This window comes from Polaromonas sp. P4_F9 (assembly GCF_056401235.1).
Genome location: NZ_JBFUJT010000018.1, coordinates 57,672 through 114,068, shown reverse-complemented (window position 1 = coordinate 114,068; position 56,397 = coordinate 57,672). Strand labels below are relative to the sequence as shown.

The window sequence follows — 56,397 nt, the reverse complement described above, 5'->3', positions numbered from 1 at the left end:
GAAGTCATCTGCGTACCTTACCAAGTTCACCTTCACCTTTCCTGCCTGATTGACGCCCAGCTTTTCCCGGAGGAATTGCATGAGCCCCGTTTCCAGACCATTCAGGGTGATATTCGCTAATGCCGGCGAGATGACGCCGCCCTGCGGCGTACCGTCATCCGTGCGCTGGAGCTGACCCGCGTCAACGACTCCAGATTTCAACCACTTGCGCAGCATCACCTTGTCCATGTGGACGTGGTTCAGCAACCACTCATGGTTGATGTTGTCAAAGAACCCCGCGATGTCCGCATCCAATACCCATTGGGCCGAAGCCTTTTTGGATAAGGATACAAACAACTGAGACCGCGCATCATGGGCTGATCTGCCCTTCCGGAACCCATATGAGTTCGGGTCAGACGCACATTCCACAGTCGGTTCCAGTGCAAGCAGATAAAGTGCTTGCATCGCTCGGTCCTTCATAGTCGGCATGCCCAGAGGGCGTTGCTTTCCGTCGGCCTTCGGGATATAGGCCCGCCTTAGGGGGCGAGCCCGATACCCTTTAGGGTTCAGACAACCAATCGCATTCCACTTCTTTGTTGGCGTGTCCCAAAGTACGCAATCGACGCCACTCGTTCGCTTCCCTTGGTTCTCCGTTACTCTCCTGACGGCCAATGCCTTGGCTTGCCAGGATCGGACCAGGCTTCTCGTCAGTCTTGCGACCCTGCGATAGTCCTTTTCCTGTTCCACCTGCGCTATGCGCATCTGCGCCTTCCCGACGAACTCCATGACTAGTGGACTGTAACGTTTAAAACGGAAGTATCATTGTAGCCATGGAGGTTGCGATGAAACTGACCAAAAGCGAACGCATGGAACTTCAACAGCAAGCTGCAGCGAGGAACGCCCGAGCCGATTCGGCGCGCCACGCCCGATTGATCCTGCTGCTGGCCGATGGGCTCACTTGGGCGGAGATTCGCACCAAGCTGGATTGCAGCGACAGCTACATCGATCGCTGGAGCAAACGCTTTGAAAGTGATCGCCTGGCCGGCCTGTTCGCTCGTCATGCCGGGCGCGAGCGCTACAAGGTGACCGATCGCATGGAAGCGCGGGTGCTGGCGCGCACCACCAAACACAAGCCTGCTGACGGCTCCACGCACTGGTCTTCGCGCAAACTGGCGGCCGAACTGGGCGGCGATATCTCGCACATGACGGTGGCCCGAATCTGGGCCAAGCACGGCATCAAGCCGCATCTGCTCGAAGGCTATCTCACCTCCAACGATCCGGACTTCGAGAGCAAGGCGGCTGATGTCATCGGGCTGTACCTGAACCCACCTCAGAACGCCGTGGTGTTCAGTGTCGATGAGAAGACCGCGATTCAGGCGCTGGATCGCCTGGACCCGGTGCTGCCGCTGTCACCGGGGCGCGCCGAGCGACACGGCTTTGAGTACTTCCGGCACGGCACGCTCTCGCTGTACGCGGCCTTCAACACCAAGACCGGCGAGGTGCTGGGCAAGACGGCTACTCGCCATACCTCGGCCGAGTTCGTGGCGTTTCTCACCGACATCGTGGCCAATCAGCCCAAGGGCAAAGAGATCCACGTCATCGCCGACAACCTCTCGGCCCACAAGACCAAGCATGTTGACGAGTTCCTGGCTACTCACAGCAGCGTTCATATGCACTTCACCCCGACCTATTCGTCCTGGCTCAACCAGGTGGAGTTGTGGTTTGCCAAGATCGAGCGCGATGTCATCTCCCGTGGCGTGTTCACGTCCTTGCCTGATCTCAAGAGAAAGCTCATGCGCTACATCCGTCAGTACAACGAACAACCCAAACCCGTGAAATGGAAGTACTGTGATTTGTCACGCCGCATTACTCCCGATTCAATCGTTACAGTCCACTAGCTTCCAATCAATCGAATGCCATTCACTTGGTCCGTCTGGAGACGCAGCATCGTTGCCGATGTGTTCCATACCTTCTCCAGTTTGGTTTGACCCATTGAAGACGGCACTGACCCAGAGAGTCAGATGCCCTCTGGGTCGTTGATAAGTCGCGGCGGCTTTACGCTGTCGCACCTGAGGCAAGTCTGCCGGCTTTCGCCGCAGGCCATGAGCCCTATCCTGCCCATTACAGACAGGCATTTGCTTTTTGCCTCTTCCTCTACCCCCTCCACCATGGCCTTTGATTGCTCGCGGGTTGCCGGCCTCTTGCGGGGCTGGCGGTGAGTGGGGCTTACCTCGTTTCCCTCTGTGCCCAGTCTGGTGGCTACCAGACCGACGGGGTTAGGGACTCTCTATCCGCCGGAAGTCGTTTTGGGAACGATGCGAAGTCCATGACATGCGCATCCTGACTCCGTGCCTTTTGGCCGCAGCTCCTCCTTTGCGGGAGAGACAAGCGTAAGCTGCTCAATAGTCACGACGGTTCAAACGAGAGTTCACATTACATTTCCCATACCCTGTACCTTCGCGTCTCCGCACAGTCTTGTTCTGTGAGTCGGCCAAGCTCGCGCATGACCTGTGTGCCGGGGCACGGGACGTTTAACCACAGCTCCGCACCCCCCGATTACTCAGGACGCACGTGTGGTGAAGGTCACCCCGTTCCAGGGGTGGTTTTGGTGGAAAACAAGACACAGAGAGCGGTTACGCTCCCCTACCAGTACAACCTGCTGCAAATTAATTTGCAGCAAGAAGTAACAAGGCCTTTCCTTGCGGAAACATGTCTCTGATTGACAACGAATTGCGTCCCTTGGGAACGCAATTCACCATTCCCGCGCCCTGAGGGAGCGGGCTGGAGCAGCCAAATAGAGCCATTTGGCTGCTACAAAGTTAACCCCTTTTGAGGGGGGCAGGATGGAGCCTCCTGAGAGGGCAACCATCCACTGATAAAGACGATCACAAGGATCGAATGAAGCGACTTCGAGTCGCACCATGGGCTTATTGTAAGAAGTGTAGCTCCCTGCCCCCCGAGGGGGCCGCTGCGCCTGCGGTCTGGCAAAGCCAGTCCCGCGGCCCCTGCTGGACTGGAAAAACCGGGACAATCCACACCCACCCATCCGACGTTCATCAGCGCCGGCCCTCCAGTACACCGGCGCATGCGCATGCAACTCAATCGCCAGCAGCTTCTGCTCCTTGTCCTCCTGACGCTGGCCTGGGGCCTGAACTGGCCCGTGATGAAAGCGGGCGTGACTGGCTTTCCACCGCTGACCTTCCGCGCCATGTCGATCTGGCTCGGCATTCCGGTGTTGGGCCTGGCCATGGTGCTCCTGAGAGTCCCTTTTCATGTGCCGAAAGGCAACTACCGCGAACTGTTCTGGCTGGCATTTGCCAACATGTTTGTCTGGCATGCGCTGATCATCCTGGCGGTGAAAAACCTGAGCAGCGGACGCGCCGCAATCCTGGGCTACACCATGCCGATTTTTTCAGCGCTGCTCGGCGCCTGTTTTTTTGGCACACGCCTGAAGCCGCGCCACTGGCTGGGTGTGGCGGCGGCCGCCCTCGGCGTGGCCCTGCTGCTCTGGACCGAACTGACCCTCCTGTCGGGCCGGCCGCTGGGGGTGTTGTGCGCGCTGGTGGCCGCCGCGGTGTGGGCCTTCGGCACGCAGCGGCTGCGCAACACGACGATCGCTGCCGCGACCCTGACCCTTTCTTTCTGGATGACCGTGATGACGGCCGTGGTGATGACGGCCTTGGGCCTGGCGTTCGAGCAGGCCCAGTGGCGGGCGCCGTCGCCGCAGACCTGGGCCGCGATTGCCTACAACGCCGTGCTGATTTTCGGTTTTGCCCATGCCGCCTGGTTCACGCTGGCGCGGGCCCTGCCGCCGGTCGCGTCCAGCCTGAGCGTGATGATGATTCCCGTCCTGGGGGTTTTCTCGGGCGCGCTGGGCCTGGGCGAAGTGCTGCACTGGCAGGACTGGACCGCCGTGGCGCTGATGGTGGTGGCCATCGCGTCGGTGCTGATGCCCGACCGCTCGCCGGAACCGGCAAAGACAGGCTGAAAATCAGCTGGGCCGGGAGGTTGTAGCGCCACCGGCCAGGCGCATGGCCAGGCACAGGTCTTCCCAGGCCTTGGCCTTGTCGGCCGGGTTGCGCAGCAGGTAGGTGGCATCGTAGGTCACGATGGTGTTCGCACCCTGCACGCGGTGCACCTGGCCCCGGAGCCTGCCCAGGGGCTCGGTGGACTGCAACACCGCCTGCGCCGCCAGGCGGCCCATCACCAGCACCACATCGGGCAGCGCATGGGCCGCCAGATCCGCCAGCGCCGCCTGCAGGCCGGTAGCCGCCGTGCCGGAAGCCGCGAGCCGGACCAGCGGCGCCAGCAGCACGACGCCGGTCTGGTTCAGGCGGGCCGCACGCAGCATGTTGTCGAGCAGCTTGCCGGCATCGCCGAGGAAGGGGGAGAAGGGCTCGGCCTGCAGGGCCGCGGCCGGCGTTTCGGCAAGCACCAGCCAGCGCGCACCTTGCGCCTGGGCTCCCTCGGCATACAGCGCCTGCGGGGCCCCCAGGCGCCAGCCCGCCGGCCCGCTGCCGGGCTGCGCCTCGGCGCGGGGTGCCGGGGATGTTTGGGATGCCGGGGCTTGGGGAACTTGGGGCGCTTGCGCAGGCACGAAACCGTCTCGCACCACCGCCGGCCTGTTCGGCTTGTCGGCAGGGGGATGGCCCGCAGCCCCCGCCAGCTCGGCACGAGGAAGCACCGCAGCCATAGCAGGCTCGACGTCGACCTCCACAGGTGGTTGGACCGGCGCCTGGGGCAGCCAGACCCGCACGCCCATTTCGCGCAGCATGGCGCGCTGGCGCTTGTCGAGGCTCAGGCTCATCGGAGGGTCCTCGCGATGGAACTCACAGGGCCAGACTCATGACAATGGCGTCCTCGCGCCGCGACGCTGCGGCCGGGTAGTAGTTGCGGCGCGTGCCCACATGGCGAAAACCATAGCGCTCATAAACGGCCTGGGCGCGCACGTTGCTCACGCGCACTTCCAGCCACAGCCACTGGGCACCCTGCCCCCGCGACCAGAGGGCCAGCGCGTCCAGCATCACCCGCGCCCAGCCCTGACGCTGATGAGCAGGGGTCACGGTGATGTTGAGCAGATGCACCTCGTCCACACCCTTCATGGCCACAAAATAGCCCAGCAACTCGTTTTGCGGCGCGCCCCCGGCAGATAGCACGACGTGTTCGCCAGCCGTGAGCAACTGCGCCTGGTAGCCGGCATTGAGCGAATCGGTGAAATTGCCCTGGGTCCAAGGATGGTCGTAAGCGCTTTGTTCCACCCGCACGACCGCCTCCAGCCACGCGGGCGTCATGGCTTCGAACTGGGCTTCGAGGGGTTTGAAAACAGCGTTCATGAGGACTACAAGCGGGTTTCAGGCAGGATGGGCCAAGCTGGCGGCCGACAGGGCCGCGAGCGCCGCCCGGGCCTTGACCTCGGCCCGCTCGTCGGTGGTAAGCGCTACTTTATCGCGAACGTACAGCGGCAGGGCCAGCACGGCATCCACGCAATGCCCGGCGGCGGCCAGGGCCGGGGCCAGCCGCAGCATGGCCGTGGCGGTGGGCAGGGCCTCCAGCCGGGTGAGCGACGCGAGCCCCGCGGGCAGACGGTCGGCATACACGCCGAACACATTCCCGGCCCACAAGCCGGTGGCCGGCTCCGGCACCAGGTTTTCCGGCCGTATCAGCTCGCACTCACCCAGCCGCGCGCAGGCATCCCCGTGGAATTCATAGCGCTGCACATACATTTCATCCATGCGCGCATCGAGCAGCGCCGTCACCCGCACGACGGAGGACGCGCCGGAAGGGTTGCCGGCCGCCTGATGCTGCTGGAACCGGGCCTCTTCGGCCACGGCCATCAGCGTGTCGATGGGCAAGACCGGGAGGCCGGCCCCGCCGTTGGCGCCGAACGCCAGGCCTTGCGCCACCGCGCAGGCCGTGCGCAAGCCGGTGAACGAGCCGGGGCCGCGGCCAAAGGCAATCGCATCCAGCTGGCCCAGCGCCAGGCCCGCGTCGGCCAGCAGCGCCAGGATCGCGGGAATCAGCGTGGCCGAAGCCTGTGCGCCACCCGCGCCGCTGTGCTGCCAGACGCGCACGCCATCCGTCAGCGCAATCGACATGCGATCGGTGCTGGTGTCAAACGCCAGGAATTTCCGGATTTCAGGCATCATGCAAGGCCCAGTCCCAAATATTGGGGGCAGAAGTAGCTATCAAAATCATAGTTAATATCGTTGCGCCTGTTCGGCCCTGGCACCTGCCAGCCTGGTCGGCAGGCCGCCGGCCACGAACACGCATTCCCTGATTATCCGGCCTGGCGCTTTGGCGGGGGTTTTGCGGGGTTGGTGACGGCGCGGGCCAACGCAGATAATCGCCTGATGCTTTTCAACCCATCCCGCGCCCGCCTGACGGCGCACCTGGCTGCCGGCCTGCTGGCCGGGCTGGCCAGCCTGACAAGCATCCCGGCCGCCGCCCAGACAACGGCCCAGGCCCTGCCGCCCGAAGTGGCTGCCCTGCTGGCGCAGGCCAAGGTGCCACGCGACGCCCTGGCCGCCGTGGTGGTAGACGCCGCACCGGCCCTGAATGGCCAGTCCGCGCCCTTGCTGAGCTGGCGCGCCAGCGCTGCCATGAACCCGGCCTCGGTCATGAAGCTGGTGACCACTTACGCCGCCCTGGAGCTGCTGGGCCCGTCATTCACCTGGAATACACTGGTGTATGTCGACGGCACCGTCGCGGACGGTGTGCTGCAGGGCAACCTCATCATTCAGGGCAGGGGCGACCCCAAGCTGGTGCTGGAACGGCTGTGGCTGCTGCTGCGCCGGGTGCAGGGCCTGGGCATCAAGAGCATCACCGGCGACATCCTGCTGGACCGCAGCGCGTTTGCCCTCACCGCGCAAAACCCGGGCGACTTTGACGGCGAACCGCTACGCCCCTACAACGCCGCGCCCGACGCGCTGCTGATCAACTACAAATCGGTGGTGATGACCTTTGCGCCCCATCCCGGCAGCGGCATCGCCAGCGTGAGCTTTGAGCCGCCCCTGGCCAATGTGCAGATGCAGGCCAGCGTGCCGCTGTCGGCCGGCCAGGGCGCAGGCGCTTCGCTGCTGGAGTGCGGCGACTACCGGGGACGGCTGAAGGCCGACTTCAGCGACCCATTTCGCATCACCTTCAGCGGCAGCTACCCGGCAGGCTGCGGCGAAAAGGTCTGGCCCGTGGCCTACGTCGACCCGGCGAGCTACGCGGAGCGGGCCGTGGCGGGCCTGTGGCAGGACATGGGCGGGCGGCTGGGCGGCCGGGTCCGCGAGGGCCGCGCGCCCCTGGGCATGAAACCGGCCTTCGAGGTGGTGTCGCCGACGCTGGCCGAGGTGATTCGCGACATCAACAAATACAGCAACAACGTGATGGCGCAGCAGCTGTTCCTGACGCTCAGCCTGGTACAGGGCGTGCAGGGCGTACAAGGCCAGCCGCGCACGGGCGGCCAGGACTATGTGGCCAGCAACGAGGCCTCGCGCGAGGTGGTGCGCAGCTGGTGGCGCGAACGCCTGGGCGAGCAGGACCTGCCGGTGCTGGACAACGGCTCAGGCCTGTCGCGGCTGGAGCGTGCAACGCCGCAGGGGCTGGCGCGGCTGCTGCAGACCGCCTATGTCTCGGGCGCCATGCCGGAGCTGATGGCCTCGCTGCCGATCAGCGGCGTGGACGGCACGCTCAGGCGCAGCAAATCGCGCGTGTCGCAGGGTTGGGCTCACCTGAAATCCGGTTCCCTGCGCGACGCCAATGCGCTGGCCGGCTATGTGCACACGCCGAGCGGCCGGCGCCTGGTGGTGGTGGCCATCGTCAACCATCCGAATGCGCCGGCCGCACGGCCCGCCCTGGAAGCGCTGGTGAACTGGGCGGTGAAGGAAGGCAGCAAATGACCCCGTCGATCAACGTAACCGATCTGGTCGGCACCCTGGCCGCCTGCCTGACCACCCTGAGCTTTTTGCCGCAAGCCTGGCTGACCTTCAGAACGCGCGACGTCCGGGGCGTCTCACTGGGCATGTACAGTGTTTTTGCGGTCGGGGTGGCCCTGTGGCTGGCCTACGGCCTGCTGTTGCGCGCCTGGCCCATCGTGATTGCCAATGCGGTGACGCTGGCCCTGGCGCTGGCCATCCTCGCCATGAAACTAAGGTACCGCCGGAACCCTTGAAGTTATTCCAGCCTGGTGTGGACAAGCCTGTTGATGACCGGCTCACAAGCAGGTCACAATGCCATTTGGCGCGGGTCGCCGGTGCGCTGCCTGAATTTCGGGCACCCGGCGGATCTGTTTGCCGGACAGTCAACCGCACACCTCGGGAGGCCAGCATGGCGCTTGCGAAGCAAACCGGAACGCAGGGTGCAACGCCCTACTGCATCGTGCTGACCGCAACGGCCGATCTGGCGCAAGCCGAAACCCTGGCCCGCCAGATCGTCGAGGCGCGACTGGGCGCCTGTGTCCAGATGCAGCCGATCGAGAGTTTCTATGTGTGGAAAGGTGAGTTGTGCCGCTCGCCCGAATACAGCCTGTCCATCAAGACGCGCCAGGACAGGTTTGAGGCACTGGCGCAATTTATTCGCACGCACCATGCCTACGAGACGCCCGAGATCGTGCAGGTTCCCATCACCGCCGGCTCCGCCGACTACCTGCAATGGGTGGACGCGTCCACGCAGGATTAGGGCCGTGCTCCTTCAGCTAGCGGCAGCGCGTGCCAGCCGGTCGCGCACACCGTCCCACGCTGCCGTGGCGGGCAGGTGTTCAATCCAGATCAGTTTCACGCCCTTGGCGTCAAAGTCGCGCAGCACGGCAAACAACTGTTGCGCGGTTGCCGCTGCGTCGTCCGGCATGCGGCGGTACAGCACCTGATCGGACTTGATGCGCACGATGCTGCGCGCATAGACCGCGATGTGGGCAGCCTCCGCACCCAGCAAATCCAGTGCGGTCTGTATCGCGCCGGCGTCCATCAGGCGCACCTTGGCATGGGGCGCGTAGTGTGCCTCCAGCGTGCCGGAGGCGCGCGGCGCATCCCCCAGGCCGGCCGCTTCCCGCGCCAGCTCGTCCTTGTCCAGCACCGGCTCGCCGCACGCGGCCTCGAGCTGAGCGCGCGTGAGCACCCCGGGGCGCAGCAGCACCGGGCGGCCGCGCGTGCAATCGACAATGCTTGACTCGATGCCGACCTCGCACGGTCCGCCATCGAGCACCAGCAAGCTGTCGCCAAACTCCTGCTGCACATGCTGCGCTGTGGTGGGGCTGACGCGACCAAAACGGTTGGCGCTCGGCCCGGCCACGCCAGTGGCGCACGCCCGCAAAAAAGCCAGCGCCACCGGATGCGAGGGGCAGCGCAGCCCGATCGAGCCCTGGCCGCCGGCAGCGGCTGCGGCCACACCCTCCCGGCGCGGCAATATCACGGTGAGCGGCCCGGGCCAGAAGGCCTGTATCAGGCGGGCCGCAAACGGCGGCACGCTGCTCGCGTAATCGGCCACCTGCTGCGCATCGGCTACATGCACGATCAGCGGATGGTTTGCGGGACGGCCCTTGGCGGCAAAAATGCCGGCCACCGCCTGATCGCTTGAGGCATCGGCGCCCAGGCCATACACCGTTTCGGTCGGAAAACCCACCAGCCCGCCGGCCTGGATGCGGCGCGCGGCTTCAAGAATGGCTTTGGGGTCGGAGCCAGGCAGGATCATCAGTGGTCTTCAAGACCTGGCAGGCCGRGGATGGCGGCCGCCTTGCGCGCCGTGGCCTGCACGCCCGCGACATCGGCACCCGTGATGTTGAGGTGGCCCATCTTGCGGCCCACACGCGCGTGCAGCTTGCCATACAGGTGCAGATGGGCACCGGGCAGCGCCAGCACGGCCTGCCAGTCGGGTGTGTGCTCCTTGCCTTGGGCATCGAACCACAGGTCGCCCAGCAGGTTGAGCATGATGGCGGGCGAATGCTGGCGCGGCTGCGGCAGGGGCAGGCCGGCCATCGCATGCACCTGCAGGTCAAATTGCGAGACATCGCAGGCGTCCAGCGTGTAATGGCCGCTGTTGTGCGGGCGCGGCGCCATTTCATTGACCACCAACGCGCCGTGCTCGCTGCCGTCGTCAATCACGAAAAACTCGACGCACAAAATACCGACATAACCCACATGATCCGCTATGGATTTAGTCGCTGCAAGCGCCTGTACGGCAAGGGCCGAAGGCATGTTTGACGCATAAGCATGGGTCACGGCCAGAATGCCGTCGACATGCACATTGCGCTGCGGCGGGAAGCTGACGATGCTGTCGTCCCAGCCTCGCGCCACCAGCACCGAGCATTCGGCCTTGAGCGGCAGCAACTGTTCGAGCACGCAGGGCACCTGTTTGAGCGCCGTCCAGGCGGCCAGCAGCTCCTCGCGGGTCCTGATGCGCATCTGGCCCTTGCCGTCGTAGCCCAGGCGGGCGGTTTTCAAAATGCCGGGCAACAGGGCATCGGGCACCGCCTTGACCGCGGCCGCACTGTCGATCACCGCAAATGGGGCGCAGCTCACGCCCGAGATGCCGGCGCAGGCCACGAAGTGGTCTTTTTCGGCGATCCGGTCCTGGGCAATCGCCACGGCGGCGGCACCCGGCGCCACCGGTCGTGTCGCGGCCAGTGCGGTCAGGGCCTGGGCGGGCACGTTCTCAAATTCGGTGGTGATGGCATCGCACTGCGCGGCCAGCTGCGCCAGCCCGTCGGCATCGTCGTAGGCGGTTTGAATGAAGTGGTGGCTCACATAGCCAGCCGGGCTGTGCGGGTCCGGATCCAGTACGGTGGTGAAGTAGCCCAGCCGCTGGGCGGCATGCACAAACATGCGGCCCAGCTGGCCGCCGCCCATGACGCCGAGCGTGGCCGGGTGGCCGTCGGCCGACACCGTACCGGGAAGCACAGGCAACATCGGTGCCGGGCTCATGCGGGAGGCAGCGTCATGGCGCGCGCAGCGGCCGTCTGCTCTGCGCGGAAAGCCTGCAGCTTGTCGGCGAGGGTTTTGTCGTGCGTTGCCAGCATGGCCACCGCAAACAGCGCGGCGTTGGCCGCACCGGCATTGCCGATGGCAAACGTCGCCACCGGTACCCCCTTGGGCATCTGCACAATGCTGTGCAGCGAATCAACACCCTGCAGGTGGTTGCTGGCCACGGGCACGCCCAGGATGGGCACCGCGGTTTTGGCGGCCAGCATGCCGGGCAGGTGGGCCGCACCGCCGGCACCGGCAATGATGGCCTGCAGGCCGCGCCCGGCGGCCTGTTCGGCATAGGCAAACAGCTCATCGGGCATGCGGTGGGCCGACACCACGCGGGCCTCGTGCGCCACGCCGAACTGCTGCAGGATTTGCACGGCATGCTGCATGGTGGTCCAGTCGCTGCTGGAGCCCATCACCACACCCACGAGGGGGCGGACCGGATTGTGCGTTGTCATAGTGGACCTTCAAGCCAAGAGTCTGCGGGCGGCTGCGTGCCCGGAACCCATGATTTTAAGGGCTCGGGCCCATGCCCCGACGCGTGCTATCGTCTGGCCTGCTGCCGATGGCCTCCGACCGGGTGCGCGCAACAAAGCATTTGACAAGCCGCCCGCCGGCTGAAAACATCCTTTTAATCCCCCTTTTTTTGCCGAATCATGATTGACGTCACCCTTGCCAACTTTGAAGCGGAAGTCGTTGCCGCTTCCATGACCACCCCCGTGCTGATTGACTTCTGGGCGCCCTGGTGCGGCCCCTGCAAGTCGCTCGGGCCTATCCTGGAAAAGGTCGAGCAGGCCTACGCCGGGCGCTTCAAGCTGGTGAAGATCGATTCCGACCAGGAACAGCAACTCGGTGCCGCCTTCGGCATCCGCAGCATTCCCACCTGCATCCTGATGATGAACGGCCAGCCGGTGGACGGCTTTACCGGCGCCCTGCCCGAAGGCAAGGTCAAGGAGTTTCTGGACAAGCATTTGCCGCCGGCGGAGGAACAGCCTGAAGAGCAGGCGCTTCAACTTGAAGAAGAAAGCACGGACCCCGCCGCCATCCTTGAAAAACTGCAGCATGCCGTGGCGACCGACCCCGCCGACCACAATGCCCGCTTCGACTACGTCAAGCTGCTGCTGACCCTGGGACACGAAGACGACGCCAAGGTGGCTTTTGCACCGGTGATTAGCCAAACGTCGGTGGTGCGGCGCTTTGACTCGCTCAAGCGGTGGATGGATGCGATTGATTTTGTAGCGATTAATGCACTCGGAGAAAGTGCACCCGCCGGGTTTGACGCAAGAATCGCCACCAACAAGCGGGACTTTGAAGCCCGCTTTGACAAGGCCCGCTGGCTGATGGCGCAACAGCAATGGACCGGGGCGCTGGACGAGCTGCTGGAGATCCTGATGCGTGACAAAAGCTGGAACGAGGACCTGGCGCGCAAAACCTACATCGCCGTGCTCGACATCATGGAAGCGCCCAAACCCAAAGTGGCCGACGGGCAGATTCCGCCCGAGGACCCCACGGTGGCCACCTACCGGCGCCGCCTGAGCAGCATAGTGTTGAGTTAACCCCCGTGGAGGCCTTCGGCCTCCTCCCCCCTTGCAGGGGGCGGGCGCCCAGGGCCGGCAAAGCCGGACCCTGGACTCCGTTGGGTTGATGTCTTGTTAAGCAGGGGCCGCGGAACGGGCTTCGCCCGGCCGCAGGCGCCGCCCCCCCTTGGGGGGTTCCGGCTACACGAAGTGAGCCGAGACAGGGGGGCTCTTTAACCCGCCAAGCGGGTTAAAGCCTCCTGATACTTGGCCGCGGTTTTGGCAATCACATCGGGCGGCAGGTGCGGCGAGGGCGGGGTCTTGTCCCAGGGCTTGCCGTTGATGCGCACGGCTTCCAGCCAGTCGCGCACGAACTGCTTGTCATAGCTGGGCGGGTTCAGCCCGGCGGCGTAGGCGGCTTCGTAGCCTTCGATGGGCCAGTAGCGTGACGAGTCGGGCGTCAGCACCTCGTCCATCAGGGTCAGCGTGCCGTTTTCATCGAGGCCGAACTCGAACTTGGTGTCCGCGATGATGATGCCCTTGGTCAGCGCAAAGGCCGCCGCGGTCTTGTAGATGTCGATGCTGATCTTTTTGATCTGGGCGGCGAGCTCGGGACCCACCACCTTCTCCACCTGCTCGTAGCTGATGTTCTCGTCATGCTCGCCGACCTCGGCCTTGGCGGCCGGCGTGAAGATGGGTTCCGGCAATTGGCCGGCGTTTTTCAGGCCAGCCGGCAGCGGCACGCCGCAGACGGACTGGCTCTCCTGGTATTCCTTCCAGCCGCTGCCCGCCAGGTAACCGCGCACCACGGCTTCCACCGGAAGGGGTTTCAGGCGCTTGACCAGCATGGACCGGCCGGTGACCTGGGGCAGCTCCGCGGCCGTGACCACGCTCTCGGGCGCCTCGCCGGTGAGGTGGTTGGGGCAGATGTGGCCCAGCTTGGCAAACCAGAACAGCGCCATCTGGGTGAGCAGCGCGCCCTTGCCGGGAATCGGCTCGCCCAGAATGACGTCAAACGCGCTCAGGCGGTCGCTGGCCACCATCAGCAGACGGTCCTTGCCCACGGCATAGTTGTCGCGCACCTTGCCGCGGGCGAGCAGGGGCAGGGAAGTCAGGGCGGAGGTGTGGAGCGCAGCAGTCATCGCTTGAAGGTCTTGGTGGGTGGAAAAGTGAAAAAGCCCGCGCGGCTCAAGGCATGCACGGGCTTTGGATTATCGCCAATCCTGACAAGGCGGGAAAGGGCGGGAAAGGGCGGAAAAGGGCTGAGAGGGGCTAAGAAGGCAGCGACCGTTGCCTCAGTGCACAACCTGGGCCAGTTCGCCCTTGGCGTATTTGGCGGCCACGACCGACAGGCTCTCGCCCTTGATCTTGCTGGCCTGGCCCTCGCAGCCGAACTCGATGTAGCGCTGCTTGCAGATGGCCTTGGCGGCGGCGGTGGCCGGCTTGAGCCATTCGCGCGGGTCGAATTTGCTGGGGTTTTCAGCCATGAATTTGCGCGTGGCAGCCGTCATCGCCAGGCGGATGTCAGTGTCGATGTTGATCTTGCGCACGCCGAACTTGATGGCTTTCTGGATTTCTTCCACGGGCACGCCGTAGGTTTCCTTCATGTCGCCGCCGTAGTTGCGGATGATGGCCAGCAGGTCCTGCGGTACGCTGGATGAGCCATGCATCACCAGGTGGGTGTTGGGGATGCGGCGGTGGATTTCCTTGATGCGCTCGATGGCCAGGATGTCACCGGTGGGCCTGCGCGTGAACTTGTAGGCGCCGTGGCTGGTGCCGATGGCAATGGCCAGCGCATCCAGCTGGGTGCGCTTGACGAAATCGGCCGCCTGCTCGGGGTCGGTCAGCAGCTGGTCATGCGTCATGACGGCATCGGTGCCATGGCCGTCTTCCTTGTCGCCCTGCATGGTTTCCAGGCTGCCCAGGCAGCCGAGCTCGCCCTCGACCGAGACGCCGGTGGCATGCGCCATTTCAACCACCTTGCGGGTGACATCAATGTTGTAGTCATAGTCGGCAATGGTCTTGCCATCGGCCATCAGCGAGCCGTCCATCATGACCGAGCTGAAGCCCAGCTTGATGGCGCCCAGACACACGTCGGGGCTCTGGCCATGGTCCTGGTGCATCACCACGGGGATGTGCGGAAAGCTCTCGACGGCGGCCTGGATCAGGTGTTTCAGAAAACCCTCGCCGGCGTATTTGCGCGCACCGGCGCTGGCCTGCATGATCACCGGGGCGTTGACTTCGTCAGCAGCCTGCATGATGGCGGTGACCTGCTCAAGGTTGTTGACGTTGAAAGCCGGAATGCCATACGTGTTGACTGCCGCATGGTCCAGCAGCTCGCGCATCGAAACGAGTGCCATGATCGAATCCCCAGAAAGTTAAAACGCTGTAAAAAACGATGGGTCCTGCGGATGGCCAGACAGCGCAGGCGCTGCATTCAGGGGCTGTAACCGCGAAGTAACCAAAGGCTCGATTCTACCGTTTGCCGGAAGGCGGCTTGTGTAGGTCAGGGACGACAAAAGTCAGGCGGTAGCAGCGTCCGCCGGTCGCAGAAGCAGTGGAAGCAGTGGAAGCAGTGGAAGCTGCGGAAGTGGCGGCGGCCGGCGCCAGCGCGAAGCTGCCGCCATGGATATCCATGACGCGGCCCACGATTTTATGCCCCAGCCCCAGCCGTTCGGTGGAGCGTGGCCGGGCATTCTGCCCGTTGCTGCCGGGGCCAGCGCCGTCATCACACACCTCCAGCCAGGCCCCACCGGCCTCGGCGCCCCACTGGACGCATACAGCGGTGCCGCCCGGGGTGTGCTGCAAGGCATTGTCGATCAGGTTGCGCAGCGCCAGCTCCAGCAACAGCGGGTGCGCAAGCACCTGCAGCCCTTCCTCGCCCTGCACGCTCAACTGGTGCCCGCTTTTCCATGCAGCCTGCGCATAAGCGGCCACCACCTGCCGGGCCCATGCGCCCAGGTCCAGCAGGCTCATCTGCTGCTGCAGATCGGCCCGGCTGGCGCGCGCCAACGCGAGCAGCTGGGTGATGACGTGGCCGGCCCGCATCGCGTCGGCGCTGATTTGCAGCAGCGCTTCCTCGCGGGCCTGCTCGGGCAGGGAATTTCGCAGCGAAGCGGCCTGCAGGGCAATGGAGGACAGCGGGGTACGCAATTCATGGGCGATCTCACTGGCAAGTTGCCGCTCACGCTCCAGTGCCGCCTGCTGCTGGCCCACCAGCCGGTTGATGGACAGGACCACCGAGTTGAATTCACGGTAGGGATGACGGGCCTGCAGGCGCCCGGCCTTGTCGACCTCCAGCTCGGCCACGTCGCGGGACAGGGCCTGCAGCGGGCGCAGCCCGCGCCAGATGGCGGCGCCCAGCGCCAGCGCCACCACCGGCAGCAGCCACAGGCCGGGTTCGGCGACCTGGCCCGCCAGGTCAGCGGCCAGCTCGTCTCGTTCCTCTGCCTTCACCAGCACCATCACCTGCCGGCTGCCGGTGCTGTCCCATTGCGAAAAACTTCGCCAGGCCACAGCCGGCGTGCCCAGCTGCAGATCCGCAAAACCATCATGCCTGGCAAAGGGCGGCAGCGGCGCTTCCCCAGAGCGGCTCAGCAATCGCCCGCTGGCATCCCAGGCGACAACACTCAGCGAAGGCTGATAGTCGTGGCTTTTCAGTGCGGGACTGGCCGTCCGGTCCGTTTCGTGCGCAGTCTCGATGAACTGCGGCAGGTTCAGATTGATCATCAGAGCTGCCGTGCCGACGAGGTTCCCATCGGTCAGCTCAGCCGCTTCATGGATACCGGTGCGATAGCCGACCACGATGAAGCTGCCCCAGACCAGGAACAGCGCTGCCAGCACCCACAGCAGCAGGCGACGCGTCAGCGAGGCCTGCCGGCTCGCCGTCCGCTTCATGCCCGGTCATCCTGCGGTATGAAATAACCCACGCCGCGCAGGGTCTGGATCAGCCCCTCGCCCAGCTTGCGGCGCAAATGGTGGACATGTACCTCCACCGCATTGCTGCCCACGGCATCCTGCCAGTTGTACAGGCGCGCTTCCAACTGCTGGCGCGACAGGACCCGGCCGCGCGATTCCAGCAGCAACAGCAGCAAGGTGAATTCACGCGGCGCCAGCTCGACCCCCTGGCCGGCGCGCAGCACGGTGCGGGCAGCGGGGTCAATCACCAGTTCACCATGGACCAGCAAGGGATGGGCGCGGCCCGCGGCGCGGCGCAGCAGCGCGCGCATGCGGGCCTCCAGTTCATCCAGGTCAAAGGGCTTGACAAGGTAATCATCGGCGCCCAGGTTCAGCCCCGAGATACGGTCGGCCACCTGGTCACGCGCCGTCATGATGAGCACCGGCGTCAGCGGATCCGGCAGTCGGCCATCGGCGCTTTTGACCTGCTGCCGGACGCGCTGCAACAGATCGCCGCCGTCCCCGTCCGACAGGCCAAGGTCGAGCAGGACCAGGTCGAAAGGCTCGCTGCACAGCACCATCCAGGCGGACGCTATCGTGTCGCACACATCGACCGCATATCCCCGCTGCTGCAGATTGGTCCGCAGGCCCGCGGCAATACCGGCATCGTCTTCGACCACGAGAATTCGCATATTCCTATTGTCGACGCTCCGGCGCATTGCCGGCCGTCCGCGTGCTTGGTTGCTTTGGTTGCTTTGGTTGCTTTGGTTGCTTTGGTTGCTTTGGTTGCTTCAAGTAGCTCATGTTGAGCTCATATTGGCTTGTCCAGCTTAAGGATTGGTTAAGGCGCCCCGGCTATCGTGCGGTCTCCGCCTGGTACCCAACCCCTGCATGACCCCCTCACCCCCCGCCTCACCTCCCGGCCGCCCCGCTGCGCCCCGTCTTTTCCTCTGGTCCGTGTGCAGCCTCCTGTTGCTGATGCTCTGGGATTATTCGGGACTGGACCTGTGGCTGGCGCACTGGTTTGGGTCGGCCCGGGGATTTCCCCTGCAAGACCACTGGTTGTGGCGGGGACTGCTGCATGACGGCATCCGTCCCCTGCCGTGGCTGCTCGAGCTGGGCTTGCTGGCAGGCATTGTCCGGCCGGTTGGCGCCCTCAGGCAACTGGCGCCCGAACGGCGAGCTCAACTGGCCCTGACCACGCTGCTTGCATTGCTGGCGATTTCCAGCATCAAGCTGCACAGCCACACCAGCTGCCCCTGGGACCTGCAGCAATTTGGCGGCGTGGCCACGCATGTGTCGCACTGGGCCTGGGGCGTTTCGGATGGCGGCGGTGGAAACTGCTTTCCGGCGGGGCATGCCTCGGCAGGCTTTGCCTTTCTGGGCGGCTTTTTTGCCTTTCGGCATGCCCTGCCCACCACAGCGCGCCGCTGGCTGGCCGGCGCGATGCTGGCAGGTTTTACGCTGGGCCTTGCACAGCAGGTGCGCGGCGCCCACTACATGAGCCACACTTTCTGGACCGCGTGGCTTTGCTGGGCCACGGCGGCCCTGGTGGAGAACATCGTCAGCCAGATGCTTTCACAAAGGCCGTCACCGGCTCGGGCACAGGCGCCCTCGCTCGCAACATTGAAGCCATAGATCCCAGCAGGGGCCGCGGGACTGGCTTCGCCAGACCGCAGGCGCAGCGGCCCCCTCGGGGGGCAGCGACCCACACGAAGTGGGGGAGCGTGGGGGCTAAGCTACTCTGCAGATCTTGAGCATGTTGGTACCGCCGGGCGCACCCATGGGCTCACCGCAGGTGATGGCATAGACGTCGCCACTCTGCACGATGTTGCGGCGCAGCAGGTGGCCTTCGGCCTGTGCCAGAGCGGTATCGCGGTCAGCGCTGGTGTCCATGAGCAGGGGGCGCACATTGCGGTACAGCGCCATCCTGCGCTGCGTGGCCAGGTGCGGGGTCAGGGCATAGATGGGCACGCGGATGTCATGGCGGCTCATCCAGAGAGGCGTGGAGCCGCTGTCCGTCAGCGCCACAATCGCCTTGGCGCCCAGGTGGTGGGCCGTGAACAGGGTGCCCATGGCAATCGACTGGTCGATGCGGGTGAAAGTCTTGCCGGTGAAGTCCGCTTCCAGTTCCTTGTACTCGGCTTTCTCGGCTTCCACGCAGATCTTGGCCATTTCCTCCACCGTCTCGAGCGGATATTTGCCGGCGGCCGTTTCCGCGCTGAGCATCACCGCGTCGGTGCCGTCGAGCACCGCATTGGCCACGTCGCTGACCTCGGCGCGCGTGGGCACCGGGTTGACGATCATGCTCTCCATCATCTGCGTGGCGGTGATGACGACCTTGTCGTACGCCCGGGCCAGCTTGATCATGCGTTTTTGCAGGGCCGGCACCGCCGCATTGCCCACTTCAATCGCCAGGTCGCCACGGGCCACCATGATGGCGTCGCTGACGCGCAGGATTTCTTCGAGCTTGGGAATGGCTTCGGCCCGCTCGATCTTGGCGATCAGGCCGGGCTTGTGCTTGTAAGGCGCAGCGGCCACATCGCACAGCTGGCGCGCCATTTCCATGTCGGTGGCGTTTTTTGGAAAGCTCACGGCCACATAGTCGGCCCGAAAGCTCATCGCGGTCTTGATGTCTTCCATGTCCTTGGCCGTCAGCGCGGGCGCCGTCAGGCCGCCGCCCTGCTTGTTGATGCCCTTGTTGTTGGACAGGTCGCCGCCGAGCTTGACGATGGTGTGCACTTCCTCGCCGCGCACAGCCTCCACCGTCAGCACAATCAGGCCATCGTTGAGCAGCAGCACGTCGCCCGCTTTCACATCCCGCGGCAGTTCCTTGTAATCCAGTCCCACGCCCTTGACGTCGCCGGGTTCGGTGCGGGAGGCATCGAGGATGAATTTCTCGCCGGGCTCGAGCCGCACCTTGCCTTCGGCAAACTTGCCGACGCGGATTTTCGGCCCCTGCAGGTCGGCCATGATGGCGACTTCACGGCCGGCACGCTGGGCGGCTTCGCGCACCAGCTTTGCCCGGTCGACGTGGTCCTGCGCCGTGCCGTGGCTGAAGTTCAGGCGCACTACATTGACCCCTGCGCGAATCATTTTTTCCAGCAAAACGGGGTCGCTGGAAGCAGGCCCGAGGGTGACAACGATCTTGGTAGCGCGACTTGGCATGAATGTCTCCTGTAATTTAGTTCCCGATTTTCACACGAAAAAGTTACCAAACCGGTACCAACTGCAGCGCACACGCGGGCCGGCGGGATGACGGCCCCTTCCGGCACGTCGGTGCAGGTCAGCCGTGCGGCTCAGAAAAAAAGGGCACCGAAGCACCCTTTTTTGAGAGAAACAGATCGATAGCACCCATGAAGTCGAGGCCTCATGCTACCAAATCAGGAGCACAACGGAGTTAGCCGGCGGCCCGCTTCTGCAGGATCTCGAAGGCCGGCAGCGTCTTGCCCTCCAGCACCTCCAGGAATGCGCCGCCACCCGTGGAGATGTAGTCCACTTGTTTCTCAATGCCGTATTTGGCGATGGCGGCCAGCGTGTCGCCACCACCGGCAATCGAAAAGGCGCTGCTTTCGGCGATCGCGCGGGCAATGCCTTCGGTACCGCGCGAGAAGGCGTCAAACTCGAACACGCCCACCGGGCCATTCCAGACAATGGTGCCGGCCGCCTTGAGCTGCGCCGCCAGCCGGGCCGTGGTCTCCGGACCGATATCCAGAATCAGGTCATCGTCGGCCACGTCGGTGGCAGCCTTGACGGTGGCCGGTGCATCGGCCGCGAAGGTCTTGGCCGTGACCACGTCGGTGGGGATGGGCACCGCGGCACCGCGTGCCTTCATGGCCTCGATCACGGCGCGGGCCTCGGGCAGCAGGTCGGCCTCCGCCAGGCTTTTGCCAATCTTCAGGCCTGCGGCCAGCATGAAGGTATTGGCAATGCCGCCGCCCACGATCAGCTGGTCGACATTGCTGGCCAGGGACTTGAGGATGGTCAGCTTGGTCGAGACCTTGCTGCCCGCGACGATCGCGACCAGCGGCCTGCGCGGGTTGGAAAGTGCCGTCGAAATCGCGTCCATCTCGGCGGCCAGCAGCGGCCCGGCGCTCGCCACCTTGGCGTATTGCGCAATGCCATAGGTCGAGGCCTCGGCGCGGTGGGCGGTGCCAAACGCGTCGTGCACAAAGATGTCGCACAGGGCGGCCATCTTGCGGGCCAGCGCTTCGCTGTTTTTCTTCTCGCCGGGGTTGAGGCGGCAGTTCTCCAGCAGCACCAGCTGACCGGGCTGGACGTCCACACCGTCCACCCATTGGGTGATCAGCGGGATCTCGCGCTTCATCAGTTCACCCAGGCGCTTGGCCACAGGGGCGAGCGAGTCGGCCGGCTTGAATTCGCCCTCGACGGGACGCCCGAGGTGGGAGGTCACCATCACGGCCGCGCCGGCATCCAGCGCCATTTGCAGACAGGGAATGGAGGCGCGTATGCGCGTGTCTTCGGTGATGGCGCCGCTGTCATCCTGCGGCACATTCAGGTCGGCACGGATGAAAACGCGCTGGCCGGCGGCCTTGCCGCTGGCACACAGGTCGGAAAAACGGATGAAATTCATGGATCGCTCGCAAGTGAAAAAGCTGGCCAACACGGCCAAGGCCTTAAATTGTAGGTTGCTGCACGTAACCCGAGGCCCTCAGAGCAAGTCAGGGCCGGCAAGGCCTCGGAAATGACGCGAAGCGAACGACCGTGCGGGCGTTGTCCCCCACCAGCAAGGGCCGCGGGACAGGCGACAGAGGCAAAGCGTCTCGCGAGCCGCGGCCTGCAAGGCCTCGGGAGCTACACGCAGTGAACGACTGCGGGGGCTCTCCAACCCAGCAGGGGCCGCGGGACTGGCTTTGCCAGACCGCAGGCGCAGCGGCCCCCTCGGGGGGCAGGGAGCTACACGCAGTGAGCGACCGTGGGGGCTCTAGCTCACCAGCCCAGCCCCATGTGCAGCGGCAGGTAAACCGCCATGCCGGCGAGGATGGTGCCCAGCACGCCGTGGCGCCAGTAGTACCAGGCGGTGCCGGCCACCACGGCAAACAGCCTGGCGTCTTTCCAGGTGGCGATCAGGTGGCCCTGCGTCATGACCATTTCCGGCACGATCACCGCTGCCAGCGCCGCGATCGGCGCATAGTGCAGCCCGCGCTGCGCCCAGGCCGGCAAGGTCCAGGGTTTGCTGGAGAGGAAAAAGAAGGAACGGGTGACGACGGTCACCAGCGCCATGCCGATGATGGTGGCCACGGTCCAGAGATCGGTCTTGCTCACAAAGCGCCTCCCGTTTCACCGGATTTGGCAGGCTTGGGCGAGGCGGCCTGCGCCCGCATCGGCTTTTCCAGCATCAGGCAGACCGCCACCGCAGCCGCGATGGCCACCAGGATGTTGAGCTTGAGCGGCAAGGCAAAAGCCGCCACGGCAGCCGCACCAGCCACCCCGGCGGACACGACGCGCAGCCGCGTGGTGGCCAGCGAGCACATGATGCCGAGCAGCGCCAGGATGCCGGCAAAGCCCAGCCCCCACGACAGCGGAATGGCGTTGGCCAGCGCAATGCCGAGCAGGCTGGCACCCACCCAGCTGGCCCAGTTGATGGCCGAGTTACCGGCCAAGTACGCCTCCTGCGCACGCCGGGCGACCGGATCCGTCGTGGGATGCGGAAAGCGCTTGGTGAACAGCACATAGCTGAGATCGGCCGTCAGGTAGCCGCTGAGCATGCGGCGCCAGATGTTCTGGTGCATCACATAGGGGCGCAGGTGCGCGCTGAACACCACAAAACGCAGGTTGACGCAAAACGCGGTGGCCAGGATGACCCACATGGGCGCACCGGCGGTAATCAGGGGAACGGCCGCCAGCTGCGAACTCCCGGCAAACACCAGCACCCCCATGAGCAGGGCTTCGGTGAGACTCAGGCCCGACTTGATCATCGCCACCCCGGTCATCAGGCCCCAGGCGGCAATACCGGGCGCGACCGAAGCCAGGTCGCGCACACCCACCCGAAACTCCGGGTGCTTGAACAATGAACTCACAAAAACCTCATTCCGTCTGAGTGGGATTGAAAACCGTGCCGGGACGGATGTCGAACCCGCGCAAAAAATCGGCCGCATCCAGCGCCTTGCCRCCCGCTTTTTGCAAGCGGGTCACGCGCACCAGGGCATCGGCAGCGCAGATGTCGATGCCCTCGGGGCCAACGGCAACCACCTGGCCGGGTAGCGCGCCCACCGGCCGCACCGCACCGGCCGGCACCGCTGCGCGCCAGAATTTGATGGTTTCACCGCCCAGGACACCGGCGGCGCCGGGGAAAGGATTGAAGGCGCGAACGCGGCGCTCCAGCGTGGCCGCGCTGCGGGTCCAGTCCAGCAGGGCTTCGTTTTTCTCGATCTTGTGGGCGTAGGTGACGCCTTCGGAGGGCTGGGCAAGGGGCTGGAGCGTGCCGCCCGCGGCCAGTTCCAAGGCTTTCACGATCAGCCGCCCACCCAGCTCGGCCAGCCTGTCATGCAGTGACGCCGTCGTGTCTTCCGGGCCAATGGGCAGCTTCTCCAGCAGCAGCATGTCGCCCGTATCGAGGCCGGCGTCCATCTGCATGATGGTGACGCCGGTCTGTGCGTCACCGGCTTCGATGGCCCGGTGAATCGGTGCGGCGCCGCGCCAGCGCGGCAGCAGCGACGCGTGAATGTTCAGGCAGCCCAGCTTAGGCGCATCCAGAACCCACTGCGGCAGGATCAGTCCGTAGGCCGCCACCACCATCACGTCGGCCTGTGCCGCATCAATGGCGGCCCTGGCGGCCGCCGCGTCGTCGGGATATTTTCCGTCCAGCCGCAGGCTGCGGGGCTGCGCCACCGGGATCTGCTGGCTTTGCGCCCACTGCTTCACGGCCGACGCCTGCAGCTTCAGGCCGCGCCCGGCGGGACGGTCGGGCTGCGTCAGCACGAGCGGGATGTCAAAGCCGGCTGCCTGCAGACTTGCCAGTGCCACGCGGGCAAACTCAGGGGTACCGGCAAAAATGACGCGCATGAGGCAGGATTCTAAAGACTCACCGGGGAAACCCGGGTAGACGCCTGCAAAGCCCCAGAGATGGACTCACCCGGAAAATCCTGGCCGGGAGCGGAAACCAGCAGCGGAAGGCAACCTGCCCGTGCCCGCTGTGGCGCTTCGCTTCAGCGGGCGGCCTCCCGCTCCTCGTCTTTTTTCTGCTTGATCATCTTGGTCTTGATGCGGTTGCGCTTCAAGGGGGACAGGTATTCCACAAACACCTTTCCCATCAGGTGGTCCATTTCATGCTGGATACAGACCGCCAGCATGCCCTCGGCGGCATGAACCTGCAGCTTGCCGTCCAGATCCAGCGCCTGCACCTTGACCGCGATCGAGCGCTCGACGCCGTCATAAATGCCGGGTACCGACAGGCAGCCCTCATCGCCCACGCGGGTTTCGGGGCTGGCCCACAGGATCTCGGGGTTGATCAGCACCAGGGGCTGGTCGCGGTTTTCGCTCACGTCAATCACGATCAGGCGCTCGTGCACATCCACCTGCGTGGCCGCCAGGCCAATGCCTGCCGCTTCATACATGGTATCGAACATGTCGCTGGCCAGTTGGCGCAGACGGGCATCAACGGCGCCCACGGGCTTGGCAACCGTGTGTAAACGCGGGTCGGGATAACGGAGGATGGTCAATTGAGTCATGGATGCAAATGGTCAGGTGTCGCTATTTTCGCCACTTTTCCTTGTTTTTGCGCACTCCGATATTCCCAGAATCGCGTAATCGTTGCTTAATCAAGGGCTTAGGTACAGAATCGTTAGTAATTTATCAAGATAAGAACACGGCTTTTTTCATCCAGGGAGAACCGTGCCAGCCTGGTTTTTAGCGCTTAAGGCCTTCAAGATGCAAACTATTTTTGGTCGTTTCAGTCATATTTCAATAGCCGCCTCCATGGTCGGCACGGCCCTCTGGGGTGTCACCCCCAGCCTTCATGCGCAGAATTTCCCCATTACCCCCGGCCAGAAGGCCACGGCCACCCAGGTTGCCGAGGCCGGCGTTCCCCTGAGCGAGCTGGCGCCCAATGCGCCGGACGAGTACACCGTCAAGCGGGGCGACACGCTGTGGGCCATTTCGGGCCTGTTCCTTAAAAGTCCGTGGCGCTGGCCCGAACTGTGGGGCATGAACCTGCAGGACATCCGGAATCCACACCGTATTTACCCCGGCCAGCAGCTTTACCTCGACAAGACCGGCGGACGTGCCACGCTGCGCACACGCCAGGCCGCAGACGGCCCGCCCACCGATACCATCCGTGTCTCACCCCGGACCCGCTCCGAAGCGCTGGCTGACGCGGCGATCCCGACCCTGCCGGCCAACGTGATCGAGCCCTTCCTGGCCGAACCCCTGATTGTGGATGCGGCCACCTTCGCCACGGCACCGCGTATTGTGGCCGCCCAAGAGGGCCGCGTCCTGCTGAGCCGGGGCGACCGCGCCTACGCACGCGGCGCTTACAGCGACGGCGTCACCGGCAAGACCCTGAGCGATGCCAAAGGCGAACCACTGGACTACCGCGTGTTTCGCAACGCCACGCCGCTCAAGGACCCCACCACCAAGGAAATTCTGGGCTACGAAGCCCAGTTTGTCGGCAAAGCCGAGCTGGTTCGCGGCGAATCCAGCCGCGGTGGCGACGACAAGACGCCGTCTGAAATCGTGCCGGCCACCATAGACATTGTGGTGACCAAGGAAGAAATGCGGATAGGCGACCGCCTGATTGCCGAGCCACCGCGTGAACTGCTCAGTTACGTGCCCCATGCGCCCATTCTGCCGATGGAAGGCCAGATTGTGTCCGTCTATGGCAGCGCGGTGACTTACGCCGCAGAGAACCAGGTGGTGGTCATCAACCGGGGCCTTCAGGACGGGCTGGAGCGCGGCAATGTGATGGCCATCCTCAAGAATGGCGAGCGCCTGACCGATCGCACCGATCAAGCCAAGCCCCAGATCAAGCTGCCCAACGAGCGCAACGGCCTGCTGATGGTTTTCAAGACCTTTGACAAGCTGTCCTACGCGCTGGTGCTGCAAATCGTTGACGGTGTCAAGGTGGGTGACCGCTTCATCAACCCCAACTGACCACCGGACCCCATCCAACGCCTGCAGCAAAATCCTGCAGCGTCCACGGCCCGAACGGCCGTTGACGCCTCTTTGCAGGCCGGAAGGGTTTAACTTTCCTTGGACACACAAGAACTCGGCGCCTGGTTGCGCCTGACCCTGACGCCCGGTGTCGGCAACGAGACCGCGCGCCAGCTGCTGGCCACTTTCGGATCAGCCCAGGCGGTTTTCGGGCAGAGGACGGCCACCTTGCGGGCGCTGGGCTCCGAGCGGCTAGCCCATGCCATCCAAACGGAACCTGCGCAACTCGGCAGCCTGCTGCAGACGACACTGGACTGGCTGCAACAGGCGGACGACCGTCGTATAGCCACCTTGGGCGATGCCACCTATCCGCCAGCCCTGCTCAACATCGAAGATCCCCCTTTGATGCTCTACATGATGGGCAGTCTGGTCAAATCGTCACCGGCAGCCGGCCCGGCCATGGCCAACAATCTCGCCATCGTCGGTAGCCGCAACCCCACCCCACAGGGCGAGGCCAATGCCCGGCAGTTTGCAAAAGCACTGAGCGGCGCGGGCTTGTGCATCGTGTCCGGTCTGGCGCTGGGCATAGACGGCGCTGCCCATGACGGGGCCCTGCTCGGAGGCGGGCAGACGATCGCGGTGGTGGGTACCGGGCTGGACCGGGTTTATCCGAAGCGACACCTGGCCCTGGCACACCGCATTACCCAGCAAGGGCTGCTCATCAGCGAATTCCCGCTGGGCACACCCCCGCTGACAGGTAATTTCCCGAAACGCAACCGCATCATTTCCGGGCTGTCCCGAGGCACGCTGGTGGTGGAAGCAGCAATGCAATCGGGCTCGCTGATCACGGCGCGGCTGGCCGCCGAGCAGGGCAAGGAGGTCTTTGCCATTCCCGGTTCGATTCATTCACCGCAGTCCCGCGGTTGCCATGCGCTGATCAAGCAGGGCGCCAAGCTGGTGGAGGTTGCGCAGGATGTGCTCGAAGAGTTGAATCTGCCGCGCACTGGCTTGACCGACAGCCCCAACAGCGCTTCCGGTCTGCCGGTGCCCGATACCGGGGATCCGCTCATTGCAGCGCTGGGCTTTGATGCCGTCAGCCTGGATGCCCTGCAGGCGAGGACCGGCCTGGACACCGCCCGGCTTCAGGCGGACCTGCTGGAGCTTGAGCTGCGCGGGCAGGTCGCGCGCCTGCCGGGGGGCCTCTTCCAGCGCGTGGCGGCCGGCTGATACGGCAATATCCAGCGTCATCAACGATGATTGACACGGGCTTGACACCGGCGCTCGTATCTGCGTTATATTGAGGCATATGTTTGAAGTACTGGTGTACGTTTACGAGAATTACTGGCAAGGTGACGCCTGCCCTGAACTTCAAAGACTGGGGCGCAAACTCACCGCGGCAGGATTTGACGCCGAAGAAATCCAGGCGGCCCTGGTATGGCTTGAGGGCCTGAATACTGCGGCCCAAGGTACGCAGATCAGCCTCGCCGCCAAGCCATCCTCCGGCCTGGCCGACCCTGTCGCGGCGCCTGCGCTCATTCAACCTCAGTCCGCCAACAGCCTCCGGATTTATTCCGTGGCCGAGCAGACGCATCTGGGCGCGCAAAGTCTGGGATTCGTCAATTTCCTGGAATCGTCAGGCGTATTGCCTCCGCACATGCGGGAGATCGTCATTGACCGCGCAATGGCCGCCCCCGGAGACCCCGTCACGCTGGATGACCTGAAAATCATCGTCCTCATGGTGTACTGGAGTTTCGGCGAGGAGCCCGATGCGTTGATCCTCGACGAATTGTGCGACGACACGGAATTTCGGCTGGCGCACTAGTAGCTGAGGCCCCCACGCTTGTCACTGCGTGTACTGCGCTGCCCCCCGAGGGGGCCGCTGCGCCTGCGGTCTGGCAAAGCCAGTCCCGCGGCCCCTGCTGGGAAGAGCCCCACGCTCGCTCACTGCGTGTAGCTCCCGAGGCCTTGCAGGCCGCGGCTTGCGGGACGCTTCGCCTCTGTCGCCTGTCCAAAGCTACTCAAGCAGGCTCCAAGCCCCTCGGGGGGCTGAACTTGCTCGGGGCGGCCCTTCGCTGCGTTCGGCCTGAGGCCCCCACGCCTGCAATCGGTTCATCCCGAGGCATCCGAAAAGAATGCCCAGGCGTTTTAGCTGAGCAGGCGCTCCGGATTGGCGTCCAGCTTGGCCAGGGCGTCGCGCGTGGCGCGCACTGTGAGCGCCTCTTCTTCGGTTGGCACCAGCAAACCCGCTTGCAGGTAGGCAGCCAGGCGACGCGCCTGGATCAGGAAGTTGCGGCCATCGGACGCCGCAAACAAATGCAGCTGCTTGCGATCACTGCACCAGGCAAACTGCACGTGGCTGATTTTGCCACTGTGGTCCAGGCTGAACCAGCTTCCCAGCTGCAGTTCCTGGACCCAGGCGCGCATCGCTTCCGTAGGCTGGCTGCCGCCATCGGTAATCACCTCGATATCGGCGGCATCAATGCCGATCATGGTGACCAGGCTGTCTGTATCGAGTGGCAAATCGCCCACATCCTCGTCGGACAAATAGTCCTCCAGGTTGGCCAGCCGCCTGGCCATGGCATCAATGCGTTCCATCGAAATGGCGTCGGTTTTCGACATAAAGGCGTCTGCCAGCGTGTCGCTGATGACTTTCAGGTGATGGTCCTGATCGGAGGGGGCCAGGCCAAGCATGGACATGCCCAGGCGCAGGAGTTGCAGCAGCTTGGGCAAGTCGGCAATGACACGGGCACGGTCGTTGCGGTTCGGCTTGGCGCTGGCGGCCCAGACGAGGTCGGCCGCCGCCTGCTTGAGCGTGATCGTTTCGGTATGCTGCGGGCCGTTCTTCATCGCGGCAATGGCCAGGACTTCGGCCCAGACCTTGAACAGGAACTCACGGATTTCAGCGCGCACCGGCATATCATTGAGCATGCTGCGCATCTCAATGGTGTACTGGATGACCATCGTCTCTTTTTGCTCGACCTGCTGGGCCACGCTCACCACGCGCGCGGCACTTCCCTGTTCCGAGAGGAATTTGGACAGAAATTTCTCGAACTCGTCGTAGACAAGCTGAAACACCCGTCGCCCGGTTTCCGGATACTGCTCGATCACCTGCACGACCCGCCGGATCTCCGCCTCCATGGCGCCGCCCGACACCGTGACATCGAACCCCAGGACGCAGGAGCCCATGCGGTCAATCAGCCGGCGCGTGGGGTGCTGCAGGGATCCAAAAAACTCCGGCTCGGAAATCGCAACCCGCAGCACAGGCATTTGAAGCCGTGCAAACCAGACGCGTATTGCCGGTGGAATCCGGTCCTCGGCCAGAATGCTCTGGAACATCAAGGCCACGATCTCAATCGTTGCCTTTTCCGATGAGGTGGACGCCGCCTGTTTGAGGGCACTGGTGCGCTCCCGCAACGCGCCAGCGGCACGGTCGACATGCGTCTGGTCATACACCTGGCCTGGCCCATCCAGCACCAAGGTGCGCTCATGGCTGGTTTCTTCCGCCCGTTGCACCGTGGCCATTGCCTGGACCAGCCGCGGGGACGCCTGCTGCGACCGCGTGTCATCAAAACCTGCCACCTGATCGGACAGCAGGCGCTTGAGGTGCCCCATCACGCCCTGAGCCCGCATGCGCGCCCTGGCCAGTGGCGTGGTGGCGGTCTGCATCCGTGTTTCTTCATGGATAGCGTGGCCCGAAGTTGAAGTCTCCGCCCCCTGCGCTATGCCACCCTTGCCGCCGCTTCCACTTCCACTTCCGCTTCCGCTTCCCGTACCTGTACCTGTACCTGTACCTGTACCTGTACCTGTGCCTGTACCTGTGCCGCTGCCAGATTTATCTTGACCCCTGGCCTGCTCGACAGCAGGTTTTGAGGGCGCATTCGTCCCCGGGGCGGAAGGTGTGCGTTTGACGAGTCCCCGCAGATCGATTTCTGCCATTACCCCCTGCTGGATCAGAAACTCGTTGGTGGCATGATAAGTTTCGAGCAAATGCGCAGCCAGGTTTTTCTGGATGAGGTCCTGAACCGTCAACCACACATCGCGCGGCAAAAGGGCCTGGCTCCACTGTTCAACCAGATGCTGTGCCAGTACTTCGGGGCGCAGGACATCCTGCTTGTGCAGCTCGTCAATACCTTCGAGGTTCTGTATCCGCAAGCGAAGGTCGTTGAGCTCCCAGCTCGCAACATCCAGCAACCGCAAGGCCAGGCGAGAGGCAAGAATCTTGTCCTCCATCACCTCGTTGCCCATGAGCTCAAATTTGATGCTGTTGGTGAATTTTGTCTGGGCGCCCGCAAGTGGGACGGATTGCGCTTCGGTCCACGCGCGCGTGGTGCCGCTGACCCAGGCTGAACCGCTTTTCTCGAAGGCCTGCCAGGCCTCGCGCCGGTCCTGCATTTCGCGGGCGCCACCCGGCTCGTCCCTCATCGCCGCCAGCCGGCTTTGAATGGCTTTGGCCAGCTCGGGCAATATTCTTGCGGCACGCTCCGTGAACAAAGCACGTGCCTGCTCGACCAGAAGAGTGTTCTTTTTGTTACTTGGAGCCACGACCGCCCTGAATAATTAGCCTATAGCTTACACCGTGGCACCTGCATTGGGGTCGTTGGGATCTTCTTCTTTTTTAGCCGGCCCCTTGACCAGATCTTCGCGCCGGATGCCCAGCCACATGGCGATGGCGGCAGCCACGAATACAGAGGAATAAATGCCGAACAAAATGCCGATGGTCAGGGCCAGGGCGAAGTAAAACAGGGTCGGTCCACCGAACAGCAGCATGGACAGCACCATGATCTGGGTCGAGCCGTGGGTAATGATGGTGCGGCTGATGGTCGAGGTGATCGCGTTGTCGATGATCTGCATCGTGTTCATCTTCCGGTAGCGGCGGAAATTCTCGCGGATCCGGTCAAAAATCACCACGGATTCATTGACTGAATAGCCCAGCACCGCCAGCACGGCGGCCAGCACCGCGAGGGAAAACTCCCACTGGAAAAACGCGAAAAACCCCAGAATGATGACGACGTCATGCAGGTTGGCAATGATGGCCGCCACCGCATACTTCCACTCAAAGCGGAAGGCGAGGTAGACCATGATGCCGAACACCACCATGGCCAGGGCTTTCAGGCCATCATGGGCCAACTCTTCGCCCACCTGGGGGCCCACAAACTCCGTGCGGCGCAGCGTCACATCGCTGCTGGCCGCCTTCAGCGCCGCCAGAACTTTTTCACTTTGCTGGGCGGTGCTCACACCCTTTTGGGCCGGCAAACGGATCATCACATCGCGCGAGGTTCCGAAGTTTTGCACCTGCACATCGGTCAGCCCCAAACCAGCCACGGTGGCCCGGATTTTCCCGACATCCGCCGCCTGCGTGTAGTTCACCTCCATCAGGGTGCCGCCGGTGAACTCCACCGACAGGTGCAGGCCCCGGGAGAACAGGAAAAACACAGCCAGCGCAAACGTCGTGAAGCTGATGATATTGAAGATCAGGGCGTGCCGCATGAACGGGATGTCACGCCGGATTTTGAAAAATTCCATCGAGGGTCCTTGAGAAGCTCAGGAAAAAGATGCCGGGATCATTTCGCCACGGCGCCGGATGTGGCGGGCCGCCACACTGTGCCAATGGACACCGTCTTGAGCTTTTTCTGCCGGCCATACCAGAGGTTGACCAGGCCACGTGAGAAAAATACCGCGGAGAACATGCTGGTCAAAATGCCGATGCAGTGCACCACGGCAAAACCGCGCACCGGGCCGGAGCCAAATGCCAGCAGGGCCAGGCCCACAATCAGGGTCGAGGTATTGGAGTCCAGAATGGTGGCCCAGGCCCGCTCATACCCCGCATGAATGGCGGCCTGTGCAGAAGCGCCATTGCGCAATTCCTCGCGCACGCGCTCATTGATCAGCACGTTGGAGTCGATGGCCATGCCCAGTGCCAGCGCCATGGCCGCCATGCCTGGCAAGGTCAGGGTCGCCTGCAGCATGGAAAGCACCGCGACCAGCAGCAGCAGATTGACGGCCAGCGCCAGACCGGAAAACAGGCCGAACAGCATGTAGTAAACCGCCATGAAGGCCACGATCACCACAAAGCCCCAGGACACACTGTGAAAGCCCTTGGAAATATTGTCGGCACCCAGCGTCGGGCCGATGGTGCGCTCTTCAATGATCTCCATGGGCGCGGCGAGGGAGCCCGCGCGCAGCAGCAAAGCCAGGTCATTGGCTTCCGTCACGCTCATGGAGCCGGAAATCTGGAACCGGTTGCCGAGTTCGCTCTGGATGACCGGTGCGGTCAGGACCTCGCCCTTGCCTTTTTCAAACAGCAGGATGGCCATGCGCTTCTTGAGGTTCTCGCGGCTGGTATCGCGCATGATGCGGCCGCCTTTGGCATCAACCGTCAAATCCACTTTGGGCTGCTGGTTCTGCGAGTCAAAGCCGGGCTGGGCATCCGTCAGGTTCTCGCCGGTCAGGATCACCTGTTTCTTGACAATCACCGCCTGTCCATTGCGCTCGAAAAAGCGTTCAGTACCAAACGGCACGGCACCGGTGTTGTTTTCCGCGGCGCGAGCCTCGGCGCTGTCTTCCACGAGACGCATCTCCAGCGTCGCCGTACGCCCGAGGATGTCCTTGGCCTTGGCCGTGTCCTGAACACCCGGCAATTGCACCACGACACGGTCCAGGCCCTGCTGCTGGATCACCGGCTCGGCCACGCCCAGTTCGTTGATCCGGTTGTGCAGCGTCACCATGTTCTGCTTGAGGGCCTGATCCTGGATCCGGCGTGCCGCCTCGGGCTTGATGCTGGCCGTCAGCTTGTATTCCGTGCCCTCCGGGACATCGACGGTCTGCAGGTCCGGAAACTGGTCCTGGATCAGCGCCTTGGCAGCGGTCAGGGTCTCGCTGTCGCGCACCTTGATGTCAATGACCTGGCCATTGCGGCTGATGCCGCCGTGGCGGATATTCTTTTCGCGCAGCGACAGGCGGATGTCGCCCGACAGGGACTCGGCACGCTTGGTCAGCGCCGCCTGCATGTCCACCTGCAGCATGAAATGCACGCCACCACGCAGGTCCAGCCCCAGGTACATGGGAAAAGCATGCAGCGAGGTCAACCAGGCGGGCGAGCGCGACAACAGGTTGAGCGCGACCACGTAGGCAGGATTCGCGGGATCGGGCGAGAGCGCCTTTTGAACGGCGTCCTTCGCCTTGAGCTGGGTATCGGTATCGCCGAAGCGCGCCTTGACCGAATTGCCATCGAGGGCGATGACATCCGCCGTGATGCCCACATCCTTCAGCGCCTGTTCCACCTTCGCCATGGTCGTCGTGTCAATCTTGACCGTGGACTTGCCGCTGGAAATCTGCACTGCCGGCGCTTCGCCAAAAAAGTTGGGCAGGGTGTACAGGGCGGCGATCAATAGCGCGACCACAATAATGGCGTACTTCCAGGCCGGATAACGATTCATGAGGGGGCTGTTCCTGGTGGACGGATGAACAAAGCGAGGCCCTGCGGCCTCAGGGGGTCAGGGGGTCAGGGGGTCAGCAAGACCTTACTTCGCGGCGCTGAGGGCGCCCTTGGGCAGCACCTGGACGATGGCGCTGCGCTGCAGCTGCACTTCAACGCCGGGAGCCAGCTCCAGGGACAGGTACACATCACCGAGCTTGGTCACCTTGCCAAGCAAACCGCCTGCGGTAGCGACTTCATCACCTTTGGCCAGCGCGTCGATCATGGCGCGATGCTCTTTTTGCTTTTTCATCTGTGGGCGGATCATCACGAAATACAGCACCACAAACATCAGCACCAGGGGAAGCATGCCCGTCAGCGACGACAACATGTCGCCTCCCGCGGCAGCAGCAGGAGCGGTTTGGGCAAAGGCAGAAGAAATGAACACGGCAAACTCCACAACGATTGAAGGAAACACTGGCAGGCGCCCCGGCCGACAGGCCAGAGCGCACAGTCCATGATTGTATGCGGCGAGCGGCCGACAGGAAGATGTACCCGGCACCTTGCCGGGCATTTCATTTTCAGGCCATGCCGGCAGGCAGAAGCTGCCCGTGGAGAAGCTGCCGCACCTTCCCGCAGCGACGGCCCGGGGGCTCTGCCGCGCCCCCGTCCGGCACGGCGCGCCTAGGCGGCCTGCTGCGCGGAGGCTGTCGGCTGGCGGAAGGCCTGCATCAGCGCCGTCCATTGCGGCCGTGCGGTTTGCAGGTGGCGCTCCTTGACGTGGCCATACCCCTTGATCAGCTCGGGAATCCGCGCAATTTCCACGGCCAGGGAATGGTTTTGAGCGGTCAGGCCGGCCAGCACCTCTTCCAGGCTGGCCCGGTACTCATCAATCAGCGCGCGTTCCATCTTCCGCTCTTCGGTGCGGCCGAACACGTCCAGCGGTGTGCCGCGCAAGCCCTTGAGCCGGGCCAGCACCTTGAAGCCCGTCAGCATCCAGGGGCCGAACTGCTGCTTTTGCAGTTCGCCCTTGTCATTTTTGGATGCGATCAGCGGGGGCGCCAGGTGGTAGTTGAGCTTGAAGTCGCCTTCAAACATGGCATTGACCTTGCCGAGAAATCCCGCATCGGTGTGCAGCCGCGCCACTTCATACTCGTCCTTGTAGGCCATGAGCTTGAAGAGATAACGGGCGACAGCCTCGGTCAGCGTGGTCTTGCCGAGGGGCGCTTCCGCCAGCCGCACCTTGTCCACAAACGCCTGGTAGGTCCGGGCATAGGCGGCGTTCTGGTAGGCCGTCAGGAAATCCACCCGCTTGGCCAGCATCTCGGCCAGGGAAGGCTTTTTCACAAACTCGATCACCTGCGCCGCCTTGAACAGGGCCTGTACTGCGGCCAGATCATGCGCGCAGCGACGGCCCCACTCAAAAGCCGCCCGGTTGTTCTCGACCTGCACGCCGTTGAGTTCAATGGCCCGCATCAGCGAGGCATGGGACAGCGGCACGCGGCCTTTTTGCCAGGCAAAGCCCAGCATCAGGGGGTTGGTGTAAATCGAGTCGCCAATCATCTGCACGGCCACCTGCTCCGCATCGAAGCTGCCCAGCAAGTCAGCGCCCACTGCGGCAGTCACGGCACTTTCGCAATTGCCACCCGGGAATTGCCAGCCCGGGTTCGTCACAAAGGCCGCCGTCGGCGTGCCGTGCGAGTTCATCGCCACGTAGGTGCGGCCCGGCTGCATGACGGTGAGTGTGTACTTGCTGGCAGCCACGATCGGATCGCAGCCGATCACCAGGTCGGCCTTGGCGGTATCGACCTTGGTGGTGTAAATCGCCTCTGGCCGGTTGGCGATCTGGATATGACTCCAGGTGGCGCCGCCCTTTTGGGCCAGCCCGCCGGCATCCTGGGTGACCACGCCTTTGCCCTCGAGGTGGGCGGCCATGCCCAGCAACTGGCCGATGGTGATGACACCGGTGCCGCCGACGCCACCCACCACGATGCCCCAGGCGTTTTCAGCCACGGGCAGCACCGGTTCGGGAATCGCGGGCAGGCTGGACAGTCCACCCTTTTTGTCCTTCTTCGGCTTCTTCAGCTGGCCGCCTTCCACCGTGACAAAGCTGGGGCAAAAACCCTTGACGCAGGAGTAGTCCTTGTTGCACGTGTTCTGGTTGATGCGGCGCTTGCGGCCGAATTCGGTTTCCAGCGGCTCCACCGACAGGCAGTTGGACTGCACCGAGCAGTCGCCGCAGCCTTCGCAGACCAGTTCATTGATGACGACGCGCTTTTCCGGGTCTGCCAAAGTGCCGCGCTTGCGGCGCCGGCGCTTTTCCGTCGCGCAGGTCTGGTCGTAAATGATGGCGGTCGTACCCTTGAGTTCGCGGAATTCGCGCTGAATGCGGTCGAGCTCGTCGCGGTGATGCACCGTCACCCCCTCCAGCAGCCTCGCGCCCTGGTATTTTTGCGGCTCGTCGGTGACGATCACCAGTTTGGCCACCCCTTCGGCGAGCAGGCTCTGCATGATCTGCAATACCGAGTGGCCCTCGGGCCGCTCGCCCACCTGCTGGCCGCCGGTCATGGCCACCGCATCGTTGTAGAGGACCTTGTAGGTGATGTTCACCCCGGAAGCAATGGCCTGGCGGATGGCCAGCAGGCCGCTGTGAAAGTAGGTGCCATCACCCAGGTTGGCAAACACATGCTGGTCGGTCGTGAATGCCGCCTGACCGACCCAGGTGACGCCTTCACCACCCATCTGGGTGAAGGTGGAGGTGGAGCGGTCCATCCAGGTGGCCATGTAGTGGCAGCCAATGCCGGCCACGGCGCGTGAGCCCTCCGGCACGCGGGTGCTGGTGTTGTGCGGGCAGCCGCTGCAAAACCAGGGGGCCCGCTCGCCGGTGTCGACCTTGACTTCGGTCAGTGCGCGTTCCCGCGCTTCGATCACGGCCAGGCGCGCATCCATACGCGCCACAATGTCCGCGGGCACACCCAGCTTCTTCAGGCGCTTGGCAATCGCCTTGGCGATGATGGCCGGCGTCAGGTCGGCCTTGGCGCGCAGCAGCCAGTTGTCGCTCGGGTTGGAGCGGCTCCATTCGCCGCCCGAGGCGTCGCCTTCAGGCTCGTCAAACTTGCCCAACACATTCGGGCGCACGTCGGCGCGCCAGTTGTAAAGCTCTTCCTTGATCTGGTATTCAATGACCTGGCGCTTTTCCTCGACCACCAGGATTTCCTGCAGGCCTTCGGCAAAGTCGCGCGTGATGGTGGCCTCCAGCGGCCACACCACATTGACCTTGTGCAGGCGAATGCCGAGCTGGTGGCAGGTCTCTTCGTCCAGCCCCAGGTCGACCAGCGCCTGGCGCGTGTCGTTGAAGGCCTTGCCGCTGGCGATCACCCCGAAACGGTCTTTCGGCCCGGCAATGACGTTGTAGTTGAGCTTGTTGGCCCGGATGTAGGCGAGCGCGGCATACCACTTGAAGTCCATCAGGCGCGCTTCCTGCTCCAGCGGCGGGTCCGGCCAGCGGATGTGCAAACCACCCGGCGGCATCTGGAAATCTTCGGGGATGACGATCTTCACGCGGTCCGGATCGACCAGCACCGAGCTGGACGACTCCACCACTTCCTGGATGGTCTTCATGCCCGACCAGACGCCTGAAAAACGACTCATGGCAAAAGCATGCAGCCCCATGTCGAGGATGTCCTGCACGCTGGAGGGGAAGAAGACCGGCAGGCCGCAGGCCTTGAAGATGTGGTCACTCTGATGCGCCGCCGTCGAGCTCTTGGAGACATGGTCGTCGCCTGCAATGGCGATCACGCCGCCGTGTTTCGCGGTGCCGGCCATGTTGGCATGCTTGAACACATCGGAGCAGCGGTCCACACCCGGGCCTTTGCCATACCAGATGCCAAACACACCATCGAATTTTTTGCTTTGGGGGTACAGGTCCAGTTGCTGCGTGCCCCAGACCGCGGTAGCGCCCAGTTCTTCGTTGACGCCGGGCTGGAACACGATGTTTTGCGCGGCCAGATGTTTTTTGGCCGCCCACAGCGCCTGGTCATAGCCGCCCAGCGGCGAGCCACGGTAGCCGCTGATAAAGCCACCGGTGTTCAGGCCGGCGATGGCGTCGCGCGTGCGCTGCAGCATGGGCAGGCGAACCAGCGCCTGCACGCCGCTCATGAAGGCGCGGCCATGCTCGAGGCTGTATTTGTCGTCCAGCGTGACGGTTTCCAGCGCCTTGCGAATGTGTTCAGGAAGTGGGGCGTTCATTCGGCAACTCCCGTACGAACAAGCTCGACGACAAATACAGCACAGCTGGCTTCGCCACCTGTGTATTTGTGCCTTCGGCGAAACCCGCTTTGCGGGTTTTCGTCAAGCGTGACGGTCTCCAAGGCCTTGCGAATGTGCTCGGGCAGGGGGGCGTTCATGTTCGGGTCTCCTGATGGGTAATGCCCGCCTCATGGGCAGGTCTGGACAAGGCAAGGCCGGGATAGAGCCAAGCCTCTAACTGAATGCAAAGTGTAGGACGGACGGCGAGATATGTCTTTGCTTTCTTTGCCTGTTTTAGGGTGTACAAAGAAAGGATCTTGCTGGAAAATAGGAAAAATGGGACATTTAGATAAGTTTGACATCGCGATCCTGAATGAGTTGCAGAGCGAGGCGCGCCTGACCAACACCGAGCTCGCGTCGCGCGTCGGCCTGTCGGCCGCGCCCTGCTGGCGGCGCGTGCGGGCGCTGGAAGAGGCCGGCTTCATCACCGGCTACCGGGCCGAAATCAACCGCCACAAGATAGGCTTGGGCGTGCTGGCCTTTGTCCGGCTGGATGCGGACCGCAACAGCGGGGACGCCACGCGGCAACTGGAAGAGGCCATCAAAAAACTGCCCGAAATCATCGCCTGCCACTACATCAGCGGCACGGGAACCTTCGAGCTGCAGGTGGTGGCCCAGGACCTCGAAGCCTTCAGCAAATTTGCGCTGCAAAACCTGATCAACCTGCCCAATGTGAAAGACCTGCACACCAGTTTCTCGCTGGGCGAGGTCAAGGCCAGCAGTGCGCTGCCGCTGGGGCATCTGGCGCGCACGGCATCTGAATCATAAGAATCCACTGCGGCCCCTCTATCTCGCCAACCCCTGGCTACCAATTCAACAGCAACAGCAACAACTTTCAGCCCGAATCCCTTTCGGACAAGCTGCAGCAATGGAACGCAACATGGCCCACCTCCTTCGATTCCCCAGACAATTTTTCCTCCTGCTTTTCACGCTGCTGGCCCCCGGCCTGCAGGCACAGCCCGCTACTCATTCCATCGCAAACCCGGATCCCCTGCCGATGCGCAACCTGCAAATTGAGGTGCGGCAACTGCGGGGCAGCGACCAGGGCCAGCAGGCGCTGGACGCCCAGGGCGGCGTGCTGCTGCAACCCGGCCATTCCGGCGCCACGACCCACATCACCGCGCAAAACAGCCAGCGCAGCGACACACGCGACCTGGTGCAGCGGGTGCTGGTGCTCAATGGCCGGCCTGTCGCCATCAACCTGGGCAACACCACACCGTTGAGACTGTTGCAGGCCTTTGTGCAAAACGGCGTGTTGCGCTACACGGCAAGCACCGTGCTGATCAACACCAGCAGCGGCTTTTCAGCACGGCCCGTCTGGCGCGGCGGCAACAGCGCGGAGCTTGAACTGGCCGCCGTGCAATCGCGCCCCGGCTCGGTGGGGGCGCTGCCGTCTTCGTCATCCGCGAGCACCTCGCTGGCCCTGCCACTGGGTGAATGGGTCACCGTGGCGCAATCGGATGATGTGGCAACGGCCAGCAGCAGCCTGGCCGGCGCGGGGCAGACTTCGGGCCGGGAGGCCCTGAAAGTCGAGGTGCGGATTTCTGTACGGTAGGCGCCAAGCAAGCCACACGCCAGGTGCGTGGGGCTCAGTCCCGCACGCAGCGCGCCGCCAGTGGCAGCAGCGGATAGCGCAGCACGGCTTCGCGGCCGCTGGCGCCCAGCCCAAATTCGGCCCGCATGCGCGGATTGCTGTACACCGTCTGCTGCGGCCCCTGGCCGCCGGCGTCGCGGTACAGCACGTCATAGCCGCGCGTGCCGTCCAGCACCGCGGTGTCATCGATGAACCGGGCCGTGAACTCAATGCCTTGCTCGCAGCGGTAAAGCGGCCCCGGCGACTGCCAGCTCCGGCCCGCACACGCGGCCAGCATGGTCAGTCCCGCCAGGGCCATCAGTCCGCCGATCCGTTTGCCTGCATGCCTGTTCTTGATGCGCATCCTGTGCCCTTTGCCTTTGCCTGTGTCTCTGTGTATGCCCGATGTGACAGTCTCGTGGCCTATTTTGGCCAGAGCACCCACAGCCGCAGCGGCTGGTTCACACGTGCCGCCAGCAGGCCGGCCTCCGGCCCGGTCCCGGCGAAATAGTCCGCCCGCACGGCGCCCATAATGGCGCTGCCCGTGTCTTGCGCCAGGACCAGCTTCTGCAAATTAGCCGCCCCGCCGCGGGACGCCAGCCACACCGGGGTGCCATAGGGAATGCTCCCCGGGTCGACCGCGATCGAGCGCCCCGGCGTGAGCGCCACGCCCTGCGCCCCTTTGGGGCCGAACGCCGCGTCGAGATCGCTCAGGGGCTGCTCCTGGAAGAAGGTGTAGCGCGGGTTGCTCCAGAGCATTTGCTGCACGCGCTGCGGATTTTTCGCGGCCCATGCCTTGGTGGACTCCACCCAGGGCACCACCATGCGGCCTTCGCCCTGGTCTTGAAGCCACTGGGTGACACTGCGAAACGGCTGCTCGTTGGAGCCGGCATAAGCCACCCGGACCACGCGCTGCGACCCGTCGGGCTCGGTGAGGTTCAGCCTGCCTGAGCCCTGAATGTGCAGCGACATCGCCTCGACCGGGTCTGCCAGCCAGGCAATCTCGCGACCCCTCAGTGCAGACTTGGCCTCGGCCAGGGTATCGATTTCCTGCCGCGAAAACCATGGTTTGCGGCTGCCCAGCGATACAGGTGGCCGGTACAGCGGCACCTCATAGCCCGCGCCGGGCTGACGGCTCGCCTTGAGAACCGGTTCGTAATAGCTGGTCAGCAGCCCATCGGCCGCGCCCTGCAGGCTTTCAACCCGGTAGGGCTGTAGGCGGCTCACCATCCAGCTGCGCTGCTCTTCGGTCGAAGCGATGCTCAAGCGCCGGACTTCGCCGCACAAGGGCGCAAAAGCCGGGCCGGGTCGTTCGCAGCTTTTGAGCCAGGCGTTCCAGGCCTCGAACAGCTGGTCCTCTTCAAATCCCGGCAACTCGGTCCAGCGAACGGGCACCCAGCGGCTTTTTCCTTGTACCAGGGGCTCCGGCAACGTGCCGGCTGCGGCGGGCGCCGCAGCCGGTGGCGGCGATGAAGGCAACGGAGACGACGGCGGATAGGAAGGCGGACTGGCACAGGACGCCAGCAGCATGGCCACGGCGATAATCGGGGTGAATCGCACCGATCCCCGCGAAACCCTATTTGCAATCCAAGGAAATGTCATGGCCCTACTTTTGCTCGAAGCCCTGGGGGCGTTGCTGCTGCTGGTGTTCATTGTGTGGTGGACCATGTTTTCAGGCCGTAAAAATGGCGAACTGAAAGGCAATTCGGCGCCCCCTGCCGCAGACCCTGGAGCCGACAGGAAATAAACCGGGCCCGCTACAAATTTCGCAGCAGATTGGCCAGCTCCACAGCCGACTTGACCCCCATTTTGTCAAAAACGCGGGCACGGTGAACTTCCACCGTCCGCACGCTGATGTCCAGCTGGTCGGCCACCAGCTTGTTGGGCAGGCCGCCCACCACCAGCCGCATCACATCCCGCTCCCGGTCGGTCAGCCCGTCCAGCCGCGCCTGCAAGCCGGTGGATTCGCTGTGCTGGGCCAGTGCCGCCGCGGAATACCTGAGCGCCTGTTCGATGCGGTCGACGAGTGCATTGTCTGAAAACGGCTTTTCACAGAAATCAAAAGCGCCGCGCTTGACAGCGTCGACGGCCGTCGGCACATCCGCATGGCCCGTCAGGAAAATCACGGGCAGGGTCGGCAGCAAGCCGTAGGCAATCAGTTTTTCAAACATGGCCAGGCCACTCAGCCCCGCCATGCGCACGTCGAGCAGGACGCAGGACGGCGACTTCACCTCAAACCGCTGCGACACCCGCGCATCAAAGGCTTCGGCGCTGTCAAAGGTCTCGCTGGGCAAGCGGCGCGAACGCAGCAGCCAGGCCAGCGCATCGCGCACGCTGGCGTCATCGTCGACGATATAAACCGTGGCATTTTGTATGGGTTCCATGGTGCGTACTCTAGGCCATATCGGTTGCGGCACCGGCGCCATCAGGAGCGTGGGTAGGGTCATAGCCATCCTGCGCCAGTGCCACCGGCAGGGTAAAGCTGAAAATCGTACCGCGCGGCTGCGCGGCTTCAAACCCCAGGAACCCGCCGTGCTGCTCTATCACCGTGCGGCACAGGCTCAGGCCCAGGCCCATGCCTTCCTCCTTGGTTGTGAAGAAAGGCGTGAACAGCTGCTCGGCGACTTCGCGGGAAATGCCCTCGCCGCGGTCAATCACCGCAAATTCAACCCAGCGGCTGTGCGCATTGGAGGCCGCCGGCCGGATGCGCAGCGTCAGCACCCTTTCGCGCTGGTCTGGCGCTTGCGTCTCGTCCACGCCCTGCATGGCCTGCATGCCGTTGCGCGACAGGTTGAGCAGCACCTGCTCGACCATGGTGCGGTCGCACAGCACCGGCTCGCAGGCCGCGTCCACCTCAATCACCACGCGCACGCCCAGTTTGCGCGCCTGCAGGCTCACCAGCGGCATGATCGCATCGAGCAGGGCACGCGGCTCCACCGCTTCGCGCACCTGGTCGCGCCGCCGTACAAAATCGTGCACACTTTTGATCACCTTGCCGGCGCGTTCGGCCTGCTCCGCAATACGCCGCATGGCCAGTTGCAGGTCTTCGGACAGAGGTGGTGCCGTCGGGCCCGCATCCGGCCGGCCCGGGGAAGCATTCACCGCCGGCGCCATCTCGCCCTGCAGAAGATTGAGCGAACCGGTGGCGTAGCTGGAAATGGCCGCCAGGGGCTGGTTGAGCTCGTGGCTGAGCAGCGAGGCCATCTCACCCACCATGGCCAGCCTCGCCGTGGCCTGCAGGCGATCCTGGCTGGCGCGCGAGAGCTCTTCAATGCGGCGCTGCTCGCTGACATCCAGAATGGCGCTCATCCAGCCGGTGTGCTTGCCGACGGCGTTGATGAGCGGCGCCTCCATGATGAGCACCGGAAAGCGTGTGCCATCCCGCCGCATGAACACCGATTCGTGGCCCTCGCGTGGCAGGTTGCTGCCGGACAGGCGAATTTCCTGGCGCTGCTGGTACACGCCCGCCAGTTCGGGAGGCCAGTAGGGCGAGGGGAAGCTCTGGTTGAGCAGGTCCTTGGCGTCCACGCCCACCATCTTGCAGAACGCCGGATTGACATAGGTGATGCGCCCCTGCAGATCCCGCGCGCGCAGGCCCGTCAGGACCGAATCCTCCATGGCTTTGCGAAAGGCCAGCGCCTCGCCCAGGTCATGCTCCACCTTCAGGCGTCGCCGCATGTCACGGGCCAGCAGGAACAGCACGAGCAGCAAGGCCACCGACATCGCCGTGACCAGCGCCGTCAGCACATTGGGAAACAGCGCGGGGGTGCCGAGCCGGCTTTCCATCCTCACCACCAGTGTGTTGCCCGGCAGGTCGAGCAATTGCTGGGCGACGTAAACCCGGCTGCCGCGCGAAAGCACGCCATGCAAAGCCAGGCGCGTGCCATCGGCCTCCGTGAACGAGAGGCCCACACCGCGGGCCAGCTGCTTGCCCACCAGCTCACCCAGGATGTCCTGCAGGGAGTAGGTGGCCACCACATAGCCCGTCAGGCGGCCCGCCACCACGATCGGCAGGCACATGTCCAGGACTTCCAGGCCCAGGCCATCGTTTTGCGGCATGAAATAACTGGTGGAATAGGCCGACCCGCTCAGTCGGCGAGCCGTGGTGCAGGTTAGGTTGACATCGGCCTCCATGCCCTGACGGCCCAGGCGCTCAAAAACCGAGGCGCGGTAAGGCGTCTCGACAAACCCCAGAACCTCCAGCGTCTCGCTGCGCCACTCCAGCCGCATGATCTCGCGGTGCTCACGCAGCAACTCGGCGGCCGGTGCATGCCAGGCGGCGGGCGTGCGCTCGGTGGACTGCAAGGCCTGGAAAGCCTGGATGTTGCGGGTCAGCCCCGAACGGATGTCCGTGACGGTCTCTCCCGCATCGTGCTCCAGCCGGCTTTGCACCATGCTGGACTCGTAGCGCCCGGACAGCCAGACGAGAATCGCCAGCAGCGTCACCACCAGCGCCAGCAGCAGCGCCCAGAGCGACCAGCGCCGGCTGGCCCAGCTGACACCGTTCAGAAACGGAAAATTCACGCCGGCTACCTTCACAGCACGCCATGCCGCAAGGCGGGCAAACGGCTGCGCACGCCCTCCAGGCCGGCATGGAGAACCTCGCCCATCACCACGGCCGCGCCTTCCGCATGCTGCGCCAGAATCTGGCCCCAGGGCTCGACCACCATGGTGTGGCCCCAGGTGCGGCGGCCATTGTCGTGCAGACCGCCCTGGGCCGCCGCCACCACATAGGCCTGGTTCTCAATCGCGCGTGCACGCAGCAGCACCTCCCAATGCGCCTGCCCGGTGGTGTAGGTGAACGCACTGGGCACCAGCAGCACATCCGCTTTCAGCGCGCGGTACAGCTCGGGGAAACGCAGGTCGTAGCAAACGCTCATGCCAATGGTGTAGACATGGCCGTCCCGCGAAGCCAGCTCAAAGCGGACCTGCTCGGTGCCCGGTTCCAGCACGCGGGTTTCGTCGTAGTCTTCTTTTCCGTGCACAAAACGGAACAGGTGGATCTTGTCGTAGCGCGCCACGCATTGGCCCGAGGGAGCGTAAGCCAGCGAGCAGTTGCGGGCACGGCGGGGATCGGCGGTCGCCATAGGAAGCGTGCCGCCGACGATCCAGATGCCGAGTTCGTGCGCCGAACGGCTCAGGAACGACTGGATGATCCCTTGGCCTGCCGTCTCCTGCACCTGAAGTTTGTCCGTGTCCTTCAAGCCCATGATGCAAAAATATTCGGGCAGCACCGCCAGCTCCGCGCCCTGCGTGGCGGCCTGGGCCAGCAACCGGGCGGCCGTGTCCAGGTTGTCCTGCAGCTGGACGCCTGACACCATCTGGATGGCAGCGACTTTCATGATCAGCGGGTCTCCGTGGAAGTATCGCCGGCCTTGCCCTCCGATGCCGCCCTGCGTTCAATCTTGGTGATTTTGGGATCGGACCAGGTGCCGTCAATGTGGAATTCCTGGGTGGCCGCCTGAATCAGGGGACGACGCAGGAACATCTGCGCCAGGAAGCTGCCCAGGCCAATGGCCGGATTGATGGCCGTGGCAATCAGCGAGGCCGTGCCGGCGTTGATTTCAGGCACGACGACCACCTTGATGTCCTGCGTCTCGCGGGCGATGTCGGCGCTGCCCTCCATCAGCACGGCGGCATTCACGCCACTCATCTGCAGGTTGTTGGTGTGAGCCAGACCCTGGTTGATGTTCACATCGCCGCGGACGAAGTCAAAGGCAAAACCTTCGGAGAAGACATCGCGAAAATCCAGCGTCAAACGCCGGGGCAGGGCCTGCAGGCTCAGCACGCCCAGCAGCTTGGCAATGCCCGGATCCGCCTTGACAAACTGCCCCGATTCGACGTTCACGTTGAACTGCCCGCTCATGCTTGGGTAGTCAAAACTCAGCGGAGAGCCGATCCAGGCCACCTGGCCTTCCAACTTGCCCTTGCCGCGCCGGATCACTTCACCCATGCCAAAGCGCTTGAGCAATTCCCCCGAATCGGCAATGTCCAGCCGGAAGTTCATCACGGTGCGGCGACGCTCCGCGCTGGCCCGCGCGGCGCGCGGCGCGCCACCTGCAGTCGGCGCGGCGGCGGCCTGCGCGCTCACAGCCGCCCAGTTGCCTGTCGCCGTGAGCACGGCTTCGGGCATGATCACATTGAACTTGTTCAAACGCCACTCGCGCGTGCCGTCGCGGACTGCGGCGAAGGCCCCCCGGTTGACCGCATCAATTTCAACCCGTCCCAGCTTCTTGCCGCGCAGTTCCAGATCCTCCACCACGATGTCCAGGGCCGGGATACTGGCGGGCTGCTCATTCAGGATGGCCTCCACGTCGCTGGCCGTGCCTGGCGCCAGGCTCAACCGCGACAGGCGCGCATACACCCGGCCCGCACCAGCGCCGCCAGCCTGGCGGAATTCGACATAGCCGTTGAGCTCGGACGCATCGATATTGGCGCGCCAGGTCAGGCCTTCGCGCGAGCCGCCGACCACCACGTTGTTCAGCTTGCGGCCTTCCACCAGCAGCTCCCTGGCCCGTATCGCCATCACGGTGGGCAGGTAGCTCAGGCCGGCACTCCCGGTCGCTGGCGTGGCGGCCCCTGTAGCCGTGGCGGCGGCAGGTGCGGGTGCAGGTGCGGGTGCGGTCGAGGCCTCACTGCCACCAGTTGAGCTGGCGAGGATTTTCTGCCAGGCATCGAGGTCGACCCGGGCCAGGCTGATATTGGCAAGCACGCCGACGTCCTGCAAGGGGGCGGTTTCACCGGCCTCCAGCCCCACACCGATGGCGCCACGCATCACGCGAGGCTCAGCGCCGCTCAGGTCACGCACATAGATGATGGACGCTACCCGCCCGATAGCGACCGACAGCTGGTCCTGCAGCTTTTGCCCCGGATTCAGCGAGTCGCGCAGCAGGACATTTTCAAACCGCAGCGGCAACTCGGCATCGGCCGCTTTGCCCAGAGGTGCCGGCAGATTCAGGGCCAGGCCCTGCAGGTTGCTGGAGACCGCGACCTCGGCCACGCCTCGCCGGAAACCCAGTGAGGCGGAATAAGCCGTTGCGCCACTGGCATTTTCCGCCATGCGCGCGATAAAACCCAGTTCATGCGCCTGCCGCAAGCCCTCGGCCGAGAGCGTGCCCTGCGCCTTGAAAGCCACGCTGCTTTCGGCCTCGGCACTCCCCGGGGCGGGACGCGCGCCGCCCCGGGTGCCGCCATCGAAGCGGACGTCACCGCCCAGCGCGCGCGCCTGGGCGCCCGTTACCGTGAAACCGCGTTCGCTGATGGCCACCGTGCCCCTGAGTTTCGCCAGCAGGGGCGTGGACGGCGAGAACTGCACGTCATTGCCGGGCAGGACGATGCTGCCCTCTACCCGCGATTTGTCGATCGCATGGATGGGCAGACTCAGGCGGAAGCGGTAGTCGCCCGCGCCGGTACCCGTGGCCTTGGCCAGCGCCTGGTCCGTCATGCCCCCCACGGGTGAGTGGTTGACAAAGCCCAGCGCGTCGGACAGGGCACCCTTGAGATCGATTGCCACTTCGACCGTGGCGTCCTTCATCAGGTCAGGAATGCGCGCAGAGCCCTTGACCAATTGCAGGCCCGGCAGGCCGGCCACTTTGCCGGTGGCGCCGTTCACTTCCAGCGCGGCACGGTTGAAAACAAGTTCTCCGTTGAGCTCGGTGAGGGCCGGCCAGGCGGCCGCATTCGGCCCCTGCACGGATTTCGGCACATAGGCAAAGTGCCCGTTGCGCACTTTGGCGGACACCCGGAAGTCCCCCTGGGCCGGGTTGGCAAACGGCAGGTGATTGACCGGCCCTTTGACCTTGAATTTCACATCGCTGACCTGGCCCTGCACCACGGCATCCCGCACATAGTGGCGCACCGGCGCGGGCAGCACCAGCGGCAAATAACGGTGCACCCGCGAGCCATCGCCGCGGCTCAAACTGCCCTGCAGATCCAGCACACCCGGAAACCGGTGGTCTGCCGCCGTGCCGGCCGGTGCCGCACCCGGGGCCGCATCGTCGGTGCGCCAATGGACTTGCGCCTCACCCTGCGCATCGGCATTGGCAAACTGCAGGTTGCGCAATTGCACCTCGATTTTGCGGCCCGAGAATTTCCACTGGGCGTCCACCGACAGCTGATCCAGCGGCAGCCGCGATTCCTCAAATACGCCGGGCAGGTCCAGCGCGCCATGGAGTATTTTCACCTTGGCCTGTCCGCCCTCGTGGGTCAGGTCAAAGTCAACGGCCGCACCGCTGATGCCCGGCCGGCCGGGCGTCTGAACCATCGCGCCCGCTGCAGATACACCGGATACCGGCAAGGCATCCAGGCTCAACCCTGTCACGCGGCCTTTTGCGGCAAAGGTGACGGGCGCGTCCAGCGGCCCCTGCCAGCGGGCTTCCACGGTTTCGACCAGTCCCTGCGGCGCAAAAGAGGAGATGAGCGCATGCGTTGGGCTGTCCAGCGGCAGGCGATTGGCGATCTGCGCCAGTGCCGCAAGGTCCAGCTTGTCGGCCTTGAGTTCGCTGCGCGGCGGCGCCCCCGCTTCGGCGCCGGTATGCACCAGCGCCATATTGCCGCCGGGCCACTGCAGACCGTCACGGGTGCGAAACCGCAGGCCCTCGGTGTTGAAATCAAACCCGTTGGCACGCTGCCTGCCGCCAAAGCGCCCGGCCACCGAGTCGAATGCCAGGGGCTCAAGCTTGCGTCCCAGCCTGGCATCCACGTCCTGCAGGGCCACATCGGCCGTTCCGCCAGTGACCTGCCCCTTGCTGACATCGGCCCAGGCACGCAGGGCGCCGTGACCCCGCGTCAAATCCAGGCCCAGCGATTCCAGGCTGGCATATTGCTTGAGGCGCGACAGATCGACCCGGCCGGATTCGGCATACAACTGTCCCGCCCAGCCGCGGAAGTCACCCGCGTCGCGCGACAACAACGACTGCCGGAAAATGCCCCTCAGGGTGAAGCGGTCACCCCACCCGGCGGGCGGCGTGGCATCCAGGCGCATCAGATGCCGGTGCCGGGCATTTTTCATGACCCAGTCCACCTGCGTCAATGCCAGCGGCGGCGCCTGCCGCAATTCGTCGGTCCAGCGCACGGTGCCACCCCGTATGACGAACTCGGTCTGGGAAAAAAACCAGTCGGCCATGGCACGCTGGCCGGCGGCCTGATCCCGGGAAACATCCAGCCCGCCCACATAGATCTTGCCGTCGGCGGTGCGGCGGATCTCCAGCTCGGGCTTGTCGATGTAAAGCTGCTCAAAGCCCAGCCCCAGCAGCGAAGAGGGCGACAGGGTTCCCAGCAGGCGCGGCAGGCGCAGTGCCTCGCGCCCCTGCGCATCCAGCAGCGCCACGCCTTGCAGCTCAAACGAGGGAATCATCCCTTGCGAGTGGGCGGTGATCTGCCCAATCCGGACGGGCACCCCCAGCGCCTTGCTGGCCTCTAGTTCCAGCCGCGGACGGAATTCCCCGATTCGCGGCACAATCCAGCCATGCAACACCAACCAGCTCAGGCCAAAGAGCAGCCAGACCATCGCGACCAGCCACAGCGAGAAGCGCGTGAACAAAGCGATCCATCGCAGGCGTCGGGACGGCAAGACTGGCGGGGCGGACGGGCTGGGTATGGTGGGCTCCATTGACATGAGAATTATGACCGCCGGTGCCATGCTTCGCCCGGCCGCGCGGTGGAAAACCATGAAGTTTTGTGAACTAGTGTGATGACCGTCGCTTCAACCGCCCGCCCCGAAACTCCCGCCGACCCAGGGTCGCCAGCCTCGGCTTATTCCCGATTTGTCCAACGCATTCGCCGCCGCTACGCAGAGCAGATGCACCTGCTGCCGGCTGGAGCACCGGTGCGTTCCACCATGCAGGTCGCCCTCGATGCGCTGCTGGCCAGCGGCCTGGAGACCGGCGCGGCACTGCGGGTGCTGCGGCAACTGGTGATGGAACGGCTGGTGGTGCTCGACTGCGACGGTCAGATGGCCCCCACGCTCCCCACTGTGTGTGGTTCGCTGCCCCCCGAGGGGGCTGGCCTTGCTTGGGGCGGCCCGGCGCTGGCGGCCGTTGCCACCGCGAGTACCCCCGGCGTTGCGCTGCACGTCGTGACCCGCGCCATGACCGAACTGGCAGAACTTTCGCTCGATGTGGCCATGCGGGACTCCGCCGGGATGCTGGACGCCTTGCATGGTGCTCCGCAGGCCCCCGAGGGCGGCCGCGCCCGCATGTGGGTGGTGGGCATGGGCAAGCTGGGGGCGCGTGAGCTCAATGTCTCCAGCGACATCGACCTGATTTACGTGTATGACCACGACGGCGAAACCACCGGCCGCAGCGACGGCCGCGGCCAGATATCGAACCACGAATATTTTGCACGCCAGGTCAAGGCCGTATTCGGGCTGATCGGCGACGCCACCGAGCACGGCTTTGTGTTCCGGGTGGATCTCGCACTGCGGCCCAATGGCAATTCCGGACCGGCGGCCGTCTCGCTCAGCGCGCTGGAAGAATATTTCCAGGCCCAGGGGCGCGAATGGGAACGCTTTGCCTGGCTCAAGAGCCGGGTGGTCGCGCCCCTGGAATGCATCCAGAGCGGCTCGGCTCAGGCCCTGCGCGGCTCCGTACTGCCTTTTGTCTTCCGGCGCTACCTGGACTACAACGTGTTTGATGCCCTGCGCATCCTGCACCGCCAAATTCGCGAGCATGCGGCCAAGCGCTGCGCCGGCCACCCCGAGCGCGCCAACGATGTGAAGATATCGCGCGGCGGCATCCGCGAAATTGAATTTACCGTGCAGTTGCTGCAGGTCGTGCGGGGCGGGCAATTCCCCGAGCTGCGCACCCGTCCCACCGTCGATGCGTTGCAGCGCGTCGCACGCGCCGGACTGATGCCCCAGGAAACGGCCGATGCGCTGGCGCGGGCTTACGACTTCCTGCGCCGCGTCGAGCACCGCATCCAGTATCTGGACGACCAGCAGACCCACGTCCTGCCGACCCGCGACGACGATCTGGCCTGGATTGCGCACACCCTGGGTTACAGCAGCTGCTGCCCGTTTCTCAGCGAACTGGACGCCCACCGCGAGCTGGTTGCCGGGGAGTTTGACAAATTGCTGGGCGGCAAAACCGACTGCAAGGGCTGCGGCAAGGCGGCCGGAACCAACGGGTCGGCGCCGCAGCAACTCGACGAGCTGCTCGAGCAGCTGTCCGAACAATGGCCGGAGCAGTTTCGCGCCCGCCTGACGCTGTGGCGCCAGCATCCCCGGGTGCTGGCCCTGCGCGAGGAGTCGCGTGCGCGCCTGGTGCGCCTGGTGCAGCGCACTGCGTTGTGGCTGCGCGACGGCAGCGTGACCGAAGAAGCCGCCGTCCGCATCATCGACTGGATAGAGCCGCTGCTCAGGCGGGAAAGCTATCTTGCGCTGCTGCTGGAGCGCCCGGCGGTGCATGAGCGCCTGCTGCGGCTGCTGGGCGCCGCCAAATGGCCGGCCCGCTACCTGCTGCGGCACCCGGGTGTGATTGACGAGCTGGCCAGCGATGCACTGCTGCGCGAGCGCTTCGACAGTGCGGCTTTCGCGCAGGAACTGCAGCAGCGGCTCGCCGCGCTCAGGCGCACCGGCGAGGACGATGAGGAAACCTGCCTGAACCTGCTGCGCCGCGCCCACCATGCCGAGGTTTTCCGCACGCTGGCACGCGATGTGGAAGGAGTGCTCACGGTCGAGCAGGTGGCCGACGATTTAAGCGCGCTGGCGGAAGCGGTGCTGGACGTCACCGCCGGCTGGTGCTGGCAGCGCCTCAGGAACAAGCACCGCGAGATGCCACAGTTTGCCATCATTGCCTACGGCAAGCTGGGCGGCAAGGAGCTGGGCTACGGCAGCGACCTGGACATTGTGTTCGTCTATGAAGACGAGGCCGAGCAGGCGCCCGAGGTCTATGCGGCTTTTGTGCGCAAACTGATCAACTGGCTGACCATCAAGACCGCGGAGGGCGACCTGTTCGAGATCGACACCGCCCTGCGCCCCAATGGCAATTCAGGGCTGCTGGTCACCAGCTTTGAAGCCTATGCCAGGTACCAGCAGCAGCGCGGCAGCAACACCGCCTGGACCTGGGAACACCAGGCCATGACACGTGCGCGCTTTGTCCTGGGTGACGAGTCGCTGCGCCAGCGCTTCGACCAGGTGCGCGAAGCGGTGATCACCGCACCGCGTGACGCCCACGCCTTGCGCCATGAAATCGTGGCCATGCGCGAGAAAGTGCGCGCCGCGCATCCGGTCAAGTCCGACAGGTTCGACATCAAGCACAGCGATGGCGGCATGGTCGACGCCGAATTTGCGGTGCAGTTTCTCGTGCTGTCCGAGTCTGCGCAGCATCCGGAGCTGGTCGGCAATGTCGGCAACATCGCCCTGCTGCAGCGTGCGGAAGCCGCCGGCCTTCTGCCCGTTGGGGTGGGCCAAGGCGCTGCCAGTGCCTACCGCGAACTGCGTCGGGTGCAGCACAAGGCCCGCCTGAATGAAGAGCCAACCCAGGTCAGCCCGCCGGCGCTGCAGGCCGAACGCGATGCCATCCAGGCGCTCTGGACGGCGACGTTCAAGCAGTGAAGGAGTGCCGCGCTCCACGCGGTTATGGTGCAACAGCAGATCAGCCGACTTAATTAAATCAATCGATTGATCTATGTGCTTTAATACGGCGCATGACTTCCGGCGCCCGAACGACCTCCACCACGCCAGTTTCACGCCCACGCCACGCTGTCCCCGGCAGCGCAGTGGCATCACTCCCCGCCAGCGAGCTGCGCAAAAAACAGCGCTCGGACGGCGCCGAAGCCCGGCAGCAACTGCTGCATACCGCGCTCCGGCTGTTTGCCGAAAAAGGCTTTAACAAAACCTCCACCCGCGAAATTGCGCTGGCCGCGGGCGCCAACATCGCCTCGATCAGCTATTACTTTGGCGACAAGGCCGGACTCTACCGTGCGGCATTCACCGAGCCGATGGGCTGTGCCGACAAGGAAATCGCGCGGTACGACCAGCCCGATTTAACCTTGCAGCAGTCCTTGCAAGGGTTCGTCACCAGTTTTTTGGCCCCGATGAAACAAGGGGAACTGGTGCAGCAGTGCACCCGTCTGCACTTTCGCGAGATGCTGGAACCCACGGGGGTGTGGGCCGAGGAAATCGACAACGGCATCAAGCCCGCGCATGCGGCGCTGGTGGCCGTGCTGGGCCGGCATTTGGGGATTGACCAGCCCGATGACGACCTGCACCGGCTGGCCTTCAGCATCACCGGCCTGGCCTTGCAGCTGTTCATCACGCGGGACGTGGTGCAAGCCATCCGGCCGCAGCTGCTGGACCAGCCGCAGGCGATTGACACCTGGGCCGGCCACCTGGTGGCTTATGCAGAAGCCATGGTGGGCATTGAAGCGGCACTGCGCCAGACTGCGGCGCAATCAACAGCCACCGCAGCAACTGGCAAGAGAAAAAAAACATGAAACCACCCTCGTTCACCCGTTCGCTCATCATCTGCAGCCTGCTGCCTTTGGCGCTGGCCGCCTGCGCCACGCACCCGGCGCCCAGCACGGTGTCGGCAGCGCTGCCTTCGCAATGGTTTGCGCCGCTGCCGCACAACGGCACCCTCACCGACCTCACGCAATGGTGGCAACAGCAGGGTGACCCGCTGCTGGTCGAGCTGATTGCGGCCGCCCAGGCGGTCAGCCCCTCGATTGCCACGGCGCGCTCGCGCATCGAGCAGTCACGCGCCACGCGGGTGGCGGCCGGTGCGGCGCTGCTGCCCTCGCTGGATGCGTCGGCCAGCGCCAGTCGCGGCCGTTCGCAGCCGCCGACCGGCTCAGGCGCGGCGCCGATCACCACCACCACCCAGGCCGGCCTGCAGGCGGCCTGGGAAATCGACGTGTTTGGCGGCAACCGCGCCGGCCGCGATGCGGCCACCGAGCGCCTGGCCGGCGCCCAAGCGCAGTGGCACGACGCCCGCGTGTCGGTCGCCGCCGAGGTGGCCAACCAGTACTACAGCCTGCGCACCTGCGGCCAGCTGGAGGCGGTGACACGCGCCGACGCGGCCTCGCGCCAGCAAACCGCGCAGCTGTCGGACCGCAGCATGCAGGCCGGTTTTACCGCGCCCGCCACCGCGGCCTTGGCGCGCGCCAGCGCGGCGGAAGCCAGCGGCCGCGCCACGCAACAGCGCGCCCAGTGCGAGCTGGACCTCAAGGCACTGGTCGCCCTGACCGGCCTGGCAGAGCCGGATCTAAGGCAAAAAGTGGCTCTAGCCCCCGAAGTACGGACACAAGCAGCCATGATTTCAATCGCGAGCGTGCCGGCCGACGCACTCGCCCAGCGCCCCGACGTGTTCAACGCCGAGCGTGAAGTGGCCGCTGCCAGCGCCGACATTGGCAGCGCACAAGCCCAGCGCTACCCGCGCCTGAGCCTGAACGGCTCGATCGGCCGCTCGAGTTTTCGCGCCGGCGGCGTGACGACCGACCTGACTACCTGGTCTATCGGTCCACTGGCGCTAACACTGCCCCTGTTTGACGGCGGCCGGCGCACCGCCAATGTCGATGCGGCCCAGGCGCGTTACGAGGAAGCGGCCGCACTGTACCGCGCCCGCGTGCGGCAGGCCGTGCGTGAAGTCGAGGAAGCGCTGGTCAACCTGCAAAGCACCGCCGCGCGCGAGGGCGACCTGCAAACCGCGGTCGCCGGCTACCGGGCGTCGTTCACCGGCACCGAAGCGCGTTACCAGAGCGGCCTGGCCAGCCTGGTCGAGCTCGAGGACGCGCGCCGCACCTTGCTGGCCGCCCAGATCACGCTGACTTCCCTGCAACGCGAACGCATGGCGGCCTGGGTGGCGCTGTACCGCGCCATGGGCGGCGGCTGGACGCCGGCCACCACCACTGCACAGCGCACCGCCCGTTGCCCCATTGCCTGTACTGCCATCGTCTGATCTCCCAACACCATGAAAAAACTCAAACTCAAGCCGGCCGCCCTGATCGCCCTCGTGGTGATCGCCGTTGCCGCCGGCGCTTTCTTTGTCTTTTCTTCCGGCAAGCCCGATGCCGCTGCAGCCGGCACCAAGCCCACCGCCAAACCGGCGCTCACCGTCACCGCCGCCCAGCCCGAGCCCACCCGCCTGCCCATCAGGCTGGCCGCCAATGGCAGCATCACGGCCTGGCAGGAGGCCATCATCGGGTCGGAGTCCAGTGGACTGCGCCTGACCGAGGTGCGCGTCAATGTCGGCGACGTGGTGAAAGCCGGGCAGGTGCTGGCGACGTTTGCCACCGACAGTGTGCAGGCCGACGTGGCGCAGGCCCGTGCCAGCCTGCTGGAAGCCCAGGCCAATGCGGCCGATGCGGCGGCCAACGCCGAACGGGCGCGCACGCTGCAAAACTCGGGCGCCCTCAGCACCCAGCAGATCAACCAGTACCTCACCACCGAGCAAACCGCCAGGGCACGCGCTGAAGCGGCCCAGGCGGTGCTGGCCGCGCAGCAACTGCGTGGCCGCCAGACGCAGGTGCTGGCGCCCGACAGCGGCGTGATTTCGGCGCGCACCGCCACGGTGGGTGCTGTGGTGGGCAATGGCGTTGAGCTGTTTCGCATGATTCGCCAGGGCCGGCTGGAGTGGCGCGCGGAAGTCACGTCAGCCGAGCTGGGCCGCATCACTGCCGGCACGACGGCCATCGTGCGCCCCGCCAGCGGCGGCGAGCTGAACGGCCGCGTGCGCATGATTGCGCCCAGCGTCGATCCGCAAACGCGCTCTGCCCTGGTGTATGTGGATTTGCCCTCATCGGCGGGCAAGGGCTCGCCGGCCAAGGCCGGCATGTTTGCGCGCGGGGAATTTGACCTCGGCGCATCCAACGCACTGACAGTGCCGCAACGCGCCCTGGTGGTGCGCGACGGTTTTAACTATGTGTTTCGCCTCGGGACCGACAACCGCATCAGCCAGCTCAAGGTGCAAACCGGGCGGCTGGCCGGCGAGCGCGTCGAGGTCGTTTCGGGCTTGCCCGCCGATGCGCGCATTGTGGTCAACGGCGCGGGCTTCCTGAACGATGGTGACCTGGTGCGGGTCAGCGAAGAAGCCGCATCAAACCAGGCCGCAGCGCCCACATCACCATCACCATCACCATCACCGTCGCCGTCGCCGTCGCCGTCGCCGTCATCGTCATCGTCATCGTCAGCAGCATCATCAAAAGCTGTCAAATAAGGAGCAGCTCAAGATGATGAACGTCTCATCCTGGTCTATCAAGAACCCGATTCCGGCAGTGATGCTGTTTGTGCTGCTCAGCTTTGGCGGCCTGCTGTCCTTCAAGGCCATGAAGGTGCAGAACTTTCCCGACATTGATTTGCCGACGGTCAGCGTCTCGGCCTCGCTGCCCGGCGCCGCACCGGCCCAGTTGGAAACCGAGGTGGCCCGCAAGCTCGAAAACTCGATTGCCACCGTGCAGGGCCTGAAGCACATCAGCACCAAGGTGCAGGACGGCGGCGTGACCCTGACCGCCGAATTCCGGCTTGAAAAGCCGGTGCAGGAAGCTGTCGACGACGTGCGCTCGGCGGTTCAGCGCGTGCGCGCCGATCTGCCGGGTGATGTGCGCGACCCGGTGGTCAGCAAGGTCGATCTGGCCGGGCAACCAATCCTGGCCTTCACCATCGCGTCGGCCCGCATGGATGCCGAGGCGCTGTCCTGGTTTGTGGACAACGAGATTGCGCGCAAGCTGCTGGCGGTGCGCGGCGTGGGCGCAGTCAACCGCGTCGGCGGTGTCACGCGCGAGGTGCGGGTGGCGCTTGACCCCTCGCGTTTACAGGCGCTGGGCGCGTCGGCGGCCGACATCTCGCGCCAGCTGCGGCAGGTGCAAAACGAAAGCGCCGGCGGCCGCACCGACCTGGGTGGTAGCGAGCAACCGGTGCGCACGCTGGCCACCGTCAAGTCGGCCGAAGAACTGGGCCGGCTGGAACTGGCGCTCGGCGATGGCCGGCGCATCCGCCTGGATGAAGTCGCCACCGTCAGCGACACCACGGCCGAGCCGCGCTCGGCGGCGCTGCTCGACGGCAAGCCGGTGGTCGGTTTTGAAGTGGCGCGCAGCCGCGGGGAGAGCGAAGTGGCCGTGGGTGCGGCGGTGCAGGTGGCGCTCGCCGAGCTGAAGGCCCAGCACCCCGACCTGGTGTTGACCGAGGCCTTCAACTTCGTCACCCCGGTAGAAGAAGAGTACGACGGCTCGCTGCACCTGCTGTACGAAGGCGCGATCCTGGCGGTGCTGGTGGTGTGGCTGTTTTTGCGTGACTGGCGTGCCACCTTTGTCTCGGCGGTGGCGCTGCCGCTGTCGGTGATTCCGGCCTTCATCGGCATGTACCTGTTGGGGTTTTCAATCAACGTCGTGACCTTGCTGGCCTTGTCGCTGGTCATCGGCATTCTGGTGGACGACGCCATCGTCGAGGTGGAAAACATCGTGCGCCACCTGCGCATGGGCAAAACGCCCTACCAGGCGGCGATGGAAGCCGCCGACGAAATTGGCCTGGCAGTGATCGCCACCACCTTCACGCTGGTGGCGGTGTTTTTGCCCACCGCCTTCATGAGCGGCATTGCCGGCAAATTTTTCAAGCAGTTCGGCTGGACCGCCGCGCTGGCGGTGTTGGCCTCGCTGGTGGTGGCACGGGTGCTCACGCCCATGATGGCGGCCTATATCCTGAAACCGATCGTGGACAAC

General features: G+C 64.6%; 45 protein-coding genes and 1 pseudogene (1 of these 46 cut by a window edge). 17 read left to right on the top strand and 29 right to left on the bottom strand.

All coding sequences use genetic code 11. The features are described from left to right. Positions 1-768, bottom strand: a pseudogene (locus tag AC1DUB_RS17160) (reverse transcriptase domain-containing protein); the annotation flags it as partial. 53 nt (positions 769-821) lie between these two features. Between AC1DUB_RS17160 and AC1DUB_RS17155 the strand changes: the two are divergent. Continuing rightward, entirely contained in the window at positions 822-1,877 is a 1,056-nt protein-coding gene (locus AC1DUB_RS17155) for an IS630 family transposase (protein ID WP_477730540.1), read from the top strand. 1,193 nt (positions 1,878-3,070) lie between these two features. Continuing rightward, positions 3,071-3,967, top strand: a complete 897-nt coding sequence (locus AC1DUB_RS17150; protein WP_477730539.1) for a DMT family transporter — start codon at positions 3,071-3,073, stop codon at positions 3,965-3,967. A gap of 3 nt (positions 3,968-3,970) precedes the next feature. Here AC1DUB_RS17150 and AC1DUB_RS17145 read toward each other — a convergent pair whose 3' ends face one another. Genes AC1DUB_RS17145 through tsaB form a run of 3 tightly spaced genes read right to left on the bottom strand, consistent with a single transcriptional unit; the run spans position 3,971 to position 6,122 of the window. Continuing rightward, the gene (locus AC1DUB_RS17145) at positions 3,971-4,786 is read right to left on the bottom strand and encodes a uracil-DNA glycosylase family protein (protein ID WP_477730538.1); all 816 of its coding nucleotides are present in this window, start codon (positions 4,784-4,786) and stop codon (positions 3,971-3,973) included. Positions 4,787-4,808: 22 nt separating this feature from the next. Beyond that, complete coding sequence (gene rimI / locus AC1DUB_RS17140; protein ID WP_477730537.1) at positions 4,809-5,312, bottom strand: ribosomal protein S18-alanine N-acetyltransferase; 504 nt, start codon at positions 5,310-5,312, stop codon at positions 4,809-4,811. Between the two features lie 18 nt (positions 5,313-5,330). Further along, complete coding sequence (gene tsaB, locus AC1DUB_RS17135) at positions 5,331-6,122, bottom strand: tRNA (adenosine(37)-N6)-threonylcarbamoyltransferase complex dimerization subunit type 1 TsaB (protein ID WP_477730544.1); 792 nt, start codon at positions 6,120-6,122, stop codon at positions 5,331-5,333. Between the two features lie 207 nt (positions 6,123-6,329). On the opposite strand from tsaB, the gene dacB reads away from it, so the two are divergent. The 3 genes from dacB (at position 6,330) to cutA (ending at position 8,643) form a co-directional block, all read left to right on the top strand. Next, on the top strand, positions 6,330-7,865 hold the full coding sequence (dacB, locus tag AC1DUB_RS17130) for a D-alanyl-D-alanine carboxypeptidase/D-alanyl-D-alanine endopeptidase (protein ID WP_477730536.1): 1,536 nt from the start codon (positions 6,330-6,332) through the stop codon (positions 7,863-7,865). Further along, positions 7,862-8,137 (top strand): SemiSWEET family sugar transporter, encoded by a 276-nt coding sequence (locus tag AC1DUB_RS17125; RefSeq protein WP_477730535.1) that lies wholly within the window; start codon positions 7,862-7,864, stop codon positions 8,135-8,137. The genes dacB and AC1DUB_RS17125 overlap by 4 nt, the downstream gene beginning before the upstream one ends. A gap of 155 nt (positions 8,138-8,292) precedes the next feature. Then, a complete protein-coding gene (gene cutA, locus AC1DUB_RS17120; protein WP_477730534.1) occupies positions 8,293-8,643 on the top strand; it encodes a divalent-cation tolerance protein CutA in 351 nt (116 codons plus the stop codon). Positions 8,644-8,655: 12 nt separating this feature from the next. Here the strand turns inward: cutA and AC1DUB_RS17115 are convergent, their stop codons facing one another. The 3 genes from AC1DUB_RS17115 to purE are packed head-to-tail and all read right to left on the bottom strand — an operon-like array spanning position 8,656 to position 11,383. Next, positions 8,656-9,651: an L-threonylcarbamoyladenylate synthase gene (locus tag AC1DUB_RS17115; protein ID WP_477730533.1), complete on the bottom strand. Its 996-nt coding sequence runs from the start codon at positions 9,649-9,651 to the stop codon at positions 8,656-8,658. Further along, positions 9,651-10,880, bottom strand: coding sequence for a 5-(carboxyamino)imidazole ribonucleotide synthase (locus AC1DUB_RS17110; protein ID WP_477730532.1), 1,230 nt, complete (start codon positions 10,878-10,880; stop codon positions 9,651-9,653). The genes AC1DUB_RS17115 and AC1DUB_RS17110 overlap by 1 nt, the downstream gene beginning before the upstream one ends. Then, positions 10,877-11,383 (bottom strand): 5-(carboxyamino)imidazole ribonucleotide mutase, encoded by a 507-nt coding sequence (gene purE / locus AC1DUB_RS17105; protein WP_477716372.1) that lies wholly within the window; start codon positions 11,381-11,383, stop codon positions 10,877-10,879. The genes AC1DUB_RS17110 and purE overlap by 4 nt, the downstream gene beginning before the upstream one ends. 198 nt (positions 11,384-11,581) lie before the next feature. Here purE and trxA point away from each other — a divergent pair, with 198 nt between their 5' ends. Further along, entirely contained in the window at positions 11,582-12,481 is a 900-nt protein-coding gene (gene trxA, locus AC1DUB_RS17100) for a thioredoxin (protein ID WP_477730531.1), read from the top strand. Positions 12,482-12,675: 194 nt separating this feature from the next. Here the strand turns inward: trxA and AC1DUB_RS17095 are convergent, their stop codons facing one another. The 4 genes from AC1DUB_RS17095 to AC1DUB_RS17080 form a co-directional block, all read right to left on the bottom strand. Then, positions 12,676-13,584 carry a phosphoribosylaminoimidazolesuccinocarboxamide synthase gene (locus tag AC1DUB_RS17095; protein ID WP_477730530.1) on the bottom strand — a complete coding sequence of 303 codons (909 nt, stop codon included), beginning with the start codon at positions 13,582-13,584 and terminating at the stop codon, positions 12,676-12,678. A 153-nt stretch (positions 13,585-13,737) separates the two neighbouring features. After that, on the bottom strand, positions 13,738-14,802 hold the full coding sequence (fba, locus tag AC1DUB_RS17090) for a class II fructose-bisphosphate aldolase (protein WP_477730529.1): 1,065 nt from the start codon (positions 14,800-14,802) through the stop codon (positions 13,738-13,740). Positions 14,803-14,917: 115 nt separating this feature from the next. Next, positions 14,918-16,339 (bottom strand): histidine kinase dimerization/phospho-acceptor domain-containing protein, encoded by a 1,422-nt coding sequence (locus AC1DUB_RS17085; RefSeq protein ID WP_477730528.1) that lies wholly within the window; start codon positions 16,337-16,339, stop codon positions 14,918-14,920. Next, positions 16,336-17,031, bottom strand: coding sequence for a response regulator (locus AC1DUB_RS17080; protein ID WP_477730527.1), 696 nt, complete (start codon positions 17,029-17,031; stop codon positions 16,336-16,338). The genes AC1DUB_RS17085 and AC1DUB_RS17080 overlap by 4 nt, the downstream gene beginning before the upstream one ends. A gap of 286 nt (positions 17,032-17,317) precedes the next feature. Between AC1DUB_RS17080 and AC1DUB_RS17075 the strand changes: the two genes are divergently transcribed. Then, positions 17,318-17,977 carry a phosphatase PAP2 family protein gene (locus AC1DUB_RS17075; RefSeq protein WP_477730543.1) on the top strand — a complete coding sequence of 220 codons (660 nt, stop codon included), beginning with the start codon at positions 17,318-17,320 and terminating at the stop codon, positions 17,975-17,977. A 96-nt stretch (positions 17,978-18,073) separates the two neighbouring features. Here AC1DUB_RS17075 and pyk read toward each other — a convergent pair whose 3' ends face one another. The 6 genes from pyk to def all read right to left on the bottom strand — a co-directional run bounded on the left by pyk (position 18,074) and on the right by def (position 24,030). Beyond that, positions 18,074-19,507: a pyruvate kinase gene (gene pyk, locus AC1DUB_RS17070; protein WP_477730526.1), complete on the bottom strand. Its 1,434-nt coding sequence runs from the start codon at positions 19,505-19,507 to the stop codon at positions 18,074-18,076. A 232-nt stretch (positions 19,508-19,739) separates the two neighbouring features. Then, positions 19,740-20,933: a phosphoglycerate kinase gene (locus AC1DUB_RS17065; RefSeq protein ID WP_477730525.1), complete on the bottom strand. Its 1,194-nt coding sequence runs from the start codon at positions 20,931-20,933 to the stop codon at positions 19,740-19,742. Between the two features lie 356 nt (positions 20,934-21,289). Further along, positions 21,290-21,625 (bottom strand): AzlD domain-containing protein, encoded by a 336-nt coding sequence (locus AC1DUB_RS17060; protein WP_477730524.1) that lies wholly within the window; start codon positions 21,623-21,625, stop codon positions 21,290-21,292. Beyond that, positions 21,622-22,380: an AzlC family ABC transporter permease gene (locus tag AC1DUB_RS17055; protein WP_477730523.1), complete on the bottom strand. Its 759-nt coding sequence runs from the start codon at positions 22,378-22,380 to the stop codon at positions 21,622-21,624. The genes AC1DUB_RS17060 and AC1DUB_RS17055 overlap by 4 nt, the downstream gene beginning before the upstream one ends. Before the next feature lie 7 nt (positions 22,381-22,387). Next, positions 22,388-23,365, bottom strand: a complete 978-nt coding sequence (fmt, locus tag AC1DUB_RS17050) for a methionyl-tRNA formyltransferase (RefSeq protein WP_477730522.1) — start codon at positions 23,363-23,365, stop codon at positions 22,388-22,390. 143 nt (positions 23,366-23,508) lie between these two features. Beyond that, positions 23,509-24,030 carry a peptide deformylase gene (def, locus tag AC1DUB_RS17045; protein ID WP_477730521.1) on the bottom strand — a complete coding sequence of 174 codons (522 nt, stop codon included), beginning with the start codon at positions 24,028-24,030 and terminating at the stop codon, positions 23,509-23,511. Positions 24,031-24,229: 199 nt separating this feature from the next. Between def and AC1DUB_RS17040 the strand changes: the two genes are divergently transcribed. The 3 genes from AC1DUB_RS17040 (at position 24,230) to AC1DUB_RS17030 (ending at position 27,272) form a co-directional block, all read left to right on the top strand. Continuing rightward, complete coding sequence (locus AC1DUB_RS17040; RefSeq protein ID WP_477730520.1) at positions 24,230-25,450, top strand: LysM peptidoglycan-binding domain-containing protein; 1,221 nt, start codon at positions 24,230-24,232, stop codon at positions 25,448-25,450. A 99-nt stretch (positions 25,451-25,549) separates the two neighbouring features. Then, complete coding sequence (gene dprA, locus AC1DUB_RS17035) at positions 25,550-26,677, top strand: DNA-processing protein DprA (RefSeq protein ID WP_477730519.1); 1,128 nt, start codon at positions 25,550-25,552, stop codon at positions 26,675-26,677. 79 nt (positions 26,678-26,756) lie between these two features. Then, positions 26,757-27,272 (top strand): Smg family protein, encoded by a 516-nt coding sequence (locus AC1DUB_RS17030; protein ID WP_477716386.1) that lies wholly within the window; start codon positions 26,757-26,759, stop codon positions 27,270-27,272. A gap of 323 nt (positions 27,273-27,595) precedes the next feature. On the opposite strand, the gene AC1DUB_RS17025 is transcribed toward AC1DUB_RS17030, so the two are convergent. The 6 genes from AC1DUB_RS17025 to AC1DUB_RS17000 all read right to left on the bottom strand — a co-directional run bounded on the left by AC1DUB_RS17025 (position 27,596) and on the right by AC1DUB_RS17000 (position 37,270). After that, the gene (locus AC1DUB_RS17025; protein WP_477730518.1) at positions 27,596-29,992 is read right to left on the bottom strand and encodes a DUF1631 family protein; all 2,397 of its coding nucleotides are present in this window, start codon (positions 29,990-29,992) and stop codon (positions 27,596-27,598) included. A gap of 27 nt (positions 29,993-30,019) precedes the next feature. Then, positions 30,020-30,973, bottom strand: a complete 954-nt coding sequence (gene secF, locus AC1DUB_RS17020; RefSeq protein WP_477730517.1) for a protein translocase subunit SecF — start codon at positions 30,971-30,973, stop codon at positions 30,020-30,022. Between the two features lie 38 nt (positions 30,974-31,011). Next, positions 31,012-32,886: a protein translocase subunit SecD gene (gene secD, locus AC1DUB_RS17015; protein ID WP_477730516.1), complete on the bottom strand. Its 1,875-nt coding sequence runs from the start codon at positions 32,884-32,886 to the stop codon at positions 31,012-31,014. Between the two features lie 84 nt (positions 32,887-32,970). Beyond that, entirely contained in the window at positions 32,971-33,312 is a 342-nt protein-coding gene (gene yajC / locus AC1DUB_RS17010; RefSeq protein WP_477730515.1) for a preprotein translocase subunit YajC, read from the bottom strand. A 236-nt stretch (positions 33,313-33,548) separates the two neighbouring features. Next, positions 33,549-37,112, bottom strand: a complete 3,564-nt coding sequence (locus tag AC1DUB_RS17005; RefSeq protein WP_477730514.1) for an indolepyruvate ferredoxin oxidoreductase family protein — start codon at positions 37,110-37,112, stop codon at positions 33,549-33,551. Then, complete coding sequence (locus AC1DUB_RS17000) at positions 37,109-37,270, bottom strand: hypothetical protein (protein WP_477730513.1); 162 nt, start codon at positions 37,268-37,270, stop codon at positions 37,109-37,111. The genes AC1DUB_RS17005 and AC1DUB_RS17000 overlap by 4 nt, the downstream gene beginning before the upstream one ends. Positions 37,271-37,448: 178 nt before the next feature. Between AC1DUB_RS17000 and AC1DUB_RS16995 the strand changes: the two genes are divergently transcribed. Together AC1DUB_RS16995 and AC1DUB_RS16990 are read left to right on the top strand one after the other, a co-directional pair. Beyond that, positions 37,449-37,940, top strand: coding sequence for an Lrp/AsnC family transcriptional regulator (locus AC1DUB_RS16995; protein WP_477716391.1), 492 nt, complete (start codon positions 37,449-37,451; stop codon positions 37,938-37,940). A 112-nt stretch (positions 37,941-38,052) separates the two neighbouring features. Further along, positions 38,053-38,727: a hypothetical protein gene (locus AC1DUB_RS16990; RefSeq protein ID WP_477730512.1), complete on the top strand. Its 675-nt coding sequence runs from the start codon at positions 38,053-38,055 to the stop codon at positions 38,725-38,727. 34 nt (positions 38,728-38,761) lie between these two features. Here AC1DUB_RS16990 and AC1DUB_RS16985 read toward each other — a convergent pair whose 3' ends face one another. From AC1DUB_RS16985 to AC1DUB_RS16960, 6 genes are all read right to left on the bottom strand, one after another. After that, entirely contained in the window at positions 38,762-39,109 is a 348-nt protein-coding gene (locus AC1DUB_RS16985; RefSeq protein WP_477730511.1) for a hypothetical protein, read from the bottom strand. Positions 39,110-39,168: 59 nt separating this feature from the next. Continuing rightward, on the bottom strand, positions 39,169-40,398 hold the full coding sequence (gene mltA / locus AC1DUB_RS16980) for a murein transglycosylase A (protein ID WP_477730510.1): 1,230 nt from the start codon (positions 40,396-40,398) through the stop codon (positions 39,169-39,171). Between the two features lie 104 nt (positions 40,399-40,502). Next, the gene (locus AC1DUB_RS16975; protein ID WP_477716396.1) at positions 40,503-41,129 is read right to left on the bottom strand and encodes a response regulator transcription factor; all 627 of its coding nucleotides are present in this window, start codon (positions 41,127-41,129) and stop codon (positions 40,503-40,505) included. 10 nt (positions 41,130-41,139) lie between these two features. After that, positions 41,140-43,269: a two-component system sensor histidine kinase NtrB gene (locus AC1DUB_RS16970; protein ID WP_477730509.1), complete on the bottom strand. Its 2,130-nt coding sequence runs from the start codon at positions 43,267-43,269 to the stop codon at positions 41,140-41,142. 11 nt (positions 43,270-43,280) lie between these two features. Further along, on the bottom strand, positions 43,281-44,087 hold the full coding sequence (locus AC1DUB_RS16965; RefSeq protein WP_477730508.1) for a carbon-nitrogen hydrolase family protein: 807 nt from the start codon (positions 44,085-44,087) through the stop codon (positions 43,281-43,283). A 2-nt stretch (positions 44,088-44,089) separates the two neighbouring features. Then, on the bottom strand, positions 44,090-48,355 hold the full coding sequence (locus AC1DUB_RS16960) for a YhdP family protein (RefSeq protein ID WP_477730507.1): 4,266 nt from the start codon (positions 48,353-48,355) through the stop codon (positions 44,090-44,092). A gap of 81 nt (positions 48,356-48,436) precedes the next feature. Here AC1DUB_RS16960 and glnE point away from each other — a divergent pair, with 81 nt between their 5' ends. The 5 genes from glnE to AC1DUB_RS16935 all read left to right on the top strand — a co-directional run. Beyond that, a complete protein-coding gene (glnE, locus tag AC1DUB_RS16955; protein WP_477730506.1) occupies positions 48,437-51,298 on the top strand; it encodes a bifunctional [glutamate--ammonia ligase]-adenylyl-L-tyrosine phosphorylase/[glutamate--ammonia-ligase] adenylyltransferase in 2,862 nt (953 codons plus the stop codon). Positions 51,299-51,390: 92 nt separating this feature from the next. Continuing rightward, positions 51,391-52,179 carry a CerR family C-terminal domain-containing protein gene (locus AC1DUB_RS16950; RefSeq protein WP_477730505.1) on the top strand — a complete coding sequence of 263 codons (789 nt, stop codon included), beginning with the start codon at positions 51,391-51,393 and terminating at the stop codon, positions 52,177-52,179. After that, the gene (locus AC1DUB_RS16945; RefSeq protein ID WP_477730504.1) at positions 52,176-53,642 is read left to right on the top strand and encodes an efflux transporter outer membrane subunit; all 1,467 of its coding nucleotides are present in this window, start codon (positions 52,176-52,178) and stop codon (positions 53,640-53,642) included. Before AC1DUB_RS16950 ends, AC1DUB_RS16945 begins: the two co-directional genes overlap by 4 nt. A gap of 12 nt (positions 53,643-53,654) precedes the next feature. Next, positions 53,655-54,899 (top strand): efflux RND transporter periplasmic adaptor subunit, encoded by a 1,245-nt coding sequence (locus AC1DUB_RS16940; RefSeq protein WP_477730503.1) that lies wholly within the window; start codon positions 53,655-53,657, stop codon positions 54,897-54,899. 16 nt (positions 54,900-54,915) lie between these two features. Further along, positions 54,916-56,397, top strand: partial view of an efflux RND transporter permease subunit gene (locus AC1DUB_RS16935; protein ID WP_477730542.1) — the 5' end (the start) only. 1,638 nt of this gene lie beyond the right edge of the window; 1,482 of the gene's 3,120 nt are visible here — the first part of the coding sequence; the start codon lies at positions 54,916-54,918; the stop codon falls past the right edge of the window.

Excerpts from the sequence above, each read along its gene's own strand:
- AC1DUB_RS17155 (WP_477730540.1), top strand. The coding sequence starts at position 822 with ATGAAACTGACCAAAAGCGAACGCATGGAACTTCAACAGCAAGCTGCA.
- AC1DUB_RS17150 (WP_477730539.1), top strand. The coding sequence starts at position 3,071 with ATGCAACTCAATCGCCAGCAGCTTCTGCTCCTTGTCCTCCTGACGCTG.
- AC1DUB_RS17145 (WP_477730538.1), bottom strand. The coding sequence starts at position 4,786 with ATGAGCCTGAGCCTCGACAAGCGCCAGCGCGCCATGCTGCGCGAAATG.
- rimI (WP_477730537.1), bottom strand. The coding sequence starts at position 5,312 with ATGAACGCTGTTTTCAAACCCCTCGAAGCCCAGTTCGAAGCCATGACG.
- tsaB (WP_477730544.1), bottom strand. The coding sequence starts at position 6,122 with ATGCCTGAAATCCGGAAATTCCTGGCGTTTGACACCAGCACCGATCGC.
- dacB (WP_477730536.1), top strand. The coding sequence starts at position 6,330 with ATGCTTTTCAACCCATCCCGCGCCCGCCTGACGGCGCACCTGGCTGCC.
- AC1DUB_RS17125 (WP_477730535.1), top strand. The coding sequence starts at position 7,862 with ATGACCCCGTCGATCAACGTAACCGATCTGGTCGGCACCCTGGCCGCC.
- cutA (WP_477730534.1), top strand. The coding sequence starts at position 8,293 with ATGGCGCTTGCGAAGCAAACCGGAACGCAGGGTGCAACGCCCTACTGC.
- AC1DUB_RS17115 (WP_477730533.1), bottom strand. The coding sequence starts at position 9,651 with ATGATCCTGCCTGGCTCCGACCCCAAAGCCATTCTTGAAGCCGCGCGC.
- purE (WP_477716372.1), bottom strand. The coding sequence starts at position 11,383 with ATGACAACGCACAATCCGGTCCGCCCCCTCGTGGGTGTGGTGATGGGC.
- trxA (WP_477730531.1), top strand. The coding sequence starts at position 11,582 with ATGATTGACGTCACCCTTGCCAACTTTGAAGCGGAAGTCGTTGCCGCT.
- AC1DUB_RS17095 (WP_477730530.1), bottom strand. The coding sequence starts at position 13,584 with ATGACTGCTGCGCTCCACACCTCCGCCCTGACTTCCCTGCCCCTGCTC.
- fba (WP_477730529.1), bottom strand. The coding sequence starts at position 14,802 with ATGGCACTCGTTTCGATGCGCGAGCTGCTGGACCATGCGGCAGTCAAC.
- AC1DUB_RS17085 (WP_477730528.1), bottom strand. The coding sequence starts at position 16,339 with ATGAAGCGGACGGCGAGCCGGCAGGCCTCGCTGACGCGTCGCCTGCTG.
- AC1DUB_RS17080 (WP_477730527.1), bottom strand. The coding sequence starts at position 17,031 with ATGCGAATTCTCGTGGTCGAAGACGATGCCGGTATTGCCGCGGGCCTG.
- AC1DUB_RS17075 (WP_477730543.1), top strand. The coding sequence starts at position 17,318 with ATGCTCTGGGATTATTCGGGACTGGACCTGTGGCTGGCGCACTGGTTT.
- pyk (WP_477730526.1), bottom strand. The coding sequence starts at position 19,507 with ATGCCAAGTCGCGCTACCAAGATCGTTGTCACCCTCGGGCCTGCTTCC.
- AC1DUB_RS17065 (WP_477730525.1), bottom strand. The coding sequence starts at position 20,933 with ATGAATTTCATCCGTTTTTCCGACCTGTGTGCCAGCGGCAAGGCCGCC.
- def (WP_477730521.1), bottom strand. The coding sequence starts at position 24,030 with ATGACTCAATTGACCATCCTCCGTTATCCCGACCCGCGTTTACACACG.
- AC1DUB_RS17040 (WP_477730520.1), top strand. The coding sequence starts at position 24,230 with ATGCAAACTATTTTTGGTCGTTTCAGTCATATTTCAATAGCCGCCTCC.
- AC1DUB_RS17030 (WP_477716386.1), top strand. The coding sequence starts at position 26,757 with ATGTTTGAAGTACTGGTGTACGTTTACGAGAATTACTGGCAAGGTGAC.
- secF (WP_477730517.1), bottom strand. The coding sequence starts at position 30,973 with ATGGAATTTTTCAAAATCCGGCGTGACATCCCGTTCATGCGGCACGCC.
- secD (WP_477730516.1), bottom strand. The coding sequence starts at position 32,886 with ATGAATCGTTATCCGGCCTGGAAGTACGCCATTATTGTGGTCGCGCTA.
- AC1DUB_RS17005 (WP_477730514.1), bottom strand. The coding sequence starts at position 37,112 with ATGAACGCCCCACTTCCTGAACACATTCGCAAGGCGCTGGAAACCGTC.
- AC1DUB_RS17000 (WP_477730513.1), bottom strand. The coding sequence starts at position 37,270 with ATGAACGCCCCCCTGCCCGAGCACATTCGCAAGGCCTTGGAGACCGTC.
- AC1DUB_RS16995 (WP_477716391.1), top strand. The coding sequence starts at position 37,449 with ATGGGACATTTAGATAAGTTTGACATCGCGATCCTGAATGAGTTGCAG.
- AC1DUB_RS16990 (WP_477730512.1), top strand. The coding sequence starts at position 38,053 with ATGGCCCACCTCCTTCGATTCCCCAGACAATTTTTCCTCCTGCTTTTC.
- AC1DUB_RS16985 (WP_477730511.1), bottom strand. The coding sequence starts at position 39,109 with ATGCGCATCAAGAACAGGCATGCAGGCAAACGGATCGGCGGACTGATG.
- mltA (WP_477730510.1), bottom strand. The coding sequence starts at position 40,398 with ATGAACACCAGCAGCAGCAACGCCCCCAGGGCTTCGAGCAAAAGTAGG.
- AC1DUB_RS16975 (WP_477716396.1), bottom strand. The coding sequence starts at position 41,129 with ATGGAACCCATACAAAATGCCACGGTTTATATCGTCGACGATGACGCC.
- AC1DUB_RS16965 (WP_477730508.1), bottom strand. The coding sequence starts at position 44,087 with ATGAAAGTCGCTGCCATCCAGATGGTGTCAGGCGTCCAGCTGCAGGAC.
- AC1DUB_RS16960 (WP_477730507.1), bottom strand. The coding sequence starts at position 48,355 with ATGGAGCCCACCATACCCAGCCCGTCCGCCCCGCCAGTCTTGCCGTCC.
- glnE (WP_477730506.1), top strand. The coding sequence starts at position 48,437 with ATGACCGTCGCTTCAACCGCCCGCCCCGAAACTCCCGCCGACCCAGGG.
- AC1DUB_RS16950 (WP_477730505.1), top strand. The coding sequence starts at position 51,391 with ATGACTTCCGGCGCCCGAACGACCTCCACCACGCCAGTTTCACGCCCA.
- AC1DUB_RS16945 (WP_477730504.1), top strand. The coding sequence starts at position 52,176 with ATGAAACCACCCTCGTTCACCCGTTCGCTCATCATCTGCAGCCTGCTG.
- AC1DUB_RS16940 (WP_477730503.1), top strand. The coding sequence starts at position 53,655 with ATGAAAAAACTCAAACTCAAGCCGGCCGCCCTGATCGCCCTCGTGGTG.